General features: G+C 73.0%; 52 protein-coding genes. 24 read left to right on the plus strand and 28 right to left on the minus strand.

The window, feature by feature from the left end; translation table 11 throughout:
* The 5 genes from BMY61_RS46425 to BMY61_RS24210 all read right to left on the minus strand — a co-directional run.
* Positions 1-1,213 (minus strand): CpaE-like family protein (locus BMY61_RS46425; protein ID WP_075004040.1); only part of this gene is annotated, 1,213 nt, incomplete at its 3' end.
* A complete protein-coding gene (locus BMY61_RS24195; protein ID WP_042444169.1) occupies positions 1,213-1,926 on the minus strand; it encodes an SAF domain-containing protein in 714 nt (237 codons plus the stop codon). The genes BMY61_RS24195 and BMY61_RS46425, both read right to left, overlap by 1 nt.
* Positions 1,927-2,012: 86 nt before the next feature.
* Positions 2,013-2,966, minus strand: coding sequence for a hypothetical protein (locus BMY61_RS46430; RefSeq protein ID WP_042444171.1), 954 nt, complete (start codon positions 2,964-2,966; stop codon positions 2,013-2,015).
* The gene (locus tag BMY61_RS24205) at positions 2,960-3,598 is read right to left on the minus strand and encodes a hypothetical protein (RefSeq protein ID WP_143094494.1); all 639 of its coding nucleotides are present in this window, start codon (positions 3,596-3,598) and stop codon (positions 2,960-2,962) included. Before BMY61_RS24205 ends, BMY61_RS46430 begins: the two co-directional genes overlap by 7 nt.
* 139 nt (positions 3,599-3,737) lie before the next feature.
* Positions 3,738-4,511: a hypothetical protein gene (locus tag BMY61_RS24210; RefSeq protein ID WP_042444175.1), complete on the minus strand. Its 774-nt coding sequence runs from the start codon at positions 4,509-4,511 to the stop codon at positions 3,738-3,740.
* Between the two features lie 332 nt (positions 4,512-4,843).
* Here BMY61_RS24210 and BMY61_RS24215 point away from each other — a divergent pair, with 332 nt between their 5' ends.
* The 3 genes from BMY61_RS24215 (at position 4,844) to BMY61_RS24225 (ending at position 7,133) form a co-directional block, all read left to right on the plus strand.
* Entirely contained in the window at positions 4,844-5,176 is a 333-nt protein-coding gene (locus tag BMY61_RS24215; RefSeq protein WP_042444177.1) for a pyridoxamine 5'-phosphate oxidase family protein, read from the plus strand.
* A 48-nt stretch (positions 5,177-5,224) separates the two neighbouring features.
* Positions 5,225-5,677, plus strand: a complete 453-nt coding sequence (locus BMY61_RS24220) for a MaoC family dehydratase (RefSeq protein WP_042444179.1) — start codon at positions 5,225-5,227, stop codon at positions 5,675-5,677.
* 274 nt (positions 5,678-5,951) lie between these two features.
* Entirely contained in the window at positions 5,952-7,133 is a 1,182-nt protein-coding gene (locus tag BMY61_RS24225) for an MBL fold metallo-hydrolase (protein ID WP_052438452.1), read from the plus strand.
* A 24-nt stretch (positions 7,134-7,157) separates the two neighbouring features.
* On the opposite strand, the gene BMY61_RS24235 is transcribed toward BMY61_RS24225, so the two are convergent.
* Positions 7,158-7,922, minus strand: a complete 765-nt coding sequence (locus BMY61_RS24235) for a class I SAM-dependent methyltransferase (protein ID WP_042444181.1) — start codon at positions 7,920-7,922, stop codon at positions 7,158-7,160.
* Positions 7,923-8,020: 98 nt separating this feature from the next.
* Between BMY61_RS24235 and BMY61_RS24240 the strand changes: the two genes are divergently transcribed.
* Positions 8,021-8,530 (plus strand): protein-tyrosine phosphatase family protein, encoded by a 510-nt coding sequence (locus BMY61_RS24240; RefSeq protein ID WP_042444183.1) that lies wholly within the window; start codon positions 8,021-8,023, stop codon positions 8,528-8,530.
* A gap of 7 nt (positions 8,531-8,537) precedes the next feature.
* Here BMY61_RS24240 and BMY61_RS24245 read toward each other — a convergent pair whose 3' ends face one another.
* Positions 8,538-9,350 (minus strand): enoyl-CoA hydratase/isomerase family protein, encoded by an 813-nt coding sequence (locus BMY61_RS24245; protein WP_082014829.1) that lies wholly within the window; start codon positions 9,348-9,350, stop codon positions 8,538-8,540.
* Positions 9,351-9,438: 88 nt separating this feature from the next.
* On the opposite strand from BMY61_RS24245, the gene BMY61_RS24250 reads away from it, so the two are divergent.
* From BMY61_RS24250 to BMY61_RS24275, 6 genes are all read left to right on the plus strand, one after another.
* On the plus strand, positions 9,439-9,915 hold the full coding sequence (locus BMY61_RS24250) for a pyridoxamine 5'-phosphate oxidase family protein (protein ID WP_042444185.1): 477 nt from the start codon (positions 9,439-9,441) through the stop codon (positions 9,913-9,915).
* 80 nt (positions 9,916-9,995) lie between these two features.
* A complete protein-coding gene (locus tag BMY61_RS24255) occupies positions 9,996-10,925 on the plus strand; it encodes an acyl-CoA thioesterase (RefSeq protein ID WP_082014830.1) in 930 nt (309 codons plus the stop codon).
* A gap of 100 nt (positions 10,926-11,025) precedes the next feature.
* On the plus strand, positions 11,026-11,688 hold the full coding sequence (locus BMY61_RS24260) for a GNAT family N-acetyltransferase (RefSeq protein WP_042444187.1): 663 nt from the start codon (positions 11,026-11,028) through the stop codon (positions 11,686-11,688).
* 5 nt (positions 11,689-11,693) lie between these two features.
* The gene (locus BMY61_RS24265) at positions 11,694-12,485 is read left to right on the plus strand and encodes an inositol monophosphatase family protein (RefSeq protein WP_042444189.1); all 792 of its coding nucleotides are present in this window, start codon (positions 11,694-11,696) and stop codon (positions 12,483-12,485) included.
* 94 nt (positions 12,486-12,579) lie between these two features.
* Entirely contained in the window at positions 12,580-13,077 is a 498-nt protein-coding gene (locus tag BMY61_RS24270) for a Rieske (2Fe-2S) protein (RefSeq protein ID WP_042444191.1), read from the plus strand.
* Positions 13,078-13,207: 130 nt separating this feature from the next.
* Positions 13,208-13,837 carry a TetR/AcrR family transcriptional regulator gene (locus tag BMY61_RS24275; protein WP_143094495.1) on the plus strand — a complete coding sequence of 210 codons (630 nt, stop codon included), beginning with the start codon at positions 13,208-13,210 and terminating at the stop codon, positions 13,835-13,837.
* Between the two features lie 45 nt (positions 13,838-13,882).
* Here the strand turns inward: BMY61_RS24275 and BMY61_RS24280 are convergent, their stop codons facing one another.
* From BMY61_RS24280 to BMY61_RS24300, 5 genes are all read right to left on the minus strand, one after another.
* Positions 13,883-14,446 (minus strand): GNAT family N-acetyltransferase, encoded by a 564-nt coding sequence (locus BMY61_RS24280; protein WP_042444406.1) that lies wholly within the window; start codon positions 14,444-14,446, stop codon positions 13,883-13,885.
* A gap of 72 nt (positions 14,447-14,518) precedes the next feature.
* Entirely contained in the window at positions 14,519-14,965 is a 447-nt protein-coding gene (locus BMY61_RS24285; protein WP_042444195.1) for a hypothetical protein, read from the minus strand.
* Between the two features lie 48 nt (positions 14,966-15,013).
* Positions 15,014-15,904, minus strand: a complete 891-nt coding sequence (locus BMY61_RS24290) for a helix-turn-helix domain-containing protein (RefSeq protein ID WP_052438455.1) — start codon at positions 15,902-15,904, stop codon at positions 15,014-15,016.
* A 47-nt stretch (positions 15,905-15,951) separates the two neighbouring features.
* On the minus strand, positions 15,952-16,143 hold the full coding sequence (locus BMY61_RS24295) for a hypothetical protein (protein ID WP_042444197.1): 192 nt from the start codon (positions 16,141-16,143) through the stop codon (positions 15,952-15,954).
* A gap of 145 nt (positions 16,144-16,288) precedes the next feature.
* Positions 16,289-18,109 carry a glycoside hydrolase family 15 protein gene (locus BMY61_RS24300; RefSeq protein ID WP_042444198.1) on the minus strand — a complete coding sequence of 607 codons (1,821 nt, stop codon included), beginning with the start codon at positions 18,107-18,109 and terminating at the stop codon, positions 16,289-16,291.
* A 171-nt stretch (positions 18,110-18,280) separates the two neighbouring features.
* Here BMY61_RS24300 and BMY61_RS24305 point away from each other — a divergent pair, with 171 nt between their 5' ends.
* Positions 18,281-19,105, plus strand: a complete 825-nt coding sequence (locus BMY61_RS24305) for an SAM-dependent methyltransferase (RefSeq protein ID WP_042444200.1) — start codon at positions 18,281-18,283, stop codon at positions 19,103-19,105.
* Positions 19,102-21,387: a putative bifunctional diguanylate cyclase/phosphodiesterase gene (locus tag BMY61_RS24310; protein WP_052438456.1), complete on the plus strand. Its 2,286-nt coding sequence runs from the start codon at positions 19,102-19,104 to the stop codon at positions 21,385-21,387. The genes BMY61_RS24305 and BMY61_RS24310 overlap by 4 nt, the downstream gene beginning before the upstream one ends.
* A gap of 72 nt (positions 21,388-21,459) precedes the next feature.
* Here the strand turns inward: BMY61_RS24310 and BMY61_RS24315 are convergent, their stop codons facing one another.
* Both BMY61_RS24315 and BMY61_RS24320 read right to left on the minus strand, forming a co-directional pair.
* Entirely contained in the window at positions 21,460-23,457 is a 1,998-nt protein-coding gene (locus BMY61_RS24315) for a glycoside hydrolase family 9 protein (protein WP_042444202.1), read from the minus strand.
* Between the two features lie 163 nt (positions 23,458-23,620).
* The gene (locus BMY61_RS24320) at positions 23,621-24,007 is read right to left on the minus strand and encodes an ArsR/SmtB family transcription factor (RefSeq protein ID WP_042444203.1); all 387 of its coding nucleotides are present in this window, start codon (positions 24,005-24,007) and stop codon (positions 23,621-23,623) included.
* A gap of 97 nt (positions 24,008-24,104) precedes the next feature.
* Here BMY61_RS24320 and BMY61_RS24325 point away from each other — a divergent pair, with 97 nt between their 5' ends.
* Together BMY61_RS24325 and BMY61_RS24330 are read left to right on the plus strand one after the other, a co-directional pair.
* Positions 24,105-26,102: a heavy metal translocating P-type ATPase gene (locus tag BMY61_RS24325; RefSeq protein WP_042444205.1), complete on the plus strand. Its 1,998-nt coding sequence runs from the start codon at positions 24,105-24,107 to the stop codon at positions 26,100-26,102.
* Positions 26,099-26,506 carry a hypothetical protein gene (locus tag BMY61_RS24330; protein WP_042444207.1) on the plus strand — a complete coding sequence of 136 codons (408 nt, stop codon included), beginning with the start codon at positions 26,099-26,101 and terminating at the stop codon, positions 26,504-26,506. The genes BMY61_RS24325 and BMY61_RS24330 overlap by 4 nt, the downstream gene beginning before the upstream one ends.
* A gap of 24 nt (positions 26,507-26,530) precedes the next feature.
* On the opposite strand, the gene BMY61_RS46435 is transcribed toward BMY61_RS24330, so the two are convergent.
* The 3 genes from BMY61_RS46435 to BMY61_RS24345 form a co-directional block, all read right to left on the minus strand.
* Positions 26,531-27,037 (minus strand): hypothetical protein, encoded by a 507-nt coding sequence (locus BMY61_RS46435; protein WP_042444209.1) that lies wholly within the window; start codon positions 27,035-27,037, stop codon positions 26,531-26,533.
* A 127-nt stretch (positions 27,038-27,164) separates the two neighbouring features.
* Entirely contained in the window at positions 27,165-29,264 is a 2,100-nt protein-coding gene (locus BMY61_RS24340) for an ATP-binding SpoIIE family protein phosphatase (protein ID WP_042444412.1), read from the minus strand.
* 252 nt (positions 29,265-29,516) lie between these two features.
* A complete protein-coding gene (locus tag BMY61_RS24345) occupies positions 29,517-30,575 on the minus strand; it encodes a LacI family DNA-binding transcriptional regulator (protein WP_042444211.1) in 1,059 nt (352 codons plus the stop codon).
* 153 nt (positions 30,576-30,728) lie between these two features.
* Here BMY61_RS24345 and BMY61_RS24350 point away from each other — a divergent pair, with 153 nt between their 5' ends.
* From BMY61_RS24350 to BMY61_RS24365, 4 genes are read left to right on the plus strand one after another with little or no spacing between them, the layout of a single operon-like run.
* Positions 30,729-31,880: a Gfo/Idh/MocA family protein gene (locus BMY61_RS24350; RefSeq protein WP_042444213.1), complete on the plus strand. Its 1,152-nt coding sequence runs from the start codon at positions 30,729-30,731 to the stop codon at positions 31,878-31,880.
* A gap of 56 nt (positions 31,881-31,936) precedes the next feature.
* Positions 31,937-33,109, plus strand: a complete 1,173-nt coding sequence (locus tag BMY61_RS24355; protein ID WP_075004042.1) for a dihydrodipicolinate synthase family protein — start codon at positions 31,937-31,939, stop codon at positions 33,107-33,109.
* Positions 33,106-33,957, plus strand: a complete 852-nt coding sequence (locus BMY61_RS24360) for a sugar phosphate isomerase/epimerase family protein (protein ID WP_042444214.1) — start codon at positions 33,106-33,108, stop codon at positions 33,955-33,957. The genes BMY61_RS24355 and BMY61_RS24360 overlap by 4 nt, the downstream gene beginning before the upstream one ends.
* Entirely contained in the window at positions 33,948-35,717 is a 1,770-nt protein-coding gene (locus tag BMY61_RS24365; RefSeq protein WP_042444216.1) for a glycoside hydrolase family 35 protein, read from the plus strand. The genes BMY61_RS24360 and BMY61_RS24365 overlap by 10 nt, the downstream gene beginning before the upstream one ends.
* A gap of 9 nt (positions 35,718-35,726) precedes the next feature.
* Here the strand turns inward: BMY61_RS24365 and BMY61_RS24370 are convergent, their stop codons facing one another.
* The 4 genes from BMY61_RS24370 to BMY61_RS24385 form a co-directional block, all read right to left on the minus strand.
* Positions 35,727-35,969 carry a hypothetical protein gene (locus tag BMY61_RS24370; RefSeq protein WP_042444218.1) on the minus strand — a complete coding sequence of 81 codons (243 nt, stop codon included), beginning with the start codon at positions 35,967-35,969 and terminating at the stop codon, positions 35,727-35,729.
* Between the two features lie 79 nt (positions 35,970-36,048).
* Positions 36,049-36,444, minus strand: coding sequence for an SHOCT domain-containing protein (locus BMY61_RS24375; RefSeq protein ID WP_042444219.1), 396 nt, complete (start codon positions 36,442-36,444; stop codon positions 36,049-36,051).
* A gap of 111 nt (positions 36,445-36,555) precedes the next feature.
* Positions 36,556-39,246, minus strand: coding sequence for a winged helix-turn-helix domain-containing protein (locus tag BMY61_RS24380; RefSeq protein WP_042444221.1), 2,691 nt, complete (start codon positions 39,244-39,246; stop codon positions 36,556-36,558).
* A 140-nt stretch (positions 39,247-39,386) separates the two neighbouring features.
* Positions 39,387-40,508, minus strand: coding sequence for a carboxylate-amine ligase (locus tag BMY61_RS24385; protein ID WP_236655911.1), 1,122 nt, complete (start codon positions 40,506-40,508; stop codon positions 39,387-39,389).
* 148 nt (positions 40,509-40,656) lie between these two features.
* On the opposite strand from BMY61_RS24385, the gene BMY61_RS24390 reads away from it, so the two are divergent.
* Positions 40,657-41,505, plus strand: a complete 849-nt coding sequence (locus tag BMY61_RS24390; protein WP_042444226.1) for a class II glutamine amidotransferase — start codon at positions 40,657-40,659, stop codon at positions 41,503-41,505.
* Between the two features lie 105 nt (positions 41,506-41,610).
* Positions 41,611-41,949, plus strand: coding sequence for a hypothetical protein (locus BMY61_RS24395; protein ID WP_042444228.1), 339 nt, complete (start codon positions 41,611-41,613; stop codon positions 41,947-41,949).
* On the opposite strand, the gene BMY61_RS24400 is transcribed toward BMY61_RS24395, so the two are convergent.
* Together BMY61_RS24400 and BMY61_RS24405 are read right to left on the minus strand one after the other, a co-directional pair.
* A complete protein-coding gene (locus BMY61_RS24400) occupies positions 41,946-42,824 on the minus strand; it encodes a hypothetical protein (protein WP_143094497.1) in 879 nt (292 codons plus the stop codon). The two genes, BMY61_RS24395 and BMY61_RS24400, sit on opposite strands and share 4 nt — an antisense overlap.
* A gap of 163 nt (positions 42,825-42,987) precedes the next feature.
* Complete coding sequence (locus tag BMY61_RS24405; protein ID WP_042444230.1) at positions 42,988-44,328, minus strand: diacylglycerol/lipid kinase family protein; 1,341 nt, start codon at positions 44,326-44,328, stop codon at positions 42,988-42,990.
* Positions 44,329-44,495: 167 nt separating this feature from the next.
* Here BMY61_RS24405 and BMY61_RS24410 point away from each other — a divergent pair, with 167 nt between their 5' ends.
* Positions 44,496-46,247, plus strand: coding sequence for a SulP family inorganic anion transporter (locus BMY61_RS24410; RefSeq protein WP_042444232.1), 1,752 nt, complete (start codon positions 44,496-44,498; stop codon positions 46,245-46,247).
* 32 nt (positions 46,248-46,279) lie between these two features.
* Here BMY61_RS24410 and BMY61_RS24415 read toward each other — a convergent pair whose 3' ends face one another.
* From BMY61_RS24415 to BMY61_RS24435, 5 genes are all read right to left on the minus strand, one after another.
* A complete protein-coding gene (locus tag BMY61_RS24415; RefSeq protein WP_042444234.1) occupies positions 46,280-46,564 on the minus strand; it encodes a three-helix bundle dimerization domain-containing protein in 285 nt (94 codons plus the stop codon).
* Positions 46,561-49,284, minus strand: coding sequence for a cation-translocating P-type ATPase (locus BMY61_RS24420; protein ID WP_042444236.1), 2,724 nt, complete (start codon positions 49,282-49,284; stop codon positions 46,561-46,563). Before BMY61_RS24420 ends, BMY61_RS24415 begins: the two co-directional genes overlap by 4 nt.
* The gene (locus tag BMY61_RS24425; RefSeq protein ID WP_042444238.1) at positions 49,281-50,228 is read right to left on the minus strand and encodes a polyphosphate kinase 2 family protein; all 948 of its coding nucleotides are present in this window, start codon (positions 50,226-50,228) and stop codon (positions 49,281-49,283) included. Before BMY61_RS24425 ends, BMY61_RS24420 begins: the two co-directional genes overlap by 4 nt.
* A 24-nt stretch (positions 50,229-50,252) precedes the next feature.
* Positions 50,253-50,762: a DUF7144 family membrane protein gene (locus tag BMY61_RS24430; RefSeq protein ID WP_052438459.1), complete on the minus strand. Its 510-nt coding sequence runs from the start codon at positions 50,760-50,762 to the stop codon at positions 50,253-50,255.
* Positions 50,763-50,875: 113 nt separating this feature from the next.
* Positions 50,876-51,409, minus strand: a complete 534-nt coding sequence (locus BMY61_RS24435) for a hypothetical protein (RefSeq protein ID WP_236655912.1) — start codon at positions 51,407-51,409, stop codon at positions 50,876-50,878.
* A gap of 263 nt (positions 51,410-51,672) precedes the next feature.
* On the opposite strand from BMY61_RS24435, the gene BMY61_RS24440 reads away from it, so the two are divergent.
* The 3 genes from BMY61_RS24440 (at position 51,673) to BMY61_RS48455 (ending at position 55,368) form a co-directional block, all read left to right on the plus strand.
* Positions 51,673-53,514 (plus strand): glycoside hydrolase family 15 protein, encoded by a 1,842-nt coding sequence (locus BMY61_RS24440; RefSeq protein ID WP_042444240.1) that lies wholly within the window; start codon positions 51,673-51,675, stop codon positions 53,512-53,514.
* Positions 53,511-54,884 carry an MFS transporter gene (locus BMY61_RS24445; RefSeq protein WP_042444242.1) on the plus strand — a complete coding sequence of 458 codons (1,374 nt, stop codon included), beginning with the start codon at positions 53,511-53,513 and terminating at the stop codon, positions 54,882-54,884. The genes BMY61_RS24440 and BMY61_RS24445 overlap by 4 nt, the downstream gene beginning before the upstream one ends.
* 352 nt (positions 54,885-55,236) lie before the next feature.
* Entirely contained in the window at positions 55,237-55,368 is a 132-nt protein-coding gene (locus BMY61_RS48455) for a hypothetical protein (RefSeq protein WP_269083957.1), read from the plus strand.
* The last annotated feature ends 187 nt before the right edge of the window (positions 55,369-55,555 follow it).

Genomic DNA, 55,555 nt, shown 5'->3' on the forward strand with positions numbered 1-55,555 from the left:
CCGACGGAGGCGCGACACGCAACGGCTGCGCCGAGGCAGCCGGGTGCGGCGCTGTGACCGGGTCGTGGTGAGGCCACGCGGGGCCCGCGCCAGGCGCCGGGTCGAACGCGGGCGGGGACTGGGCCTCGCGGTAGCCGAGGCGGGTGGCGTCGGCGGCCGGCGGGAGCGGCGCGGCAGGTGTCGGCGCGCCGGGCTGCGGGACGGCGCGGAGCGGGAGCGGCGACGGCGCGCCGAAGGCGGCAGGTGCGGGCGGGGTGTAGGTGTGATCCCGGCTGTCCTGGGTCGCAGCCGGCGCTGCCGGTTGCGGAGCCCGAGCCGGGGCCGACGGGGCGTAGCCGTGGGGCGGCGCCGGGTCCGAGGGCGGGACCGGCGGGGAGTAGAGCTGCGGTCCGGCGTCCGCAGCCGTCGCGGCCGGGCTCGGGGCCGTGCGGGGGACGAGACGGCGGCGGGCGGTGAGGGCGCGGAGTTCGTCACCGGTGGAGCGCGCGGCGCGCATCAGCTCGGAGCGTTGGAAGCGGCGGTCGGTGGTGCGGCCGCCGCCGTCGGAGAGGACGCGGGCGTCCTTGGGGGCGAACGGGAGGATGCCGACCACGGGCACGCCGAGCGTGCGGGAGATCTCCGCCGCGGCGTAGGGGCCCTCGCGGACCAGCAGCAGGGCCAGCGCGTCGCCCGCGCCGGCCGCGGTCAGCTCGGCGGCCAGCGCGGTGACGCGCGGGCGCGCGGTGCTGAGCCCGCGCAGCGTCGTACGGACGACGGCCAGGACCGCGTCGGCGCGTCGCGCCAGCACCGCGGAGGGGCCGTGGCCACCGGAGCGGCCGAGGTCGACGATGACGTCGCAGCCGTAGCCGTCGAGGGCCTGGCAGGCCTCGGCCAGCGGCTCCCAGGTGTAGACGAGCGCGGTGGCCTGTGCGGGATCGCTCAGCCCGGGGAGGAGCAGACGGTCACCGGTGCCCCGGGGGGACAGGTCGATGCACTGGTCCCACATCTCCTCCAGCAACCGACCGCGCCGGTCGGACAGGGCCAGGTGGCGCAGGCCCTTGTTGGCGTGGACCTCGCCCTGCAGGGCACCGGCCAGCACCGCGCCGCCGTCCGGGTCGGCCTCGACGAGCAGGACCCGGCGACGCTCCGTCAGCGGCCAGCTCAGCAGCAGCGCGAGGGCCGCGCTGGTCGCGCCGGGCGCGCCGGGGCCGCCGGTGATCGCGACAACCGTCATCAGCCGCCCCCGTTCGTGCCCGGAGGCGCGAGCAGCACGGCGAACTTGCCGCTCGCAACCAGGTCGGCGACGGCGTTGACCTGCGCCTGCGGCACGGCGACGTCCACGACGGTCGTCCCGTCGCTCTGCGAGACGTCGCCGACGGAGACGACGCGCACGACGGTGGACTGCAGCGTCGTCGCCGCGCCGGTCGCGCCGCCGCTCGGGAGGCTGTCCGCGCTGCCGCCGTTGCCCGTGGCGGAGGGCGTGTAGACGAGAGACACCCAGGCGCCGGCCTGGACCCCGGTGGCGGGCAGCTGCTCGGGCTTGGCCGAGACGCCGAGCACCGCCTGACCCGCCAGCACCAGCGGGTCGTTGGTGAGGTCGGCGGCGGTGAGCATCTGGCCGGCCTTGAGGTCGGTGGTGGCGCGCATGTCGAGGACGTGGCTGTCGGCGTTGAGCGGGTGGAGGGCTGGGTCGAGGGAGATCTGCACCACCGTCAGGTCGTCGGCGGTGATGGCCGATCCGGCGGGAACGTCATGGGCGAGGGCGAGCACGGGGACGCGCTGACCTGTCGTCAGGTAGAGCGCCGCGCCGCCCAGTCCGCCTGCGGCCACCAGGGCGACGCCGAGGGCGAGCACGGCCGGGCGGCGCCTGCGGCGTTGTGGGGCGCGCGCGGGTGCGGTGGCCGGGCGCTGTCCGGCCGTGAGCGTCGGCGACGCGGGGGCTTCCACCGTGGTTCGCCTCTTTCCTTGATCCGTTCGGGGCTGTTCCGGGGTTGTGCCGGGGCTCTACGCGGTGCGGTGGTGCGCTGGAGCGGTCAGTTGAGGACCTGGATCTCCTTGATCTGCAGGTTGAGGAAGTTGCTGCTCGGCAGGTCGTCGAGGTTGAAGTCGCCCGTCTCGCCGGTGCTGGCGACCCAGTGGACGTGCCAACTGACGAGCGCTGTCACGACGTAGGAGTTGCTCGCGCGGGCGTAGGACGTCGTGCAGGCCTTCACCAGGGACCCGTGGTACACGGTGCCGGGGTTGGGGCACTTGACGATGCCGTCGCCGGTGTCCCAGATCACCTGCGGGGACCACAGGTACGCGGTGACGGTGAGCCCGGGAATGCTGGCCTGGGCCCAGGCCCTCTGGTTCTGGGGGATCCAGGAGTGGTGGAAGTCGTTGTTGGTGCGTCCGAGCCAGAGCATGACGGGCAGGTTGACCAGGCCGGGCTGGTCGGGATGACCGGGACGCTTACCGGCCGGCGCACTGGCGATCGTCGGATAGTTGCGGGGGATCTTCGCGGCCGCCCACGCGGCCACCTCGCCGGGCGTCATGTGAGGTGGCAGCGGTGGCGGAGCGGCGAGCCACACGCTCACCGTGCCGCCGCCCAGGGTGAGCGCGCAGGTGCGGACGTAGACGGCGCCGTCACCGGGCCGGTGTCCCTGCCACAGCGGATCGCCGGCGGGCGGCTGCGGCTGCATCGGCTCGTAGTAGCAGCCGTCCTGGGAGGAGAGCCAGCCGATGCCGGGGATGTAACAGGCCATCGGCACGCCGTTGTAGGAGCAGGCGATGCTGCCGCCTCCTCCCCCGCCCCCGCCTCCTCCTCCGCCGCCGCCCGGCGGGGAGCCGCCGGCGCCGACGGTGACGCACACGTAGAGGTTGTCGCAGGGGCCGACTCCCGCCTGCGCGGTGCCGCCGGAGCCCACGACGAGGCCGCCCAGCACCAGCGCGAGCGTGGCCCCGGTGCGTGTCCAGGCGCGGGCCCAGCCGCGCGCCCGCGTCAACATGTCCGGCCCGTCTCGCGGGTGACCTGGCTGATCATCCAAGCTCCCTCGACGGTCCGGGCCGTCACCACGAGCGAGTAGCGCAGGAGTCGGTGGTCGGGTTCGCTGATCCCCTTGCCGTCGGCCGTGACCTGGTGCCAGTCGGACACGTCGAGGCAGTCCTGAAGGGTGGCCTGACTCTCGCCGCGCGCGCCGGGCAGCGATCCGACGGCGGTGACCACCGGCCGGATGCGGGGGGCGCCGGCCATCCGCAGACCACCGGAGACGAGTCGCACCACGTCGGCGTAACTCTCGCTCAGCGCCGCGCCGGTGGCGTAGGTGGACAGGTCGCTGCCGTCCGCACGGCCGGTGGCCATGGCGCGTATCTGCGCTGCCCAGTAGCCCTGGTAGACGCGGAGCACCACGACGGCGACGGGGCCGTCGACGGCCTTGGCCGAACTCAGGCCCGGCGGCGGCGGACTGTAGGGGGACGCCGATGCGCCGTCGAGGGTCTGGGCGCTGCCACCGTTCCCACAGGCCGTCAACAGCGCGCCGAGGGTGGCGAGAAGGGCCGCTCCGACCAGCCCGCGCACCACGACGGAACGCGTGGTGTCACGTAAAGGGTGGTTCAGGAACGATGGTCCCAGGCGCCGCATGGCTCCCCCCTTGCCGTCGATTCCCCAGTTGACGGTGTTCAGCACCATATGCCTCGCACGGCCCGCTGTCCCGGCTTGTGGCTGAAATTCTCCCCAACGTAATGCTCACGTCAATGCCGAACGCAGGAATATGCCAAAGTCAATACCCAGGAGGGACGAATCCGCGCCGCACACCGCCTCCGAGCAGGCCGCGAAGCGCCGCCCGGTTGCGCAGCAGCAGCCGACTGCCGACCGGTGGACCGGCCCAGTGCACGTCCGGGCGCGCGCCCGGCGTGGGCTCCGGCTCCGACGCGGCGAGCGCCGGATGGAGGACGCCCGGGTCCAGGACGGCGGGAGCGCCCGGCAGGCCCGTCTCCAGGAGCCCGCCCAGGGCCTCCGCCAGCGCGCCGGCACAGGCCGGGGGCGCGTTGCGGCCCCGGCGCGAGGGCTCGTAACGCGCCACTCGCCCCCAGACGGGGACGGCGGCCGGGAGCGTCTCCTCCCAGCGCGGCCACTCCTGCCAGGCCTCGGGCTCCGCAGCCAGGTCCAGCACCAGCAGCGACTCCGCGGCCGCGCCGTGCGCCATCGCGCTGGTCACCCAGTCGCAGGGGAGCCCGCGCCGCGCCGCGCTGTCCCGCAGGCTGCCCGCCACCACCACGACCGGCCGCCGACGCCGCTGGTCCCAGACGAGCTGACCCGCCAGGTACACCAGCAGCAGCCGACCCTCCCGGGCGGCGGCCTGCTGCAGCGCCGCGAGGACGGCGTTGGCGTCGGTCTCCGGATGCACGGTGGTGACCCGGCAACGTCCCGGACCCGCATCCACCAGCGTCCCCGTCACGGCGCGCCAGAAGCGCTGCGCGCCCGCCGCCGCGCCCAGCGACCCCGCGAAGGACCGCTCCCCCGGGCACTCGGCGCCGAGGAGCACCAGCTCCACCCCGAGATCCACCTGCTCCCCCAGCCACGTTCAACCAGCCACGTTCCACCAGCGATGTTCGACGAGCCACGTCCCGCCACGGTCCGGACCTGCTGACGCCGTCCCCCCGGCGCCCGTCCGCTCGGCCTGCGGCGGACGCGCGTGCGAAAACGGCCGCACCACACGTCCCACCTGCTCGCCCCGGCCCTGTACCCCCTCCCGGCGCGGGAAAACCCGCTGTCTCGGCAGCCGAACCGCCCCCGCCCTCGGGACCTACTTCCCTACCCGTTCACGCCTTCATGATCCAGGCTGGACCCATGACAACGAACGGGGAGACACCGGAGGAGGAAGCCATGCGCCATGAAGACTGCGTCGACCTGCTCTCCCGCAACTCCGTCGGGAGGGTCGTCTTCACCCGGCACGCGATCCCGGACGTGCTGCCGGTCCACTTCGCCTACGACAGCGGCAGCGACACCATCCGCATCCCCGCGCCGCGCGGCTCACGGCTGGCCGCGTCGGTCGACGGGACCGTCGTCGCCCTGCAGGTCGAGGAGATCGACCCGGGCACGCTCAGCGGGCGTTCCGTCCTCGTCCACGGCCGGGCCGAGGCGGGCACCGCCGGTTCGCTGATCCGGCTGCACCCGGAGCTGATCAGCGGACGGGTGCTGGCCGACAGCGCGGCGTGAGCTGCGCCACATTCAGGAGGGGCGGGGCGGCGGCTACGCTCCGGAACCATGACCACCTTCGCCACCCTTGAAGACCTGGCCGCTGCCGTCGGCACCGAGCTCGGCACCAGCGACTGGCACCTCGTCGACCAGCGCCGCGTCGACCTGTTCGCCGAGGCGACCGGCGACCACCAGTGGATCCACGTCGACCCGGAGCGTGCGAAGGACGGGCCGTTCGGCACCACGATCGCGCACGGCTACCTGACCCTGTCGCTGATCCCGGTGCTGGCCAAGGAGTGCTACGCCGTCGAGGGCGTCCGGATGGCCGTGAACTACGGCTCGGAGAAGGTGCGCTTCCCGGCGCCCGTCCCGGTCGGCTCGTCCGTCCGGGCGACCGCCGAACTGGTCTCCGCCGAGCCGGTCGCGGGCGGCCTGCAGGTCGTCGTCCGCTACACGATCGTCGGCGAGCAGGGCGGCAAGCCGCACTGCGTCGCCGACACCATCACGCGCTTCTACGCCTGACGCGGAAGCCGACACCGGCCCGACACGCGCGCGGTGACCGTCCCCCGTCCGGGGCGGTCACCGTGCGCTTCGTGCGTTGTCGCTGACCGGCGGGGTGCGAGGTGCGCGGGTAGGCTGCGAAAGATCGTCACGCAGTGTCGTCACGCAGTTCACCGCGTCTCCTGGAGGTGCTGTGCCCGGCCGTGCCCGCCCCGAGGGTTCTCCCCGCCCCGCGGATCCGTCCTCGCCGTCGACCTCACCCGCACTCCCCCTGTCGCCCGACTGGTTCGGCCGCGTGCGTCCGGAGGGGTTCGGCTGCGCGGCCGAGCCGACGGGCGAGCGACTGGAGCGGATCCGCCGCTCGCCGCAGTTCGTCGACGGCGCCTTCCGCAACCCCGTCCGCACCCGCCGGATACTGCCCGGAACCACCTGGGCGGCGCTGCAGGCCGGTCTCACCGAGCATCGCGACCGCCGCCGTCCCGCCGGCGCCGTCCCCGTGCACCGGCTGACCGCCGAGCAGCTCGCCCTGCCCGCCGTGACGGGTCTGCGGCTCACCTGGCTGGGCCACGCCGGCGTGCTCGCCGAGATCGACGGCCGCCGGGTCCTGTTCGACCCGGTCTTCGGGGAGCGCTGCTCCCCGATCCCGGGCTTCGGCCCGCGACGGCTGCACCCCAACCCGATCCCGCCCGCCGAGCTCGGCGCGGTGGACGTGGTGGTCATCTCCCACGACCACTACGACCACCTGGACCTGCCGGCCGTGCGCGCGCTCGCCGCCTGCGGCGCCGTCTTCGCCGTGCCGCTGGGGGTCGGCGCCCACCTGGAGTTCTGGGGCGTGCCGCCGGAACGGGTCGTCGAGCTCGACTGGCACGAGTCCGCGCAGGTCGCCGGGCTGACGCTGACCGCCGCCCCCGCCCGCCACTACTGCTCGCGGGGGCTGCGCACCAGCCGCTACCAGCTGTGGGCCTCCTGGGTCGTCTCCGGCGGCGGGCACCGGGTCTTCCACAGCGGCGACACCGGCTACTTCCACGGCTTCGCCGAGATCGGCGCCCAGCACGGCCCCTTCGACGCGGCGATGATCCAGATCGGCGCGTACAGCCGCTTCTGGCCGGAGGTCCACATGACGCCCGAGGAGGGCGTCCGGGCCCACCTCGACCTGGGCGGCGGGGTGCTGGTGCCGATCCACTGGTGCACCTTCGACCTCGCGCCGCACCCGTGGGAGGAGCCGATCGAGCGCACCCTCGCGGCGGCGCTCGCCCATGACGTGCCCGTCGCGACGCCCCGCCCCGGCGAGCCCTTCGAACCCGCCGAGCCGCTGCCGCAGCGCGCCTGGTGGCGCGTGATCGCGGCACCCGGCGCGCACGAGGACGTCGACGGCGACACCCAGGCGCTGGTCCCCGTACCGTCGGAGCTCACCGCCACGACGGCCGGGGAGCCCGACCGTCCGGACGAGGACGACGCGGTGGGTGCGCCGGCCTGAGGCCGGCAACGGTTCGGCGGCCGCTCAGCGGCGCCGCAGCGCCAGCAGCCGGAAGGTCGGGTCGGCGCGCTTGCGGTCCTGGTCCGGGAGCGCGGCCAGCTCGTCGAGGATGCGCGCCTTGTCCTCGGGCGTGAGCCGCCGGGTCCAGAACTGGTAGCGGTCGTTGCGGATCAGGTCCGCCAGGGAGGCGGGCGTGGTGCCGCGCAGACGGGCGGTGAACGCCCCCTCCGCCACCGGCTCCAACCCGAACTCGGCGCCGTGCGCCACGATCCGCTCGGTGGCGTCCTGCTCGGCCGCGCCCACCGCGTTGCCGCGGCGGGGCCGCAGGTCGCCGAGCACGTCGTCGATGTCACTGCCGACGTCGTGGCCGGAGTCCTTGTCCACGGTGCAGACGACGGTGCCGCCGGGCCGCAGCACCCGCGCGAACTCGGCGACGACCGGACGCGAGTCCGGCAGCAGGTGCAGCAGCCACACACTCGTCACCGCGTCCAGGACGCCGTCCCGGAACGGCAGCCGCTCCGCACGCGCCCGCACGGCCCGCCCGGGCAGTCGGTCGTGGGCCAGCCGCAGCATCGCCTGCGTCAGATCCACGACGACGACCTCCCGGTCCTCCCGCCGCAACCTCCGCCCGATGATCCCCGTCCCCCCACCGACGTCGGCGAGCAGCCCCACGCCCTGTGGCAACAGCGCCTCGATCCCCTCGACGGCGGCCTGCGCCCGCACCTCACCCCCGCGCGACTCGTCGTACCGGGCGGCCTCGGTCTCCCAGGAGAACTTCGTCGTCGTCATGCGCCGCAGCGTACGCCCACCATGATCGCCCGTCACCAGCCGGGAACACCCCTGCACACCGGCTCGTTCGCACACCCGGGAGGGCAGGAGGGGGTCGGATGCGGACACGGCAGAGGGATCGCGACGTCGAGGGCCCTCGGTCGCCCTGGGACGAGGTGGTACCGGGCCTGTGGATGGGTGGCCACGTCTGGACCGATCCGGCCGGCGAGCTCCGGGCGGCGGTCGTGAACGAGGAGTTCGACCTCGTCGTCAGCCTCTTCGCCCGCGCGGGCCACGGCCCGGCCCCGCACGTCGACCACCTGGTGGCGGAGATGCCGGACGGCCCCCTGTCCGCCGAGCAGCTCCGGGCGGTGCAACACCTCGCCGCCGCCACCCATGAGGCGTTGCGCGCCCACCGGACCGTGCTGGTCCGCTGCCACTCCGGCTACAACCGCTCGGGGCTGGTCGTCGCCCAGACCCTGTTCCTGGCCGGGCTGGCCCCAGCCGCGGCGATCGAGCTCATCCGCCGGCGGCGCTCGCCCTGGGCCCTCCACAACGCCACCTTCGTCGACTACTTGACGACGGGGCTGGACGTCGCCGTTCTCCTCACCGACCTCGAGCCCCCGTAGGCCGACCTCACCGCAGGCGCCAGGGGGTGCGGGCGCCGGAGCTGAAGGCCGCCTGGCCCTCGGCCAGGGCCGACGGGTCGTTGCCGACCTGGATGAGGGTCTTGGCCACGTCGAGGGCCTGGCGGTAGCCGAGCTCCTGGGCGTACCAGACCGCGCGAAGCGTGGCCTGGACGGCGAGTGGGGGTTGGGAGGCGATCGCGCGGGCGACGCGGGAGGCGGCGTCGCGCAGTTCGGAGGCGGGGACGATCTCCTGGACCAGGCCGATCTCGTAGGCGCGCTGGGCGCTGAGGCGTTCGTGGTTGCCGAGCAACTGCATCCGCATGACCTCGCCGAGCGGCATCCGCTGCAGCATCGCCATCGACTCGAAGACCGAGGCCATGCCGTAGGTCGTGTGCGGGTCGAAGAAGGTCGCATGGTCGGCGGCGATGATGAACTCCACCTGGCCCAGCAGGTAGAACGCGCCGCCGCAGGCCATGCCGTTGACCGCGGCGATGACGGGCTTCCACAGGTCGCCCGCCGTCTTGGGGCTGATCCAGTCGCCGGGGTCGTCGAAGTGCAGCGGGGTGCCCCCGCGCGTGCCGACCCGGAGCTCGGGGTCGCCGAGGGCGCCGCGGTCGACGCCGGTGCAGAAGGCGCGGTCGCCCGCGCCGGTCAGCACGACGACGCGGACGGTGTCGTCCTCGCGCAGGTCGTGCCAGAGGGAGCGCAGCTCCCGGAGCATGCGGGCGTCGAAGGCGTTGTGGACCTCGGGCCGGTCCAGCGTCACCCAGGCGACGCCGTCCTCGCCCGCCTCGTAGTCCAGGGTCTCAAAGCGGCCCACTCGGATCCTCCCGCCCTCTGGTGCAACGAATGAGAACACGTTCTACTAGTGCCTCATCGTCCGCCATCGGCGCGGGAGGGGGAAGGGCATGCGCGAACAACGTCACGGGCGCCGCATCATGATGACCACCGAGGAGCGCGACGCGTTCCTCGGCGAGCAGCGCGTCTGCCGCGTGGCGACCGTCTCCGGGGACGGGCGGCCGCACGTGACACCGCTCTGGTTCGCCTGGGACGGCTCGGCGCTGTGGCTGTACTCCATCGTGCGCAGCCGCCGCTGGACCGAGCTGCAGACCGATCCGCGGGTCGCGGTCGTCGTCGACTCCGGCGAGGAGTACGGGGAACTGCGCGGGGTGGAGTTGACCGGCTCGGTCGAACCCGTCGGGGAGGCGCCGCGCACCGGCCAGAAACCGGTGGCCGCCCTGGAACTCGTCGAGAAGGTCTTCGCGGTCAAGTACGGCTTCGGCGAGCAGATGTTCCACGACGGCCGCCACGCGTGGCTGCGGCTCGCCCCGGAGACGCTCACCTCCTGGGACTTCCGCAAGCTGGGCGGCCGGTTCCGGCGCTGACCGGCACCGCGAGCACGACTCCTGGGCAAGGTTGCGCAGATCACAACGATCAGGCAGTTGCGGTCTGAAACGATGGGGTGGTGACAGCCGCGACACCGCCCAAGCCCCACGACGCCCCCACCGAGGCCTCCCCCACCGAGATCAACGGGTTCGACGACCTGCTGCGACTCGACGAGATCGACCAGGGGCTCTTCCGCGGCTGGTGCCACGCCGGCGCGCCGCTGCGCGCCTTCGGCGGGCAGGTCGCCGCACAGGCGCTGGTCGCGGCGGGACGCACGGTGAGCCCCGGACGGCTGGTCCACTCGCTGCACGGCTACTTCATGCGCCCGGGCGACCCGCGCCGCCCGCTGGTCTACGAGGTCGAGGCGCTGCGCGACGGCGGCTCCTACACCACCCGCCGGGTCACCGCGATCCAGCGCGGCGAGGCCGTCTTCACCCTCTCCGCCTCCTTCAAGGTCCCCGAGGAGAGCCCCGACCGCCAGCGCGAGATCCCGGAGCTGCCCTCGCCGGAGGACCTGCCGGACCCGTACGCGGCATGGGCGGCCGGCGGACCGGAGAACTACTGGGGCACCACCGGTCGGCTCACCCTCGACATGCGCATCATCCCCCGCGACCAGCCCGGCCTTCCCGTCGAACTCCCGGGCGTGGCGCAACAGTTCGTCTGGCTGAAGGCCGCGCAGCCGCTGCCGGACGACGAGCCGCTGATGCACGTCTGCGCGCTCGCCTACCTCTCCGACCTGACCCTCGCCTCCACCGCCGCGCTCCACGTCCAGGCCCCGCGCGCGGAGCGGACCGAGCCCTCCCGGATCAGCCTGGCGTCGCTGGACCACGCGATGTGGTTCCACCGCCCCTTCCGCGCGGACGAGTGGCTGCTGTTCGCCCAGCGCAGCCCCTCCTCCTCGGACGGCCGCGGCCTCGCACAGGGCGAGTTCTACACGCGCGACGGGCGCCTGGTCGCCTCCGTGGTCCAGGAGGCCCTGATCCGCGTGAGACGCGCCAAGGCCGAGTAGCCGCGTAGCCGCGTACGAGTGGCCGGATAACCGGATGCCCCCGGCCGACCCGCGCGGCTAGCGTCCCCGCAGGGACGGATCTGTGCGAAGGGGCGGGCGGATGGAACTGCGCTTGGACGGGCCGGTGCTGGAGGGATCGCTGGTGCGGCTCGAACCGCTGGAGCACCGCCACGCGGCGGATCTCGCCGAGGCCGCGAGTCAGGAGCGCGACAGCTACGGCTTCACCCACGTGCCCGAGGCGCACGAGGTCGGCGCGTACATCGACGCGCAGCACGGACGCCGGGCCACCGGCATGCTCGCACCCTACGCACAGATCTCCCGCGCGACCGGCCGCGCCGTCGGCTGCACGGCCTACTGGCTGCCCCGCTGGACGGAGTGGCTCCCCGAGCTCCGGCTGTTCGCCGTCGAGGTCGGCTTCACCTGGCTGGCCGCGTCGGCGCAGGGCACCGGCATCAATGCCGACGCCAAGCTGCTGCTGTTCCGACACGCCTTCGAGGCGTGGGGCGTGGACCGGGTGGACCTGAAGACCGACGCGCGCAACGCGCGCTCCCGCGCCGCGATCGCCTCCGTCGGCGCCACGTTCGAGGGCGTGCTGCGGCGGTCCGGCCCCTCCTGGGCACCCGAGGACGCGGGCGGGCTGCGCGACGGGGCGATCTTCTCGATCATCGCCGCCGAGTGGCCGGAGCGCCGCGCCGCACTCGAGGCGCGCGTGGCCAGGGCGGTGGCCAGGGCCGCAGCGTCCGGGCCGGAGGCCCTACGCTGACGGTCATGAAGATCGACGACGTCACCGAGATCCTGCGCGAGGCCGCCGAGGCCGCGATCCTGCCCCGCTTCGGGGCGCTGGCGGCCGGCGAGGTCAGCGAGAAGACCCCCGGTGAGGTCGTCACCGTCGCCGACCGCGAGGCCGAGGTGCTGATCAGCCGTCGGCTTCGGGAGCTGCTGGACGTGCCGGTCGTCGGCGAGGAGGCCACGTCCGCCGACCCGTCGCTGCCGCGTGCGCTCGTCGAGGCGCCCGCCGCGTGGGTGGTCGACCCCGTCGACGGCACCGGGAACTTCATCGCCGGGCGGCCCGAGTTCGCGGTCATGGCGGCGCTGGTCCGTGACGGGGTGTCGGTGGCCGCCTGGATCCTGCGGCCCGTCTCCGGCATCGCCTACGTCGCCGAGCGCGGCTCGGGCGCCTGGCGCGACGGCACCCGGCTGCGGCGCGAGCCCGCGCCCGCCGAGACCGGCGCGCTGCGCGGCGACGCGATGACCCGATTCCTCTCCGACGCCCGGCGCGAGGCCGTCGCGGCGGCGGCCCCGCACTTCGCCTCGGTCGGTCGTGGCGCCAGCTGCGCCGGCGTCGACTACCCGCGCGTGGTCGAGGGCGAGCGGGACTTCGTGCTGTACCACCGGACGCTGCCGTGGGACCACGCGCCCGGCACGCTGCTGCTGGAGGAGGCGGGTGGCGCGGCCCGCCGCCTCGACGGCTCCCCCTACCTCCCCGGCGACGACCGCACCGGCCTGCTGGCGGCGGCCGATCCCGCCTGCTGGGAGCGGACCCGATCGCTGCTGGCCTGACGTCAGCAGCGAAACCCGGTGCGCGGTTGAACCGAAGGGGCGGCGGGAGCGTATCCCTGGCGACAGCGCCCCACTCACCACACCGGGAGCACACATGACCGCGATCCCCGACCAGCCCAGGGACCACGGCGGCACCGAGACCACCACCCGGCGCACGGTTCTCGCCGGCGCGGGCGCGGTGGGGGCCGCGGCCGTCCTCGCCGCCTGTTCCAGCGGCAGCAGCGGTGGCACGGCGACGTCGGCACCGCCGCAGACCGCCGACGCGGGCGGCGGTGGCGCCACTCCGAGCCAGGGCGGCGGCTCCGGGACGGTGCTCGGCCCGACCTCGGACGTGCCGGTGGGTGGCGGCAAGGTCTACGCCTCGCAGAAGGTCGTCGTCACCCAGCCCACGGCCGGGACGTTCAAGTGCTTCACCGCCGTCTGCACCCACATGGGCTGCACGGTCGGCAGCGTCTCCGGCGGCACCATCAACTGCCCGTGCCACGGCAGCCAGTACCACATCACGGACGGCACCGTCGCCGCCGGTCCGGCGCCGAGCCCGCTCGCGCCGGAGCCGTTCAAGGTCAGCGGCGGCGAGATCACGCTCACCTGACGCGACCGCCGCGCCGAACGAGAACCCCGTTCCACCGCCGGGTGGCGCTGCCGCGCCACCCGGTGCACCCGGACGTTCGCGCTGACGAGGCGTCATACACGTGCAACGTGGTTCCCGGTACCATGGCGGCGTGTCCAAGGTAGACCTGTCCCCCAGGCCGGTCGAGACCATGTCTCCCCGCCAGTTGGAACGCCGGAAGCACCTGATCGACGCAGCCCTCACGCTGGTCTCCGAGACCGGCGTGGAACGCCTGCAGATGAAGCAGGTCAGCGAGCGCTCTGGGGTCGCCCTCGGGACGACGTACCGGTACTTCTCCTCCAAGGACCACCTGCTGGCGGCGGCCGCCTCGGACTGGCGCGCCAAGCTGATGGACGACCTCGCGGCCGAGCTGCGCGGCTCCGTCCCGGTGGCGCGGGGCAGCGAGCGCGTCGTCCGGTTCGTGCGCCGCGGGATGCGGGCGTTCCAGCGCCAGCCGAATCTGGCGCGCCTGCTGGTCACCGTCTCCGTCTCGACCGACCCGTTCGCGAGCGAGGTCGTCGACGCGATGGCGGCGACGGGCCGCGCGTCGTTGCTGGCGCTGATGCCGGACGTGCCGCCTGCGGCGCGCGAGGTGGTGCCGCACCTGATCGACGCCGCCTGGCAGAGCGAGCTGGTGGCGTGGGTGACGGGCCGCAGCACCATCGCCGACGCCTTCGCCCGCCTCGACGAGGTCATCCGCTTGGTCCTCGCCCCGTACGGGGCGGGCTCCGTCGCGGTCTGAGCGCACGCGCCTCGCCGGAGCGACGGAGCCCGGAGGGGACGCGGCTCAGTCGACCCGGTCGCTCACCAGCCGCGCGTGCAGGTGCTCGTCGTGCAGTTCGCCGTCCCCGTACCGGTACGACGAACGCAGCGTGCCCTCCAGCAGGAATCCGGCCTTCGCCGCGACGCGGCAGGACGCGGGGTTCTCCAGCGCGTGCAGGAGCTGGAGCCGCGTCAGACCGAGCTCGCCGAACGCCCAGTCGGCGACCGCCCGCAGCGCCGCAGTGCAGACGCCTCGTCGACGGGCCCGTGGGACGACCCGGTAGCCGATCTCCGCGGCGGAGTTCTCCGTGTCGATGTCGAACAGTGAGATCGCCCCGAGCAGCCTGCCGCCCGCGGCGTCGAAGACGCACCACTGCGGCGCGGTGCCCCCGTTCCAGTCCGACCAGCGCTCGCACCAGGCCAGGGCCGTCGCCTCGTCGGTGACGGTGGTCAGCGCGTTCCACTTCCGGATCTCGGCCTCCTGCGCCATCGCCAGCACGTCCTCGGCCTCGCGCGGCGACGGAGGCCGCAGCAGGTAGCCGTGGGCGACGAGTTCGACGGGCTCGAGGGGGCGATCGGGTATGTGCATGCCCGGCATTGTGCCGGAGGTCGACGCCCCGGGTCGCACCCTTTGTTTTGACAGCGCTGCTCCCCGCGCCGCTCACAGCGCCGCGAAGACGTGTTCCGCGCGGCACAGGGCGGTGTGGAGGTGGACCGGGTCGGTGAGGAAGCCGCTGCCGTCCGGTGGGATGAGCCAGTGGTAGGGGCCGTGCGAGACGCGCGGGAAGGGAACCCGGAGCGGGTGTCCGCGACCCGCCGCGCTCACGCCGCGGATCGGCGGGGCCCAGCTGCCGGCGGTGCCCACCGGCACCAGGACGGAGACGAGCCGCTCGGCGACCGCGCAGAGGGCCGGGCCTGCGCCCCCGGCGAGGCGCAGGCGGTCCAGTGCCTCCAGGCCGAGCTCGAGCTCGGCGCGGACCACGTCCCAGACGATGCCCACGGCGAGCTCGGCGCTGCCGTCCGGGCGGCCGTTCCATTCGGCCAGGGTCAGGCCGGGGACGGGCGCCGCGCGCAGCAGCCAGCCGATCGCCCGTGAGCTGTCCGCCATGGCAGGAGGGTAGGGCCCAGCCCACGGGGGACGCATCCCGATTGCGCGTTATTGCGAATCTCGCCCGAGTTGTGGTGGCACGGATGCATCAATCATCTCGTCGGCCTGCGCGATCCCGGCCATTACCGAAGTGAGCAGGTGGCGCGCCGCCGAGCCGTAGCGGGCGACCGCGACATAGCGGTCGAAGACCTTGCGGTAGAGCGCGATCTCGGCCGGTTCGGTGACGTTGACCTCGGCCGTCCAGGTCTCCACCTGCACCAACCGGTCGTCGAAGATCCAGAACGAGTGCAGCGGCGCCAGCGGCAGCGGCGCGCTGTCGGGGACGAGCCCGAGCCGGACGCCCGGCAGCGAGCCCACGGCGAGGAGGCGGTCCAACTGCCCGCGGTGCGCGTCCGCCGCGCAGAGCCGGGCCCGCAGGGCGGACTCGGTCAGCACGAAGTGGAACTCGTGTCCGGCGTGGTAGAGCACCCGCTGACGCTCCATTCGGGCCTCGACCGCCTGCGGCACGTCGTCCGGAGTGCCCTGGAGCGAGACGAGCCCGGTGAACAGCGCCCGCGCGTACTCCGCGGTCTGCAGCAGGCCGGGGACCATGCCCGGTTCGAAGACCCGCAGCACGGTGGTCGCCCGGTCCAGCTCCATGCCGACGCGCTGACGCGGCGCGTGCCCCGCTCGCAGCGAGCGGCGCCAGGTGACGTAGTGGCTGTCCAGCGCCTGCAGCCGGGCGCTGAGCTCGGCGGCGGCGTCCGGCTCGCCGCAGGCCTGCGCCCAGGCCTCCAGGTCGGCGGCGGTCGGGGTCTGCCGGCCGTGCTCGATCCTGGAGACCTTGGACGGCGCCCAGCCGAGCCGCTGCGCGAGCTCCTTGCCGTTCAGGCCCGCGTCCCGGCGCAAGCGGTGCAACCAGGCACCCAGCGCCTCGCGTTCGCGCTGAAAGTCCGTCATGGCGTCGCCCTCCCCGAACGAGCCCGGCCCGCCTACCCCAGGCTGCGTCACCCCAAGAAGTGCAGCAGCTCCCTCGGGATCTCGACCGCATCCTCCCCCGGCAGCAGGTGCCGCAACTGCTCGCGCGCGTGCGGATCGGTGACCGCGTAGCCCTGGACGACCAGGGTGCCCCGATCGGTCGCGTACAGGGTCGGGCAGTTGCCGTTGTTGGAGGTGGTTCCGAGGAAGGTGAGCCGCATGGTCAGGGGAATCCCTTGGCAGGTGCGTTCAGTGACAATTGCTAGCACTCTCGTGACAGAGTGCGCAAGCAGCGTGACACACCGTGAGGCGCGTGCAAGGACATCGAGGGCGCGTACCACCCGTCAGGCGCCCCTCACCCACCGTTCAGCCCACCACCGGGGGAGATGTCGGCGGAGTGTCCAGCGCGAAGGCGGCGTTGACGAGCGCGACATGGGTGAACGCCTGCGGCGCGTTCCCGAGCTGGCGCCGTGCGACCGGATCCCACTGCTCGCTGAGCAGGCCGAGCTCGCCGCCGACGGCGACGGTACGGGCGAAGACCTCGGTGGCCTCCTCCGTCCGGCCGCCCAGGGCGAGGGCCTCGGCGAGCCAGAAGTTGCAGGCGAGGAAGGCGCCCTCGGGGCCCGGTAGGCCGTCGGGGGTCGCCACGGGGTCGTAACGGCGGACGAAGCCGTCCAGATCCAGTTCCTCGCGGATCGCGTCGACGGTCCGCACCACGCGCGGGTCGTCGGCGGGCAGGAAGCCGGCCTGCGCGAGCAGCAGCGCGGCGGCATCGAGCCCGGCCTCCCCGTAGGCCTGGACGAAGACGCCGCGCGCCGGGTCGTAGCCGTGGGCGCAGACGTCGGCGTGGACGGCGTCGCGCAGGGCGCGCCACTCGGGAAGCGGGGCGGGCAGGCCGGTGTGCTCGGCCATCCGCACGGCGCGGTCGGCGGCGACCCAGCACATCACCTTGGAGTGGGTGAAGTGGCGCCGCCCACCGCGCATCTCCCACAGGCCCTCGTCCGGCTCGCGCCAGTGGGCGGCGACGGCGTCCATCTGGGACCGGAACAGGCTCCAGACCTGCCGTTCCATGGGGATGCCCGCCTCCAGCGCCCGGTGCAGCATGTCCGCGATCTCGCCGTGCACGTCCAGCTGCACCTGCCCGACGGCGGCATTGCCGATCCGGACCGGCCGCGAGCCCTCGTAGCCGGGCAGCCAGTCGGCGACCGCCTCGGGCAGGGCACGCTCCCCGGCGACGCCGTACAGCGCCTGGACGCCGGAGCGTTCCCCGGCGATGGCGCGCAGCAGCCAGCGCCGCCAGGAGGCGGCCTCCTCGCGGTGTCCGCCGCGCAGCAGCGCGGCGAGGGTGAGGCTGGCGTCGCGCAGCCAGCAGTAGCGGTAGTCCCAGTTGCGCGGACCGCCGAGCCACTCCGGCAGCGAGGTGGTGGGGGCGGCGACGATGCCGCCGGTCGGGGCGTAGCTGAGCGCCTTCAGGGTCAGCAGCGAGCGCAGGACGGGCGCCTGCCAGGGGCCCTGGTAGCGGCAGCGGGCCGACCAGCGCTCCCAGCCGTCGAGCGACTCCCGCAGGCTCTGCTCGGGGTCGAACCGGTGGACGCCGTCCTGGTGCGAGGGCTGCCAGGTGAGGGTGAAGGCGACACGCTCGCCGGCGCGGACGGCGAAGTCGGAGCGGGTGCAGCCGTCGGTCCCCTCCCCCGCGCCGTAGGTGTGCACGCCGGACGGCACGGACAGCCAGGCGGCGTCGGGCCCGGCGACGGCCACCCGGTGGTGGCCGGTACGGCGCACCCAGGGCACGACCCGCCCGTAGTGGAACCGGACGCGCAGCCGGCTGCAGAGCTCGACCCGGCCGCTCGTGCCCTCGACCAGGCGGACCAGACGCGGCGGCTCCCGGCCGGCGTCGGCCGGGCGCTGTGGCATGAAGTCCAGCACCCGGGCCTCACCGCCGCGGGTGCGCCAGCGGGTCTCCAGGACGAGGGTGTCCCCGAGGTAGCGCCGGCCGACCGGAACGACGCCGGGCTCGCTGGGGGCCAGGGCCCAGTGGCCGTGGCGTTCCTCGCCGAGCAGGGCCGCGAAGCAGGAGGGCGAGTCGAAGCGCGGCAGGCAGAGCCAGTCGACGGAACCGTCCGCGCCGACCAGGGCGGCTGTGCCCAGGTCGCCGAGGAGCGCGTAGTCCTCGATCCGTCCCGCCATCCACCGGCCTTCCGTCGGCCTTCCGTGGTCTGTCGGCGGTTCCGGCCCCGACCGAAATCCCGCCGCACCTGCGGCTATTGCGGCTTTTGTCATAATATGGTGGCTCGTGGTTCGGACCTCCGCCACCGTTGCCGTCCAGCGTCACCGCTCCGCACCGGGAAGGAGCGCACTGTGGCCCGTCACACCTGGCAGACCTGGCAGACCTGGTCTCCGAGCTGGGTCGACCTCGAAACCCCGAACGCCGCCCGCGTCTACGACTACTACCTGGGCGGCAGCCACAACTTCGAGGCGGACCGGAGGATGGCCCGGCAGGCCATGGAGCAGTGGCCCGACCTGCCCGCGATCATGCGCGCCAACCGTGCCTTCCTGCGTCGCGCGGTGCACTACCTGGCGGGGCAGGGCTTCACCCGGTTCCTCGACATCGGCTCCGGGATCCCGACCCTCGGCGCCGTCCACGAGGTCGCCCGCGAGCTGCAACCGCAGGCCCGGGTGGTCTACGTGGACCGGGACCCCGTGGCCGTCGCGCACAGCCAGATGATGCTGGCCGAGGACCCCCTCAGCAACATCGTCCAGGCCGACCTGACCGAGCCGGAGGAGCTCCTGGCCCACCCCGACGTCGTGGCCCTGCTGGACGCCGCGGAGCCGGTGGCCCTGCTGTTGATCGCGGTGCTGCACTTCGTACCCGACCGGCTGCACCCGCACGACCTGGTCGCCCGCCTGCGCGAGGCGCTGCCGCCCGGCAGCGCGCTGGCCCTGTGCCACGCCTGCGTCGAGGGCCGCCCCGACCAGGTGGGCCCGCACCAGGACATCTACGCCCGCACCCGCACGCCGCTGACCATGCGCGACCACGACCAGATCGCGCGCTTCTTCGACGGCTTCACCCTGGTCGATCCGGGACTGGTCTACCTGACCCAGTGGCGCCCTGATCGCCCCGACTCGGTCGGTCCGCACCCCGAACGCCTCCCGGGCCTGGTCGGCGTGGGGCTGCTGCCATGACCTCCCGCGATCCGGCCTCGGAACCGGACCCGGACCCGGACCACGCGGCGTCCGGTGGCACCGCCCCGGACGCCCCGGTCGCCCCGGACGCGCGCGACAACCCCTGCACGGCGCCGGAGTCCGACTTCCGGGAGCGTTGGAGCGCCCTGCTCGGGCGGCACGGCACGCCGCTCCACCCCGCCAAGGTGGAGGCGCTCAGCACACGCACCGCCGCGCTGATCTGTCAGGGGCGGCCCGGCGCCGCCGCGTCCGCGCTGGTCGCGGCGCACTTCACCGACCCGGACCTACTGATCGGCGCGGTCGAGCTGCTGCGGAACGCGCCCGCCCAGGAGGGCGATCCCGCGGGTGCCTTCGCCGCCGCCTGGGCCATCGCGCTGCGGGAGCGGACGCTGCGGCAGCAGGAGGCGATCCGCACCGCCGCCGACGTGGCCCGGCGCGAGGCGGAACAGGCGCTGCACGCGTCCGAGGCGCGGTTCCGGGCCCTGTTCGAGCACGCCGCCGTCGGCATCGGCGTGGGCAGCGTCGAGGGCGAGATCCTGGCCGCGAACCGTTCGCTGCTGGAGATGTTCGGCGCCACCATGGAGGCCCTGCGCGGCCGGTCCGTCACCGATCTGGTCCACCCGGAGGACACCCCGGAGGTCTGGCAGGCGTACGAGGACCTGATCGCGGGCCGGCGGGAGAGTTTCCAGTGCGACAAGCCGTACTACCGGCAGGACGGCGAGGTCGTCTGGACCCACCTGACCGTCTCGCTGATCCGCGACGAGGACGGCACTCCGCGCTACCAGGTGGCGATGCTGGAGGACATCACCGACCGCTACCGTCTGCAGGAGCGGCTGCACCACCAGGCCACCCACGACCCGCTCACCGGTCTGCCCAACCGCGCGGCCTTCTTCGAGCGACTGGAGAAGCTCTTCGCGACGGCCGCACCGGGCGCGCACTTCGGCCTGTGCTACATCGACCTGGACCGCTTCAAGATCGTCAACGACTCGCTCGGACACGCCACCGGGGACCAGCTGCTCGTGGAGGTCGCCGGGCGGCTCGCAACCGCACTGGCGCCGCTCGGGCACCTGGTCGCCCGGCTCGGCGGGGACGAGTTCGTGGTGCTGCTGGAGCACTGCGAGGGCGAGCACGACGCGGTGGCCGCCGCCCGCGCGGTGCTGAGCGCCCTGCGCGAGCCGATCCTCATCGACGGCCACCAGCTGGCCATCGGGGCCAGCATCGGCGTACTGGAGCGGGCCGTCGGCACCATCACGCCGGGTGCGGCCGTCCGCGCCGCGGACCTGACCCTCTACCGCGCCAAGGAGGCCGGCGGTGCCCGCTGGACCCTGTACGACGCGCGGACCAACGCCGAGGCGGTCAGCCGCTACACGGTCTCGGTGCGGATGCCCGTGGCCCTGGAGCGCGGTGAGTTCTTCCTCGAGTACCAGCCGCTGTGCTCGCTGGCCGACGGCACCATGACCGCCGTCGAAGCGCTGGTGCGCTGGCGGCACCCGCTGCTGGGCGTGCTGCGGCCGGACGAGTTCGTCCCGGCCGCCGAGGAGACCGGGTTGATCCTGCCGCTCGGCCGGTGGATCCTGCGCCAGGCGTGCGCCCAGGCCGCGGACTGGCAGCGCCGGTACGGCGACCGGGCGCCGCAGGTGAACGTCAACATCACCGCCCGGCAGGCCCGCAGCAAGGGTCTGATCTCCGACGTCGGCCGGATCCTGGCCGACACCGGCCTGGACCCGGGCCTGCTCCAGCTGGAGATCACCGAGGGCACCGCGCTCGGCCCGCGGGACGAGTCACTGCGCGTGCTGAACGCCCTGGTGGACAAGGGCGTGACCCTCGCCGTCGACGACTTCGGCACCGGCTGGTCCAACCTCGCCTACCTGCGCGACCTGCCGCTGTCGGGCCTGAAGCTCTCCAGCTCCTTCATCATCGACCCCAGCCCCGACCCGAACGCCGACGAGGAGATCGGCTGGCGCATCGTCGGCGGCCTGGCCTCGCTCTCCCGAAGCCTCGGCCTGACACTGACGGCGGAGGGCGTGGAGACGGCGGAGATCGCGGAGCGGCTGCTCACCATGGGCTGCGACTGGGGCCAGGGCTGGTACTTCGGCCGCCCGGCCGCCGCGGCGAGCCTGGAGGCGCTGATGCTCAGCACCCCGCCCCTCGTCTCCGTGCCACCACACGTCGCGGGCAGAACGCCCGCCAGGGGCCCCGACCGGCGCTCGGGCGGTGCCCCCGACCGACGCGCGGGCGGCAGGTCCGCCGAGGACCGCCCGCCCGGCCGCCCCGGGACCTGACCCCCGAGGCCCTGGGGAGAGGCCCCGGGAAAGGGGCCCGGCGGACGGACCTGGGGCCCGGCCGTCAGGCCCTCACGACAAGGACCACCTCCGGTCGGCCCCGCCGTGGCACTGCACCGGACCGCTGCCGCCGGCGACGGCCTCCTGCAGGGCCGCGGCCAGCACCGCGCTGCCGGACATGTCGAGCGCGGGCTCGCTGGACTGCCAGGACCGGACGTCGTCGACGTACTCGCTGCCGTGGCCGGTGAACTTGGTGTAGCCGTCCTTCTCACAGGACTTCATGCCGCTCTGCAGCGACCCGAGGCCGCCGGTGAAGTTGCCGGACCCGTTGGGGCCGTTGACGACCGCGCCGGTGTCGATCGGAGCGGCGCCGGTGGTGGACCCGAGCAGGTTGGGGATCTGCGAGCCCATGCAGTCGGGGAAGGTCGTGCCCGCGCCGACCACGAAGCTGGTACCCCACGCGTTGCCGCCGAGCAGCCAGTCGCGCTGCTCGCCCGCGAAGGCCGCGTACTCGGTGTCCCCGGTGGCCCGCTGGTAGAGGGCCTCGGTGGAGATGAAGCCGAAGGTGTGCGAGTCGACGTCGAAGTTGGTGTCGTCCCCGCCCTCACGGAAGACGTCGGCGGCGGAGGCCTTGGCCGCGGTGGCGACCTGGGCCTTCAGATCGGCCACCAGCGTGGCCTTGCTGACGGCCAGTCCGGACGGGTTGCCCGCGGCGGCGAGGGCCGCGAGGAGGTCGGCGTGCGCGAGGGCGCTGACGTCGTAGAGGTTGAGCGTGTCGTGGCCCGAGTCGCCGACGATGTAGTCGGAGGCCCAGGCGGCGGCCTTGGTCAGGTAGGGCAGGTAGGTGGAGCCGGGGTCACCGATGGCCTGCTGGGCACGGGCGATCTCGGTCGCGCCCAGTTCCATGGCGTCGTGCCAGATGGACTCGGGGTAGTAAGCCGAGGGCAGGGCGGACTCCAGGGAGCTCCCGGGGCTGGTGTTCGCCGTCGCGTAGAGCGAGGTGGCGTCGTTCAGTTCGGCCTTCGCGCCGACCGTGTCGCCGGTCGACGCGTCGTACCGGGCGGCGAGGGCGAAGGCGGCGGCCACGCGGCCCACGACGTCCGGGTCGATCTTGGCACCCGGGGCAGCGGCCTCGAACACCGGGCGGTGCGCGGCGGCGTAGTAGTCGGTGGAGGCGGTGTCGGAGTCGTCGGCCTGCGGCAGCCGCCACAGGTCGTGGTCGCCGTAGTACGTGGTCTCGTTCCCGGCCCCGATGCCGACCTGGAGGTAGAGCGTCCGGGTGGACGGATTCCACATCCGGTTGAGCCAGGCGTTGCCGTAGGCGGCCTCGGCCCTCAGCGAGGAGGGCGCGTGCGCGCCGAGCGCCAGGGCGGAGGAGTACAGCAGGTCGTCGGCGTAGGCGGTGGTGAAGGTGAACTTGAGGTAGTCGCCGGCGTCGAACCAGCCGCCCTCGGCGTCGACCTTGGCCGCACCGGGGATCGGCACCAGGTTGCCGCTGATCTGGTCGCCGGTGCCGCCGTCGCTGTTCGGGACGAACGTGGGCGTCCGGTAGACCGTCGCGCTCGCGTCGTTCAGGTGCGAGGGCTTGCGCCCCAGCGCCCCCGCGATCACGTGCGCGCCGTCGCGCTGGTTCCGGAAGAACGTCACACCGCCCGTCACCAGGGGGCCGTAGAGCGCGGAGGCGGACTCCACCTCGAAGGTGTCGGAGGTGGCGCCGACCGCGCCGCCGACGGTGAGGTGGTAGGTGCCGGTGGTGGTGACCGAGGAGAAGTCGATCGGATAGACGTCGGGGTAGGCCGAGTTCCACGACCCGCGGCTGGTGGTGCTGACGATGCCGGACGCGACCGTCGTACCGGCCGCGTTCACCACCTGGTAGGTCTCGCCGGACACGGCGGCGCCGGTCATCAGGTAGGCGATCTTCGTGTCGGTCGGCAGGTACCCGACCTGGTCGGTGCGCAGCTGCGCGGCCGTGGCGGCGTGGGCCGCCGTGACGGGCCCGACCAGCGCGAGGAGGAGGCCGGCACCGGCGGCTGACGCGGCGAGCGGACCGCGTCGCGGTCGTGTTCCCATGGTGGCTCCTGGGGAGAGGACCAGTGGATAGTAAAGTTTCCTAACCGAATGGCCGGAACCGTATCCACCACCCGTGGGGTCGTCAATACTCCGAGGAACGGCAGTTGTCGCAAGCATGCTGACGCCAGGTCAGGAACCTGCGCGCCGGACGCGCAGTGGCCCCTCAGGCGCGGACGACTTCCAACTCCTCGCCACCGTCGGCCTCGACGTCGATACGGGGGTTGCGGAGATGCTCGACGTGGCCGATGGCCTGGTCGAGCAGGTCGGCCACGTGGTCGTCGTAGAGGGAGTAGACGATCGAGCGACCGTGGCGCTCGGTGTCGACCAGGCCGAGGTTGCGCAGCAGGCGGAGCTGGTGGGAGCAGGCGGAGCGTTCCATGCCGACGGCGTCGGCGAGCTCGGTGGCCGCGCACGGGCCCTCCTGGAGGCGGGCCAGGATCAGCAGTCGCGAGGGCGTGGCCAGGGCCTGCAGCGTGGTCGCGACGGCGTTGGCGCCGACCGCGTCGAGGCGCTCGCGTGCAGTGGTGCTGCGGTTCATCCCATGGCCCATGCGGCCATCATACGGGGCATGCGTGAAGAGGCATTCACATGTTCCCGTATAGTAGGGCGAGCAGCCACCCGCCCCGCCCATGAAAGAAACGCCTCTGATGTCGACCACGCTTCTTGAACGTCCTGCCGTGGCCGCCGCGCCTCACGTAGCGCCGCGCCGCAGGACGCGCGTACTGGCGCTGGCCGAGGCTCGCTGGGCGCTCGCCGCGCTGGTGCTGTTCGCGATCGCGCTACCGCTGCAGCTCGCCGGTGTCACCGCCTGGGTCTGGGGCCCGCTCTACGCGCTCTGCTACGCGGCCGGCGGCTGGGAGCCGGGCTGGGCCGGACTGACAGCGCTCAGGGAGAGGACGCTCGACGTCGACCTGCTGATGATCGTCGCCGCACTCGGCGCCGCCGCGATCGGGCAGGTCCTGGACGGCGCGCTGCTGATCGTCATCTTCGCCACCTCCGGCGCGCTGGAAGCCCTGGCCACCGCCCGCACCGCCGACTCCGTGCGGGGCCTGCTCGACCTCGCGCCCACCACCGCGACCCGGCTGCGCGACGACGGCACCGAGGAGACCGTGGCGACCGAGGCCCTCGCAGTCGGCGACACCGTCCTGGTCCGCCCCGGCGAGCGCGTCGGCGCCGACGGCCGCGTGCTGGACGGCGCGAGCGAGGTCGACCAGGCCACCATCACCGGCGAGCCTTTGCCCGTTGCCAAGCAGGCGGGCGACGAGGTCTTCGCCGGAACCCTCAACGGCACCGGCGCGCTGCGCGTCAAGGTCGAGCGCGACGCCACGGACTCCGTCATCGCCCGCATCGTCGCCATGGTGGAGGAGGCGTCCGAGACCAAGGCTCCCACCCAGCTGTTCATCGAGAAGGTGGAGCAGCGCTACAGCGTCGGGATGGTCACCGCGACACTGCTCGTCTTCGCGATCCCGCTCGCCTTCGGGGCGGCCCTGTCCGGGTCCCTGCTGCGGGCCATGACGTTCATGATCGTCGCTTCCCCGTGCGCGGTGGTCCTGGCCACCATGCCGCCGCTGCTGTCCGCGATCGCCACCGCCGGACGTCACGGGGTGCTGGTCAAGTCGGCTGTGGTCATGGAGCAGTTGGGCCAGACGCAGGCCGTCGCCCTGGACAAGACCGGCACGCTGACCGAGGGCACGCCGCGGGTCACCGACGTCCGTCCGCTGCCCGGCTCCGGCCTCACCGAGGACGCGCTGCTGGCGCTCGCCGCCGCAGCCGAGCACCCCAGCGAGCACCCGCTCGCCCGCGCGGTCGTCGACGCCGCCCGCACCCGCGGCCTGGCGCTGAGCCCGGCGCAGGACTTCACCTCCGCCCCCGGTGTCGGCGTCACCGCCCTCGTGAACGGGGCGACCGTGGCGGTCGGCGCCCCCGCGCGCCTGCTCGTCGACGCGGTCGGCTCAGCGTCGACCGACGCGGCCGCCCTGGCCGCCGGGCTCGCCTCCGGGTTGGAGGACGGAGGCCGTACCGCCGTCCTCGTCCAGCGCGAGGGCATCCCCGTGGGCGTGCTGGGCATCGCCGACCGCCTGCGCCCCGACGCGGCGGCGACGGTCGCCGCGCTCGGCCGGCTCACCGGCCGCACCCCGATCCTGGTCACCGGCGACAACCTCCGTGCCGCGGCCCGCCTCGCGGCGGAGGTCGGCGTCGAGGACGTGCGCGCCGGGCTGCTGCCCCAGGACAAGGTCACCGCCGTCACCGAGCTGGAGCGGGCCGGGCGGCGCACCATGGTGATCGGCGACGGCGTCAACGACGCCCCGGCGCTCGCCGCCGCCCACGTCGGCGTCGCCATGGGCCGCGCCGGCTCCGACCTCGCCCTGGAGACCGCCGACGCGGTCGTCGTCCGCGACGAACTCGCCACCGTCCCCACGGTGATCGCCCTGTCCCGGCGGGCGCGCCGGCTCGTGGTGCAGAACCTGGTCATCGCCTCGGTCTTCATCACCGGCCTGGTGGTCTGGGACCTGGTCGGTCACCTGCCGCTGCCCCTCGGCGTCCTCGGCCACGAGGGCTCCACCGTCATCGTCGGCCTCAACGGTCTGCGCCTGCTGCGCGACGCCGCCTGGCGCCGCGCGGGCGCCGGGACGGCCGCCGCATGAGCCGCCGCAGCCGCGCGAACAAGCCCGCCCCGGCGGGGGCGGGCCGCCCCACGGTGACCGTGTGCCGAGGCTGCTGCTGCGGCACACCGAAGATCCCCCGCCTGGACCACGCCGCCCAACTCGCCGAGCTGCGCACCGCGCTGGCCGACAGCGCCGCCGTGCGGGTGGTGGACTGCCTGGACGCCTGCGAGCAGGCCAACGTCGTCGTGGTCCAACCGTCGCCCGAGGGTCGCCGCGCGGGCGGCCGCCCGGTCTGGCTCGGCCTGGTCAACGACCGCGACGCCAACGTCGACATCGCCGCCTGGACCCGATCCGGCGGCCCCGGTCTGGCGGACCCGCCCGACATCCTCGACCTCTACGCCTTCCAGCCCTCACGGCGGGTGCGTCAGGGCGTCGAGGACTGAGGTCCTGACGTCCACCCGAACCGGTCAGCTGTTGTCCGGGGGCGGTAGGGCGAGGGAGAGCCTGATCGCCCGGACGGACCGTTCCACCGGGGCGTTGGCGGCGGTCAAGGCCGGTCGCAGGCCCTCGAGTTGCCGCAGGGAGGTGCTCCGTGCGGCACGCAGGGTCAGGGTGGCGCGCGCCTCGTTCGCGGCGATCAGGGAGCGCGCCGAGGCGGCCGCCCGCGCGGGCAGGGCGAGCTGGGCCAGGCGCTGGTCGAAGGTGCGCTCGGTGGCGGCGATGTCGCGCAGGTCCGCCGTGCTCGCCGTGAGCCGGCCGCGGTCGGGGCCGTCGAAGCGATCGACGTCCTTGTCGAGGCGGGCGTTGCCCGCCTCCGCGATCGCCAGGTACGCCGCGGCGGGGGAGGCGGCGGTGGCCGTGACGGCGCGGGGGCCGGACGGGGCAGCGGCCGTCGGCCCGGCCGCGCATCCGCCCAGAGCGACCGACACCCCGGCCGCGGCTCCCACCGCCGCCACCGCCAGGAGGGCCTTCACGGTCCAGCTCCCGTGAAGGCCCCGGTCAGGGGGCGCCGCCCCCGCTGCCTCGCGGCCTCTCCGCCGAAGCCGAACAGGCCGACGGGGACCCTGAGACGGTTCATGGTCGCTCCCGGGGTGGGGACGGTCAGGGTGAGGGTTCTCCTGCCTCTACGCCTACCGGGACCTGCCGGTTCAGGCTGCGCTCGGCCCAGAGCGTCTTGCCACGCCGTTCGGGCCGCACGCCCCAGCGCTGGGTGAGCTGGGCGGTGATGAACAGGCCCCGGCCGTTCTCGTCCGTGTTCAGGGCGCGCCGCAGGTGGGGGCTGGCACTGCTGTCGTCGGTGATCTCGCACACGAGCGTGGTGTCGAGGATGAGACGCAGCCGGATCGGACCCTTTGCATAGCGCACGGAGTTGGTGACCAGTTCGCTGACGACGAGCGCGGTGTCGTCGATGACCTCCTGGTCCAGGCCCCACTCCGCGAGCTGGGCGACGGTTCGCCTGCGGGCCCGGGCCGCGCTCTCGGGGGCGTTGGGGAGGGTCCACACCCTCGTCCGGGAGTCGTCGAACACCCGGGTACGAGCCAGCAGCAGGTAGGCGTCGCGGGCCGGCTGCTCGGGCGCGAGGGCATGGGCGCACCTGTCGCAGGCCGCCTGCAGGGAGGGCTGCGGTGCGGCGAACAGGTCGTTCAGTCGGCTCAGCAGCGGCGGTCCGGAGCTGGTGGGCTCGCCGACCAGGGCACTGTTGTAGATCAGCAACGTCGTGCCCCCGGGCAGGGCACGTTCGGTCAGGGGGTAGTGCGCCAGCCCTTGACCCAGCGGTGGCCCCACGGCGACGTCGAGCTGTTCGACGTGTCCGTCCGGGTGCACCAGGGCCGGCGCCGGGTGTCCCGCACTCGCCGCGGTACAGACGCGGGAGACCGGGTCGTAGACCAGGCACAGGCAGGTGGCGGGCGACCCCTCGCGCGCGTCGGTCGCTGCGGCGTCGCCGAGGGTGCTGGGGCGGCTGGCCAGGTCGTGCAGGCGGTGCAGGATCTCGTCAGGCGGCAGGTCGAGGGCGGCCAGCGCCTCGATCGCCCCGCGGACCTCGGTCATCGCCGCGGGGCTCGACGTCCCGGAGGTCGCGTCCCCGGCGACGAGCGCGACTCTGGAACCGGACAGCGGGATGGCGTCGAACCAGCCGCCGCCGGTGCCGGCGGGCAGGTGGGTGCGGGCGAGTTCGACGGCGGCGTCCACGGTGGCGCGCGCCCGGGCGAAGCCGCCGGAGAGGATCCGGGCGGCCGAGCGCTCACGGCTGTAGAGGCGGGCGTTGTCCAGGCACTGCGCGGCGTGCGCGGTGAGCTGCTGCGCGAGGCCCAGGTCCCGCTGGTCGAACGGGGTCGGGTTGCGCCAGCGGTAGAAGCAGGCCAGGCCGAGCACCACGCCTCGCGCCCGGATCGGCACCAGGATCATCGAATGCGCTCCCGCGCTCAGGAGGCGCGCGTCACGTCGGCGAACGGGATCCAGCCAGCGCGCGTCGCGGCGCAGCCGACGGATCAGCTTGGGGGCCAGGGTGTCCAGGGCGGTGCGGTAGGCCGTGCCCGGCGTGAACACCTCCATCTCCCCGACCACCGGAACGCCCTGGACGTCCGGTCCGGCGGCCGAGCGGAAACCGGCGCGACGAACGGTCGGGTCCCGGTCGAACGCGTCGGCCGCCGGGGCCCTGCCGCGCAGGACCGCGTCGTAGACGTCGACCGTGACGGTGTCGGCCAGGGCCGGGGAGACGACGTCGCAGAACTCCGCCGCCGTGCGGAAGACGTCGAGGGTGGTGCCGATCCGTACGGCCGCCTCGTTCAGCAGCCGCACCTCCGCCTCGGCCCGCAGTCGGGCGGTCACGTCCGTCAGTGCGGCGGCCAGGCCCAGCACGGTGCCGTCGGCCTGTTGCAGGCGGAAGACCGACACCGAGACGGCCGCCTCGATCGCGGGGTCCCGCCGGTGACGGATGCGGAGGTCCAGGTCGAATTCCGGATGTCCCGTCTCGAGTACCCCACGGGCCGCCCGCTCCACGGCGGCCGCGTCGGTGACGTCGAACGACCGCAGGATCTCCGGCAGCGAGTGGCCGAGCATACGGTCGACGGGGAACTCGCGCATCAGCTCAGCGGCGGTGTTCACCCGGACCAGGCGCAACTCCCGGTCGTAGACGTGCAACCCCAGGGGCGACTGCGAGAACAGCGCGTCCAGGACGGCGTCGCCCAGTTCCTCACGCAAGGGCGCGCCCTCCTGCTGGTGGTCACCATCCACTGCGGCGCCCGTTCCACGAGACGGCGAGGTGCACGCCTCCATGCAACGCCATCCGTGCGCGGGCGGCCACCGCAGCACCGTGGCCGGGTGACCGCCGGCCCCCTCGCGTGGCGTCCCACGCCGTGGCGGCTTCGGGCCCGGCGGAACCCGGGGCGGCGGCACCGGTTTGGAAACCGCTTACCAACGCTTGGACTCCCGGCCGGGCGCGCCCGAGCAGCGTCAGACCGCCGCCGTGCTGTCGCGCAGGACCAGCTCGGCCGCCAGCTCGACGCGGCGCGGCGCGTCGCCCGGCGGCTCCAGCAGCAGTCCCACGGCGGCCTCCCCGGCCTGTTCGAGGGGCAGGCGCACCGTGCTCAGCGCGGGGCTCAGATCGGCGGCGAAGGGGACGTCGTCGAAGCCGACGACCGAGACCCGCGTGGGCACGGCCAGGCCGAGGTCGTCACGCAGGCCCGCCAGGGCGCCCGCGGCCATGACGTCGTTGAGCACCAACAGCGCACCGAGGTCGGGTTGCTCGGTCATGAGCCGCACCGCGGCGGCCCTGCCTCCGGCGCGGGTGAAGTCACCCTCGACCACGGCGCGGAGCGGGAGCGGAGCGCCCAGCGCGCGCAGGGCGCGCCGCGCGCCGTCCAGCCTGTGACGCACGGTCAGCAGCTCGGACGGGCCGGAGACCACGCCGATCCGGCGATGGCCGAGCTCCCACAGACCGCGGACGGCGAGGCCGCCGCCCGCGCGGTTGGCCATGGCGACGGTGTCCAGGTCCGGCCCGCGCTCGCCGATGCAGACGACGCGACCGCCGTCGGCCTCGAAGCCCGCGATCTCCTCGGCGAGCTCGGCCGTCGCCGCCGCGTCGGCCGTACCGCTGCCGGCCAGGATCACGGCCCGGGCGCGCTGGGCCCGCAGGCCCCGCAGGTACTCCAGCTCCAGACCCGGCTCACGGAAGGTCGCAGCGATCATCACCATCAGCCGCTGCTCGCGCGCCGCGCGCATCGCCCCGGCCGCGATGGCGCCGAAGTACGGGTCGGCCACGTCGTGGACGATCAGGCCGACGACGCTGCTGGTGGCCCGGGCCAGCGCCTGCGCGGGCGCGTTCGAGACATAGCGCAGTTCCTGAGCCGCCGCCTCGACGCGTCGGCGCAGCTCCTCGCCGACCGTGCGGGAGCCACTGCCGTGCAGCACGCGCGAGGCGGTCGCCAGGGAGACCCCCGCGTGGTGCGCGACCTGCTGCAAGGTCACGCCGCCGGGCCGGTCCGGGCGGGTTCTCGACCGTGGATTCGCCATGGTCCGTAACGTACCGCGACCGGAAAGGCTTTCCGAACCCGCCGCCCGGCCGCGCTCCGCACGCCACCCGGCTTGGAAAGCGCTTTCCTTTTGCGTCCCGACCGGCTAGCTTTTCGCTCCACGCCCACCTCAGTCGATCGAAGGGATCCCCCGATGACCCGCCGAACCGTCGGCATCGTCATGAACGGTGTCACCGGCCGCATGGGCTACCGCCAGCACCTGGTCCGCTCGATCCTGGCCATCCGGGACCAGGGCGGGCTGACGCTCCCCGACGGCACCGTCGTGTGGCCCGAGCCGGTGCTGGTCGGCCGGAGCGAGGACAAGCTGCGCGCCATCGCCGAGCGCCACGGCCTCGCCGCCTGGACCACCGACCTCGACGCGGCCCTCGCCGACCCCGCGAACGAGATCTACTTCGACGCCCAGCTCACCCAGGTCCGCGGCAAGGCGCTGCGCGCCGCGATCGCCGCCGGCAAGCACATCTACACCGAGAAGCCCACCGCCGACTCCGTCACCGAGGCCCTGGAGCTGGCCCGGCTGGCCACCGACGCCGGCGTCAGGAACGGCGTGGTGCAGGACAAGCTCTTCCTGCCGGGACTGCTCAAGCTCAAGCGGCTGATCGACGGCGGGTTCTTCGGCCGGATCCTGTCGGTGCGGGGTGAGTTCGGCTACTGGGTCTTCGAGGGCGACTGGCAGTCCGCGCAGCGCCCCTCGTGGAACTACCGCTCCCAGGACGGCGGCGGGATCGTGCTCGACATGTTCCCGCACTGGCACTACGTGCTCGAGCGGCTCTTCGCGCCCGTCCGTTCCGTCTACGCCCAGGCCACCACGCACGTCCCGGAACGCGTCGACGAGCAGGGCGCCTCGTACGCGGCGACCGCCGACGACGCCGCCTACGGCATCTTCGAGCTCGACGGCGGAGTCGTCGCGCAGATCAACTCCTCCTGGACGGTGCGGGTCGACCGCGACGAACTGGTCGAGTTCCAGGTGGACGGCACGGAGGGCAGCGCCGTCGCGGGACTGCGCAACTGTCGGATCCAGCACCGCGCCGCGACCCCCAAGCCGGTCTGGAACCCGGACCTGCCCGCCACCGAGCCGTTCCGCGCGCAGTGGCAGCAGGTGCCGGACAACGGCGAGTTCGACAACGGCTTCAAGGTGCAGTGGGAGCAGTTCCTCGCCCACGTCGTCGCGGACGCGCCGTTCCCCTACGACCTGCTCTCCGGCGCGCGCGGCGTCCAGCTCGCCGAGCTCGCCCTGCAGTCCGCCGCCGAGGGCCGTCGCATCGCCGTGCCCGAGCTGCACGTCTGACTGCCCGCACGTCTGCAGTCTGCACGTCTGCAGGCCTGAACGCCCAGGAGACCCGCGTGTCCTCGATCCTGCTCCCCCTGGCGGGCGGCGCCGTGCGCTACGCCCTCCCCGCCCCGCCGCCGCTCCTGTCCTCCCTGCCCGACACCGCACCGCAGGCCCGCAGTCGGACGGTCTTCGCCGCCGCGCACGTGGTCGCCCATCCGCACCGCCCCAACGGGCCCGGCCTGCCCGCCGCCGTGGACTGGGACGCCACGCTGGCCTTCCGTCACCACCTGTGGTCCCTCGGGCTCGGAGTCGCCGACGCGATGGACACCGCCCAGCGCGGGATGGGCCTGGACTGGGCCGCCACCCGTGAACTGATCGAGCGCAGTGGCGCCGCCGCGCGGGGCGCCGGGGGGCGTCTGGCCTGCGGTGTCGGCACCGACCAGCTGGACCCCGACCGGTTGCACTCCCTGAAGGAGATCATCGCCGCCTACGAGGAGCAGTTGGAGGTGGTCGAGCAGGCCGGGGCGCAGGTCGTCCTCATGGCCGGCCGGGCCCTGGCCGCCACCGCCGACGGGCCGGACGACTACGCCGAGGTCTACGGTCGTCTCCTCACCCAGGCAACACACCCGGTGATCATCCACTGGCTCGGCGACATGTTCGACCCGGCCCTGGCCGGCTACTGGGGCTCGCGCGACCTGGACGCGGCGACCGCCACCGTCGTCGAGCTGATCCGGGAGCACCGGGACAAGGTCGACGGGATCAAGGTCTCGCTGCTCGACGCGGGCCGCGAGATCGCGCTGCGCCGCGCGCTGCCCGCCGGGGTCCGCCTGTACACCGGCGACGACTTCCACTACCCCGAGCTGATCCTCGGCGACGAGCAGGGTTTCAGTCACGCCCTCCTCGGCGTCTTCGACCCGCTCGCCCGCCACGCGGCCGCCGCGCTGGCCGCCCTCGACCGCGGGGACGTGGAGACCTACCGCGCGGTGCTGGAACCCACGTTGCCCCTGGCGCGGCACGTGTTCGCGGCGCCCACCCGCCACTACAAGACCGGCGTCGTGCTGCTGGCCCACCTGGCCGGGCACCAGGACCGGTTCACCATGGTGGGCGGTGCCCAGGACCACCGGGACGCCAACCACCTGTCGCAGCTCTTCGTGCTGGCCGCCGAGGCCGGCGTGCTGCCGGACCTGGAGCTCGCCGCCGCACGGATGCGCCACGTCCTCGCCGAGAGGGGGTTCGAGCAGTGAGCACCACCCTTCGTCCCGCCCCGGGCCTGGAGCGCCTGTCGCTCAACACCGCGACCACGAAGGGTTGGACCCTCGCGGAGGCGGTGGCGGGCTGCGTGGACGCGGGCATCCCCGGCATCGGTCTGTGGCGGGACCGCGTCGCCGAGACCGGCCTGAGCAAGGCCTCCCGGCTCGTGCGGGACGCCGGACTGACCGTCACCAGCCTGTGCCGCGGCGGATTCTTCACCGCACCCGGCCGGGAGGACGACAACCGCCGCGCCGTCGACGAGGCCGCCGCCCTCGGCACCGACACCCTCGTCCTGGTCTGCGGCGGCCTGCCCGAAGGCAGCCGCGACCTGCCTGCCGCACGGGCGGCCGTCGCCCGCGGCATCGCCGAACTCGCGCCCTACGCGCAGGCCAACGGCGTCAGGCTGGCCGTCGAACCGCTGCACCCGATGTTCTGCGCCGATCGCGCCGTCGTCTCCACCCTCGGCCAGGCGATCGACCTGGCCGAGGCCGCCGGACACGACACCGGCGTCGTCGTCGACACCTACCACGTGTGGTGGGACCCGGAGTTGGAGCGGCAGATCGCACGGGCCGGAGCAGCCGGGCTGATCCGCTCCTTCCAGGTGTGCGACTGGCTGCTGCCCCTCCCCGCCGACGCGCTGCTCGGACGCGGACACGTCGGCGACGGTCACATCGACATCCCTCGGATCGCCCGCCTGGTCACCGAGGCGGGATTCGACGGCTGGACGGAGGTCGAGATCTTCAACCAGGAGATCTGGGACACCCCCGGCGAGGAGACCCTGCGCACCGTCGTCGAACGTCACCTCCGTCACCTCGACCGAATCGGACAGCCGTGTTCCTGACCACCACCGACGAAGGTTTCCTGCGCGACGGACGGCCGCACCGGATCGTCTCCGCCGCGATCCACTACTTCCGCGTCCACCCGGACCTGTGGCGGGACCGGCTGGAGCGGCTGCGCGCCATGGGCGTCAACACCGTCGAGAGCTACGTCGCCTGGAACGTCCACGAGCGCGAGCGCGGCGTGTTCGACTTCACCGGCGGGCAGGACGTCGCCGGGTTCGTCCGGGTGGCGGGCGAGCTCGGGCTCGACGTGATCGTGCGGCCCGGCCCGTACATCTGCGCCGAGTGGGACGCGGGCGGCCTGCCCGCCTGGCTCCTCGCCGAGCCGGGGATCAGGCTGCGCCGCACCAACGCGCCCTATCTCGCCGCCGTCGAGGCCTGGTTCGACGCGCTGGTACCGCAGTTGTCCCCGCTGCTGGCCGAGGCGGGCGGGCCGGTCGTGGCGATGGCCGTGGAGAACGAGTACGGCAGCTACGCCAACGACACCGCCTACCTGGCCCACCTCCGCGACGGCCTGATCGCGCGCGGCGTGACCTGCCTGCTCTTCACCGCCGACGGCGCCGAGGACCGGTTCCAGCTCGGCGGCAGGCTCCCAGGGGTACTGACCACGGGCACGTTCGGCTCCCGACCGCAGGAGGCGCTCGCCTGCCTGCGCCGGCACCAGCCCGCCGGCCCGCTGGTCTGCACGGAGTACTGGCACGCCTGGTTCGACAGCTGGGGTGACCCCCACCGGGTCCGGGAGGCGGCCGAGGCCGCCCAGGTCCTTGACACGCTGCTCGCGGCCGGCGCCTCGGTCAACCTCTACATGGGCCACGGTGGCACCAACTTCGGCTGGTGGAACGGCGCGAACGTCTACGACGGACGCTACGTCCCCATCGCCACGAGCTACGACTACGACGCCCCGATCGGCGAGGCGGGCGAGCCCGGACCGAAGTTCGACGCCTTCCGCACGGTGATCGAGCGTCACCTCGGGCCGGTCGACCACCCCCTGCCCGCCGTCCCGGCGCGGCTCGCGCCCCAGCGCTGCCGACCGACGGGCAGCGTCCGGCTGCTGGACTGCCTGGACCTGCTCGGCACACGGGTCGACCACCTCGAACCGGAGACGATGGAGGCGCTCGGCCAGTCCTTCGGGCTCATCCACTACCGCACCCGGCTGCGCGGCCCCCTCGCCTCCACCGAGTTGCGGGTCGACGGCCTCGCCGACCGCGCCCAGGTCTTCCTCGACGGAGCCGAGCTGGGCACCTTGCACCGGAACGCTCCGGACCAGTGCCTCACGTTCGGCGTCCCGGCGGACGGCGCCCAACTCGACCTGCTCGTGGAGAACCAGGGCCGGGTCAACTACGGCCCGCTCCAGGCGGACCGCAAGGGCATCACCGGAGGGGTCCGGCTGGACCGCCAGTACCAGTTCGACTGGCGGATCCGCCCGCTGCCACTGGACCCGCTGCCCGATCTCCCCTACGCCGCGGCGGCGAGCACGACGGCCGGCCCGTCGTTCCACCGGTTCGATCTCGAGGTCCCCGAGCCGGCCGACGGCTTCCTCGCCCTCCCCGGCTGGACCAAGGGCATGGTCTGGCTCAACGGCTTCGCCCTGGGCCGCTACTGGGAGGTCGGCCCACAGCGGACCCTGTACGCGCCCGGCCCGCTCTGGCGGGCCGGGCGCAACGAGATCACCGTGCTGGAGCTGCACACCCCCGGCCCGGCGCTCGAACTGCGCGACGCACCCGACCTCGGTCCCACCGGGGACGCCCCCGAGGGTTTCTGAGGCTCGGGCTCAGGGGGCGCGCCCCTGTTCGGACCCGAGACCCGAGGTGCCCGGCACGGGGAGTTCGTGCATGTCCGTGACCCGCAGGCCGAGGGACTGGATCCGGTGGAGGAGGCCGTACAGATGGGCTTCGTCGGTCACCTCACCGGACAGGACGGTCTGGGCCGGTAGATAGCTGCAGACCAGTTCAGGGAAGGCCATGCGGGAGGTCTCCTCCAGCATCCGCCCTGCTATCCGGATCTCGTAGCGCATGATCTCCTTCCCTCCCCTCCCGAAACGTGCCGTCCGGCGGTGGAGAACCCAGGCCGCCGGACGGGTCTCGTGATCCGGCTCAGGCGGCCAGGACGTGCTCCTTGGCCCGCTTGTACTCGTCCTCGGTGATGTCGCCGTGCTGGCGCAGCTCCGCGAGCTTGGACAGCTCACCGGCCTGGCTCGTCGTCGAGGAACCGGCGGCGGCGTCCTGGACGTAGGACCGGAACTCCGCCTCGGCCTCCTGCGAACGCTGCATCTCGCGCCGACCCATGCTCTTGCCCCGGGCGATCAGGTAGACGAACACGCCGAGGAACGGAAGCACGAGGACGAAGACGCACCACCCGGCCTTGCCCCAGCCGCTCACGGAGTCGTCGCGGAACAGGTCCCCGAAGACCCGGAAGAGCAGGAAGAACCACATGACCCACAAGAAGACCCACATGGTGGTGAAGAAGACGTTCAGCAGCGGATAGTTCATCGCAGGCTCCTCCGGCCGGCTGCCGCGGCACGCCGAGCGCGGACCGCTTCTCCCTCCACCTTCCGCACGTGGGATGGTTCTCGCGCCACCCGTTTCGGGTGATTCGGCACCTCAGAGCAGGCCCAGTTCCCGTGCTCGCCGCACCGCCTCCGTGCGGCGGGTCACCGAGAGCTTGCGGTTGATGTTCTTCAGGTGGGTCTTCACGGTGTTCACGGAGAGGAAGAGGTCGGCGGCGATCTCCTCGGTGGACATCAACTGGGCCGCCCGCGCCAGGACGTCGCACTCGCGGCTGCTCAGGCTCTCCACCGGGCCCGGCGGCACCTCGCCTGCGGGACCCTGGCCCGGCGCCGGGGCGGGACGCAACTCGGCGGGCAGCCAGTCGTGGGAGGCGGCGAGCGAGGGCTCGCTGCGGAGCATGCGCCGCAGCCACGGCGCCGCCTCACGGAAGGGCCTGCGCTGTCGCTCCGGTGCGGCGACGGTCAGGGCGCGGACCAGCAACCGGCGGGCCGCCGCGTCGTCGCCGAGCGCGGTGGCGGCCTGGGCGCGCGCCAGCAGGACCGCGACGGCGACCGCGGGGCCGCGAGCCGCCGACGCCGGCAGCCGGTCCAGCGCACGCAAGGCCGATTCGCAGTCGCCGCAGGCGAGTTGAGCCTGTGCCTCGGCCACGAGCGCCTCCGGTCCGGCAGCGTCCTGTTCCTGCACGGCCGCGACGGCCGCAGCCGGGTCTCCTGCCGCCAGCCGGGCGGCGGCGGCCGCCGCGACCGCCCGGTCACTGAGCCACTCCGGCGCCGGTGTGCCTCCTGCGGCCTCCGCGGCCTTCCGGACGCCCCGCAGCGCCTCCAGTGCCCCGCGGACGTCCCCTCGGGCCAGGCAGAGCCGGGAGCGCAGGACCGCGAGGCCGCCGCTGACGACCGGGTCGTCCTGGGCCGCCTCCAAAGCCGCCGCGCGCTCGAGTGCACGGCGTGCCGCGGACAGGTCGTCGCGCTCCAGGGCGACCTCGGCCAGCGCGAGTTGTCCGGTACCCGTGCCCTCCGTCTTCGGCAGGCCGGAGCGCTCGGCCTCGCTGTCGGCGGCGCCGACCTGCTGCTCCGCACGCCTCAGGCGGCCGGAGAGCAACTCGATCAGCGCCAGCCGGTTCAGGGATTCGTGGCGCGGGCCGGCGGTGGAGGGGGACGACTCCACTTCTGCGGCGGCCTGCAGGGCCTCGCGCGCCTCGTCGAGTCGACCGGCCCACAGCAGGACGGCACCGAGGTCGCTGAGCAGCAGCGCGCCGAACTCCGGATGGGCGCTCTCCAGCCCCTTGAGCAGATACGCGTCCTCGTCGCGCACCTGGTCCGCCTCCCGCGCGGCGGTCTCCGCCCGATCCGCGTCCGCGAGGAGGCGGCCGGCGAGGACGTTGAGGTAGGTCAGGCTGAGCCGGGCCGCCGGTCCGCCTGCCGCCCTGACCTCGCTCTCGGCCTGCCGCAGATGGGTGACGCCCCGCTGGGTGTCGTGCCGCGCCAGCGCGAGCGCCGCGCGGATCAGCTCCGGGGCGGCCCCGTCGGCGCCCGGGGGCATCCTGCTGAACAGGTCGGTGAGGCGATCGGTGTCGCGTCCGGTGAGGAGGCTGCCGATGGCCAGGTCGTCGACGAGCAGCGTGGCGGCGAAGCCCCAGTCCCCCGCCGCCACCGCGTGCGGCAGGGCGTCCATGACCAGCCCGGTGCTGCCCAGCCAGTGGGCCGCGCGGGAGTGGAGTTCCGCTTCGAGGCCGGGGTACCGGGCTCGAAGACGGGCCCGGAGGATCTCGGCGAAGAGCGGATGTTGCCGGTACCACGAATGGCCTACCGGCGTCACGAAGGCGTTGACGCGATGCAGGTCGACGAGGAGCCGGCCGGCGTCCTTGCGCCCGGTCAGCGCGTCGGCCAGGTCCGGGTGGATCCGCTCCAGGAGGCTGGTCCGCAGCAGCAGGTCCTGGGTCTCCTGTCGTTGCCGCTCCAGCACCTCGACGGTCAGGAAGTCGGCGATCGTGTTGTCGCTCTCCTCGAACTCCTTGAGGTAGCTCTCGGGGTCCGGTGCGCGCAGCGCTGCCAAGGCCCAGAGCCGCAGGCCCGCGGCCCAGCCGTGCGTGCGTTCGTTCAGGGCCCGGACGACACCGTCGGAGGAGGGCAGACCGTGGAGGGACAACAGCGTGGAGGTCTCGTGGACCTTGAACGCGAGCTCCGCGGCACGGACCTCGGTCAGCTGCCCCGCGGCGGCGTACCGGTGCAGGGGCAGGAGCGGGTCCGAACGGCTGACCAGGACGAGCCGCAGTCTCGGGGAGGCGTGACGCACCAGCTCGTGCAGTTCCTCGGCGACGGCGGGGGAGGTGATCCGGTCGAACTCGTCCAGCACCAGGGTGACCGGTTCCTCCCGGCGGTTCAGCTCGTCCGCCAGCCTGGCCAGCAGCGAGGGGTCGACGCGCGCGGGAAGACCGGGGCTGCCGATGTGCTCGGACAGCTCGACACCGTGGTACCGCAGGGCCTCCAGGGTGTAGGCCCAGAAGAGTCCGGAGGCGTCGTCGCTGCTCTCCAGGGTCAGCCATGCCGCGGAACCGCGCGGCCGGGCAGAGGTGAACCAGTCGGCGACCAGGAAGGTCTTGCCCGCGCCGGCGGGGCCGTTCACCAGCACCAGCGGGCCGTCCCGCAGACCCTGCTGCAGGTGCTGCGTGAGTCGCCCGCGGTGGACGAAGGTCGGGGGCAGGACGGGAACCGCGAACCGCGAGGTCAGGACCGGGTCCCCGTCCGGCAGTATCAGGTGACTGGACTCGTCTGGCATGGGCGTCATGTGGTCACCGCCCGGACTGGTCCAGGCTGGTCAGGGAGCGTGTACTACACCTGTAATACACCCCAATTCCAGCTCCGGCCTCCCGACCGTGCCAGGGCCTGGTGGGCCCGACGGCCAGGGCCGTTCGTCCCCATGGGCCGCTACAACGCCTGCGTCTGGTCCCGCAGGTGCGACAGGACGGCCGGCCATCCCGCCTCGTCGAGGATCCGGCGCAACCGCACGGCCCCGTTGCCCTCCTGGAGCAGGCGTTCCAGCGCCGAGCGGACGTATCGCTGGTCGCCGGAACCGCACAGCGCGGACTCCACCCGGTCGAGGCTGTCACAGACGACCGTCTTGGCCGGGCGGGGCATCAGGTCCCGCGGGTCGTGGATGTCACCGGTCAGGCCGTGCCGGGCCGCATGCCAGACGGCGGCGGCGAGAGTCTCCGGGGACGGGTCGGGCGTCGGCAGGCCCGACTCCGCCTCGCCCAGCACCGTCGTGACCACGGCACGGATCAACCCCGCGAGCGCCACCGCCTCGTCGGCTCGCATCTGTGCGTCGCAGGCCCGCACCTCCAGGGTGGGATAGCGGGCCGAGGCCCGCACCAGCCAGTAGATCTGTCCGATGTCGGGCACCAGCCCCCGCTCCACCAGCTCCTTGGTCCGGCGCAGGTAGTCGTCGGCGTCCCGGAAGCGCGGTGGCACGCCGCTGACCGGCCAACGGCCCACGACCAGCGCGCGCCAGCTGGCGAAGCCGGAGTCGCGGCCGCGCCAGAGCGGCGAACCGGCACCCAACGCGACCAGCAGCGGCAGCCACGGGCGGATCCGGTTCAGGGCCTCCACCCGGGCCTGTTCGTCGCAGATCTCCACGTGCACGTGAAGGCCGTTGACCAGATGCTCGTCCGTCAGCATCGGCGCTTCCTCGTGCATCCGGTGGTAGCGGGGCGTGTCGGTGACCGGCACCGGCCGGCTGTCGTCGGCGAACGGCGAGACCGCGCACGCCGCCAGCACGCACCCTTCCGCCGCCGCGGCCTCGGACAGGACGTGACGCATCCGCAGCAGATGTCCGCCCACCTCCGGCAGGGTCCGACAGACGGGTGTGGCCGTCTCCAACTGGGCCAGCAGCAGTTCGTGCTGCACCTCGTCCCCGCCGAGCCCGCGATACAGGCGCGAGCGGCGTCGCACCTGCTCCGCACGGGCGAGCGGGCTTCCGCTGACCGGGTCGAGCAGCAGGAACTCCTCCTCCACCCCCAACCGCGGCCCCACGCCGACAGACGGCACCACGGCCTCCTCCTCCGGGTCGAACGGCTCCCTGCGGCCAATGTAGGAGCCGGGCGGTCCGACCAGCTCACCCGCAAGGGGTGACGTGCGACCGGCTGCGCCTCTCGTAGCGTCGGACATGCGATATCCAGCTCAGAAGGGAGTACGGGCGATGTGCCGGTGGCTCGCGTACTACGGCTCTCCGATCCTGCTCGACGAACTGCTCTACAAGCCCGAACACTCACTCATCGACCAGAGCAAGCATGCCCGGATGGGCGTGGAGACGCTCAACGGGGACGGGGTCGGGGTGGGCTGGTACCCCGACTTCGCGACCGGCTCGGACGGCCCGGTCACGCCGGCGCAGTACCGGTCGACCGGACCTGCCTGGGGCGACATGAACCTGCGTGACCTGGCCGGGCACGTCCGCTCGCCGTTGTTCTTCGCCCACATCCGCGCCTCGACGGGAACCCCGGTGCAGCAGACCAACTCCCACCCGTTCCGGCGCGGGCGCTGGCTGTGGATGCACAACGGCGCCATCTCCCGGTTCCACGAGCTGAAGCGCGACCTGCTGCTCTCGGTGGATGCGGCGCTCCTGCCGGACATCCAGGGCTCCACCGACTCGGAGCTGATGTTCTACCTGGCGCTCAGCTTCGGTCTGGAGGAGGACCCGCCGGCGGCGGTCGCCCGCATGATCCGCCTGGTGGAGGAGACGGGCGCGAAGCACGGGATCGACAACCCGCTGCAGATGACCGTGGCCACCAGTGACGGCGAACGCGTGTGGGTGTTCCGCTACTCGACCGAACGCAAATCGCGAAGTCTCTTCTTCAGCACCGCCCCTGAGACCCTGCACCGGCTGTACCCGGAGAACGCCGTGTTCTCCGGTCTCTCGCCGGAGACCCGCATCGTGGTCTCCGAGCCCCTGGGTGATCTCCCGGGCGCCTGGAACGAGGTCCCGGAGAGCACCTGCGGGATCATCCAGCCCGGCATGGACGAACTGATCCCACTCAACCCGTTCGCCTGAAACGGGACCTCCTGAACCAGGGACCATCGGCCCGCCGACCGGCCCAGGACCGCCCCGACACCCCGTGCCTACCGTGAGGCGAGCCATCGGAAGGAGGGCCGCCTCATGTCCCTCGCCGTCCACTCGTCCCCCGCCCCGGCCGAAGGGGCACGCCCGGGAATCCCGCCCGTCGCCTGGTTGCTCGCGGGCGTCGCCGCGATGGCGGTGGTGCGCACCGCGGAAGGTGTCGTCGACATGGCCCAGGAGGTCCTCGGCATCGGCGCCTACGGGCCGGACGGCTCGCCCGAGACGGCTGCCCGGCTCCACGCCCAGCGGGCTCCGCGCGAACTCGCCGCGTGCCTGCTGATCGCGGCGTCGATCTACGGCGTGCACTTCGTCCGCCGCGCGGCAGCGGACCTCAGGGACCTCGCCCGCGACATCCGCCACCATGGCGTGTCGGCCTAGGGTGGGTCGGACTGGCGCTCCCCCGGACTCTGCTCGCGCGCTCGGCGGTGCAGCTGCCACCACGTGCTGACGCCGATCGAGGAGCCCAGCAGCACGAGCAACACCAGCGGCCAGGCACGGTCGGCAACTTGGGCCCCGGTGAGCCCGACCAGAAGCAGCAGCCCCGCGACGAGCCCCACCGATGCCAGCGCCCGCCGGAGCGCCGTGGAGAAGCCGCGGCCCGTACCGGACTCGGTGTCGGCCGGCAACCCGGCCGGCGCGCCGAAGTAGAACTCGCTCGTCCTCTCGGCAATCGCCCGACCGGATCGCCGGTAGGCGACGGACATGTACGGCAGCCAGACCAGCGGGGCCACCGTCCCCACCACGAGGACGGCACCGAGCAGCAGCCACTGCAACAGCCGGACGAACCAGGACCGGTGTGCCCCGCCGACGGTGCGCAGCCCCAGGATGCTCGCCATCCGCATCGTCACCTGCCAGAGCCCCGCCAGCCGGCGGTCCGTGCGCGGGACGGCGGCCGCGTCCGTCGCCGCCAGTGCGGCCGCGGCGGACCCGACGTCCGGGTGCGCCCCTTGCAGCACCAGCAGCTCGGCGGCACGCTCGGCCCCCCGGGGGTCCCGCCCGGCCAGGGCCGCCATCTCCAGGGCCATCTGCGCCTGGGCCAGCAGGGCCCGACAGAACGCCACCGGAATCAGCACCAGGAAGGGCCCGCCGACGAAGGAGCCCTCGGCCACGGACGTCCGCACCCCGCGTGAGGCGACCTGGGCACGCAGGCGTGCCTCGTCGGCCTCCGGCATGCGCCGCCGCAGCTTCTCCACCGCCGTGTGGGCGCGCGGACCCATCTCCCGCACCGCGAAGGCCGCGAGTTCCTCGGGCATGCGCACCGGATCGGACCGGAGCCGCCGCAACAGTGAGCGCGCCCTGTCCTCGGCAGCCTCCGACGCCATGTCCACCAGCAAAATCCGGGTGGGCCGCGACGGCCACCAGGACTGCCCCGGACGGGTGTCGTCGCCCACCGGGGGGGTGGACGACGGCCCCGCCTCAGACCTCGGCCGCCGGCCCCTTGGCGGGCGGCGACGCACTGCCGAGAGCCACGGCAAGAAGCAGCCGCAGGTCGAGCGGGCCTCCGGTCGCCGGTACGCCCGGGCGTCGCCTGGGGACGAGCACCCTGAGCGCGCCTGGGTGGACCGCGCAGACGACGGGCGTGCGCAGGCTCAGTGCCTCTCCGTCCACGCCGACCGGGATGGTCGGCGCCTCGGCGTCGACGCTGACCTCACGCGCCGTCGTCACCGTCAGGCCCGCCGCGCGCCGACCGAGCACCGCGACCTCCGCGGCCTGGGCCGCGTTCTCCACGCGCACCCCGACGACGCCCAGGACGCCGCCGTCCAGGCGGGGCCGCCGGGCGGCTCCGAGCGGCTGGGCTCCGGCGTAGGCGTTGTTGCTCACCAGCAGGGCCTGGGGGGCCGACAGCGGCACGCCGTCGACCACGGCGCGAAGCTGCTCCCCGGAGTACCCGAGCAGCAGGTCGGGCAGGGCCTCGAGCGCTGTGCCGGTCTTGGCGTCACGGTACTCGGGGCTCTGCACGATCTGCGCGTACACCCCGAAGGAGACGGTGTTGACGAACGGTCGGCCGCTGACCGTCCCGAGGTCCACCAGCAGCTCCTCACCGTCGGTGAGCGCGCCGAGGGCGAGGGACGGGTCGGCGCGGTCCAGTCCCAGATCCATGGCGAAGTGGTTCCGGGTGCCCGCCGGCAGCACCAGGAAAGGCAGCCCGTGTTCCGCGGCGACGGCGGCGACCAGCGCCTGGGTGCCGTCGCCACCCGCCACGCCGAGCAGGTCGGCTCCCTCGGCCACCGCGCGGCGGGCGAGTTCGGTGACGTCCACCTGGCCCCTGGCGGCGTCCAGCAGCTCGACCCGGGCGCCCAGTGCCTCGGCCTTCCCGATCAGGTCGAACCTCCCGACCTTGCCTCCGCCCGAGCGCGGATTCATGATCAGCACGGGATGCCTGGGGCGGGCGCCGCGGACCGCGTGCGTGCCGCTCGACGGCCGCACCGTCCGCAGAGCCGCGCGGGCGCAGAGGACGGCGACCAGCGCAAGGGCCACCGCGGCCACCGCCTCCGCCCACACGTGTCTGACGGTGTAGGAGACCAGGACCAGCACCAGGGCGCCCACCACCAGCAGGACACCGATCCAGCGCACCACGCCCCGGTGGGCCACCGCCAGCCACAGGCCCACGGCGGCGACCACGACACCGGCCAACCCGAGCAGGAGGACCAACAGGCCGCCCGGCCCGGAGGCCGCCACCAGCACGACGACAGCGGCGAGGCCGCTGATCAGGGCGAGCCAGGCCAGCAGGCGCGCCCGGGAACCAGTCGAGACCATCGAACATCCCTCCTCGCTGTCCCCCGCGCTGTCCCCCGTGCTGACGACCGATCGGGCGGCCGCCCCGGTGCCCTCGCACCCGTGCCGGCTGCGGCCGCCCCGGCCCTGCCGAAGCGCCGACGGAGCTGTCCCGCGTCATGCTGAGTAGGCGCGACGGAAGGAGAGCCATGGCGGACGACGCTTCCGGCCAGGGGTGGCGCCGCTTGGTCCCGGCCCTGCCGGGACTGACCGTGCTGCGTCACTACCGCCCCGACTGGCTGCGCGGAGACCTGCTGGCCGGTGCCACGGTGGCGGCCTACCTGGTGCCCCAGGTGATGGCGTACGGCAGCGTGGCCGGACTGCAGCCGGTCACCGGACTGTGGGCCATCCTGCCCGCGATCGTGCTGTACGCGATCGTCGGGTCGTCGCGCCTGTTGTCGGTCGGGCCCGAGTCGACGACCGCCCTGATGACCGCGACGGTGGTCGGTCCGCTGGCGGGCGGTGACGCCGGCCGATACGCGGCCCTGGCCGCCACGCTCGCCGTGGTCGTGGGTCTGCTCTGCGTGGTGGCCTGGCTGGCCCGGCTGGGCTTCGTGGCCGACCTGCTCTCCCGCCCGGTGCTGATCGGCTATCTGGCCGGGGTGGCGCTGATCATGATCGTGGACCAGTTGTCCAAGCTCACCGGGATCGACGTGCGCGGGGAGGGCTTCTTCCCGCAGCTGAAGTCCTTCGCCTCGGACATCACCGAGGCCCATCTGCCCACGGTGCTCTTCAGCCTGGGCACGCTGCTCTTCCTGCTCCTGGTCGCCCGCTACCTGCCGAAGCTGCCCGGTCCGCTGCTGGCCGTCGTGCTGGGCACCGCCGTCTCCGCCGCCTTCTCGCTGAAGGACCACGGCATCGCGGTGATCGGCGACATCCCCGCCGGCCTGCCCCGCCCCAAGCTCCCCGAGCTCGGCGAGTTCCACCAGCTCGCCCTTCCGGCGATGGGCATCCTGCTGGTCGGCTACACCGACTTCATCCTCACCGGACGAGCCTTCGCCAAGCGCGGGGACAAGCCGCAGCTCGACGCCAACCAGGAGCTGCTGGCGCTCGGCGCGGTCAACATCGGGGCGGGCTTCCTCCAGGGCTTCCCGGTCAGCAGCAGCGCCAGCCGCACCGCCATCGGCGAGTCGACGGGCGCGCGCAGCCAGGTCTACACGCTGGCGGCCGGCGTCGGCGTGCTGGCCGTGCTGCTGTTCCTCAGTCCGCTCCTGCACGACACCCCGGACGCGGTGCTGGGCGCGCTGGTGGTGTTCGCGGCGATCCGGATGATCGACATCGCCGGGTTCCGCAAGCTGTCCTCGTTCCGTCGCGGGGAACTGGTGCTGGCGTTCGCCTGCCTCGTCGGCGTGCTGGCCCTGGACATCCTCTACGGCGTGCTGGTCGCGGTGGGGCTGTCGGTCGTGGAGCTGCTCAGCCGGGTCGCGCGGCCGCACGACGCCGTGCTCGGCCGGGTTCCGGGCATGGCCGGGATGCACGACGTCGACGACTACCCGGAGGCGCGGACCGTTCCCGGGCTGCTGGTCTACCGCTACGACTCGCCGCTGTTCTTCGCCAACGCCGAGGACTTCCGCCACCGCGCGCTCGGCGCGCTGGAGGACCAGCCGGACCAGGTCCGGTGGTTCGTGCTCAACACCGAGGCGAACGTCGAGGTGGACATCACCGCGCTGGACTCCATGGACTCGCTGCGGCAGGAACTGGAGGAGCGCGGGATCGTGTTCGCGCTGGCCCGGGTCAAGCAGGACCTGCGCGGCGACCTCGACGCCTACGGCCTGACCGAGTCCGTCGGCGTCGCGCGGATCTTCCCGACCCTGCCCACCGCTCTGGCGGCCTACCGCGCCTGGGCGCGTGAGGAAGGGATCCCTGACGCGGGATCCGAGGACGACGCCGCGTCCCCGTGACCGCGGGGACGCCACCGGCGCGCGCGGCCTCGTCATCGGCCCTCCACCGGGTCGGGCCCCTGCGTACGCGGAGTCGCGGCGACGGTCCCGAGTTCCTTCACGGCGCGGCGTTCGGCGAGGATGGGCACGAAGGCCCGGACCGGGCTGGCGTCGAACCGGTGACAGGTCGCGTCCCACACGGACTCCACCTGCGCGGAGCCCACGGCGTCGTCGAAGTCGTGGTGGAGCCGCGCCACCGCCGCCGCCAAGGCCGACCGCTCCTGGTGGTCCGCCCGCTCGTGGCTCTCGTTCGCGCCGTCGACGGTGCGCGATGTCATCGCGCACCTGCCGCGTGGGTCCTTCGGGCGAGGAGCTTGCCGATCTCCCACACCAGCAGCAACGCCACCGCGGCCAGCACAGCCCAACCGAACTGCCGGGCGGTGAGGTCGTTGGTCCCGAGAATGCGGTGAAATGCGTCCATCTGGGTGACGAGCACGGCCAGCGCGAGCTCGCCCAGCGCGGCCAGGTTCATCTGCTTGCTGTCGAAGGTCCCCACCCTCAGCACCGACTCCCGTTCGCTCCGGCACTCGTAGGCCGCCACGATCAGGCACAGCGCGAAGGCGCTGAACGCCATCGAGTTGCCGATCTGCGCGCTCCCGTAGTGCACCTCGCCGAGCTTGATGAGCGAGAGCAGCAGGACCGTGATGGCCAGCCCGGCCAGTCCGACGGTGACCACCACGGGCCGGGTCAGCACCGACTCGCCGCGCGGCCGTGGGGTACGGCGCATCAGTCCGGCGCTCACCTGGTCGAAGCCCAGGGCGAAGCCGAAGGGGGCGTTGACGACGAAGTGGACCCACAGGACCTGGGCCGGGGTGAACGGTTCACCGGCGGCGATGTTGAAGATCGTCGCGCCGAGGAAGGTCAGCACGAACGTCACCAGCAGCACCAGGACGAACCGGATGTACTTGGTGAGGTTGTCGTAGAGCTTCCGGCCCTCCTCCACGGCGTAGACGATGGTGGCGAAGTTGTCGTCGGCGAGCACCATCCGGCTGGCGTTCTTGGCCACGTCGGTGCCGCTGCCCATGGCGATGCCGATGTCGGCGGCCTTGATCGCCGGGGCGTCGTTGACGCCGTCGCCGGTCATCGCGACGACGTCGCCCTTCTTCTTGAGCGTGTTCGCGAGCAGCACCTTGTGCTCCGGCGCCACCCGGCCGACCACGCCGATGCCGTCGATCCTGGCCAGCCGCTCCTGTTCGGAGAGCGCGGCGAAGTCGGCGCCGAGAAGGGCCTCCCCCTCGATACCGAGCTGCCGGGCGATGGCCTCTCCCGTCGTCACGTCGTCACCGGTGACCATGCGGACGCGGATGTGGGCGGCCTTCGCGCTGGCGACCGCGGCCTTGGACTCCTCGCGCGGCGGGTCGACCATGCCGACCAGGCTGGTGATCCGCAGATCGGTGACGAGCGCCAGCAGGTCGCCGTCCGGATCGAAGTCCGCCGGGTCGAGGTCGCGAACGGCCGCGGCCATCACCCGCAGCCCCTCACCGCCCATCCGCTCGGTCTGCGCCTGGGCGCGTCCGCTGAGGTCCGCGTCCCAGGGGATGTCGGTACCGGCGGAGAGCGCGGTGGTGGTCCGCGACATCACCGCGGGCGCGGCGCCCTTGACGTAGCAGCGCACCACCGGGCGGCCGGCCGCGTCCGTGGCCTCGTTGAAGCTGGCCATGAGCTTGTACTCCGGGTCGAACGGCAGGGTCGCCAGTCGTGGGTGACGGTCCCGGGTGGCCTCGATGTCGAGGCCGGCCTTGTACCCGAGGACGAGCAGGGCACCCTCGGTCGGGTCGCCCACGACCTGACCGTCCACCAGCTTGGCGTCGTTGGCGACCAGGTAGGGCAGGACGGCGTCCTCGACCCCCGCCGCCGAGCCCGCAGCGTGGTGGACCTTCCCGTCCAGGCGGTAGCCGGTGCCCGACACCGTGTAGCGGTCGGTGGGGCTGATCACCTCGACGACCGTCATCTGGTTCATCGTCAGCGTGCCGGTCTTGTCGGAGTTGATGGCGGAGGTGAAGCCGAGGGTCTCGACGGACGGCAGCTCCTTCACGATCGCGTGCCGCCGGGCCAGGTTGAGGCTGCCGACGGAGAGGATCACCTGGCTGACCGTGGGCAGCGCCTCCGGGATGGCGGCGATGGCCAGCGACACCGCGCTGACGAACAGCACGTCCCACGCCTGGTCCCGGCTGCGGCCGAGGGCGAACATCACGATCATGGTGAGTCCGGCGGCCGCGGCGATCCACAGCGTGAGGGTGTTCAGTTCCCGGGTGAGCGGCGACTGCTCGGTCTCGGTGGCCGACAGCATCCCGGAGATCTTGCCCAGTTCCGTTCCGGCACCGGTCGCGGTCACCACGATCAGGCCGCTGCCGTGGGTGACCGGGGTGTTCATGAACGCCATGTTGGTCTGTTCGCCCGGCGAGAGCTGCGTGTCCGTCAGCGTGCCGGTGTCCTTCGACGCCGGCACGCTCTCGCCGGTCAGTGCGGACTCGTCGATCTGCAGCGCGCTGGCCTCGAGGATGCGCCCGTCCGCCGGGACCTCGTCACCGGCGGAGACCAGGACGACGTCACCGACGACCAGTTGTTCGGCGGGGAGCTCCGTCTCCACTCCGTCCCGCCGGACCCGTGCAGTGGCCTGCATCATCGACTTGAGCGCGTTCATCGCGCTCTCGGCCTTGCCCTCCTGACGCAGGCCCACGACCGCGTTGAACAGCGTCAGGACGATCAGCAGGACCGCCGTGCCCCACTCCTTGATCGCGAAGGAGACCACCGCCGCGGCCAGCAGGATGATCTGCATGTAGCTGCGGTACTGGTCGAGGAAGCGCAGCCAGTCCGGCCTCGACGCCTCCTCGGGGAGCGCGTTCGGCCCGTTCGCGGCGAGCAGTTCCGCAGCCCGGGGACCGGAGAGTCCTGTCGCCGGATCCACTCCGAGCCGGGTCGTGACCTCCTGCGCCGGGCGCACGTACCACGGCGCGGCGTCGACATCGGGTGTGCGGCCGTCGAGAAGGTCCGTCATCGGTCCCGCCGTTTCTCCGCGTAGGGGTCCCGAGCCGCGCCTTCGGGGGCCTCGTCCTCCAGATCGAGTTTCGCGGCGAGCAGGGCCTTCCGGGTCTTCTTGTCGACCTCGGGGTAGTCCGGGTCGATGTCCATCAACGTGTGCGCGAGCAGGGCCGCGGCGCAGATCCTGGCGAACCACTTGTGGTCGGCCGGCACGACGTACCAGGGCGCCCAGGGGGTGCTGGTCGCCGAGAGCATCTCGGAGAACGCCTTCTGGTAGTCGTGCCAGTACTGGCGCTCCCTGATGTCGGCCGCCGAGAACTTCCAGTTCTTCTCCGGCAGGTCGATCCGCTTGAGAAAGCGGCGGCGCTGTTCCTCCTTGGAGAGGTTGAGGAAGATCTTCACCAGCCGGAAGCCGTTCTCGCTGAGGTGACGCTCCCAGTCGTTGATGGCCCGGTAGCGCTGCTGCCACAGGTCCGGTCCTCGGGTCTCGGGCGGCAGCTTCTGGCGGTCGAGGTTCTCCGGATGGACCCGCACCACGAGGACCTCCTCGTAGTGGGACCGGTTGAAGATGGCGATGTCGCCCCGGGCCGGAAGCCGGGCCGCATAGCGCCAGAGGAAGTCGTGGTCCAGCTCCTCGCTCGACGGCACCTTGAATCCGCTGACGTGGACCCCCTGCGGGTTCACGCCGCTCATGACGTGGCGGATGGTCCCGTCCTTGCCCCCGGCGTCGAGCGACTGGAGGCACAGCAGCACCCCGTGGGTGTCCTGCGCGGCCAGCCGCGCCTGGTATTCCGCCAGCAACTCCACGCCGGTGTGCAGCAGTTCGACGCCGTCCTTCTTCTTCATCCCGCCTCTGAAGCCGGGATCGAAGTCCTTCGCGAGGCGGATCCGGTCGCCGGGCTCCACCCGCAGTGGCTCGATGAACTCCGCGATGCGCTTGGCCTGCTTCTTGTAACCCATGACCCGCACCAGGCCCTTTCGGTCTCAGACCGGGGGCCTCGGAACGGCGCCCGGCGCCGCCTCCTGGGCGGCGGTCAAGTCGGGCAGGGGCTCGGCACGGTTCGACGTGTCCGTGCTGGTGTAGGCGGTCAGGCCGTAGATGGCGACCACGTCGATCGCGATGATCGTCAGCGACCACAACGGGTACGACGGGAGGAACGCCATCTGCGCGAAGGCGTTGAGGCCGAGCACGACCACGCCGGTCCAGCGGGCCCACGACGCGCGCAGGACGAGAACGCCGTAGGCGGCGCCGACCTGGACGACGGCCAGGGCCAGCATGACCCAGCCCCAGGCCCGCAGGTCCCCGAAGACGTAGTGCGCGTCGCCGACGAAGACGTGCGAGTTGGCGATGGCGGCGATGCCGTCCAAGCCGTTGAAGAAGCCCAGCAGCGCCAGCAGCACGCCGGCGAAGGTCACCAGCCCGGGCCGGGCCGCACGGGTCCCGGCGGACCCGACCGGCCTGAGATGCGATCCGTGATGGGCGGCGGTGGTCACGATGGCCTCCAGCTCAAGAGATCTGTCCGGTTCCCGCAGGGGCAGGCGCTCCCACCGGCTACCTCCTACTCCAGTCGCTTCCGGCCCGCGGCGCACCACCCGGCGCGGGTGATTCAGTGCCCCACGGCGACCTTGGCGACCACGATCAGCAGTCCGAGGGCGAGGTTGACCACCGCTTCGACGGTGATCTGCACATTCGACGCCCCGGCCCGCCGCGCCCCCAGGACGGCCCAGGTGACCTGCTGGGCGACGGCGACGCCGATCGCCAACCAGGCGTTCTCGCCCGTGCCGAGCCAGGGGCTGACCAGCACCGCCAGGGCCGGCAGGACCGCGGCTTCGACGATGGACCACTCGTGCCGTCCGACGCGCCGCACCTCGTGCCAGCGGACCGTCCGGCCGGACTCCCGTTCCCCGGCCAGATGCGCGTAGACGTGGGCCAGCCAGAAGACGATCCCGGTGACCAGCAGCAGGACGATGAGCGAGAACCGTGGATGCGCACCGTGCACGTCACTGGCGGCGATCACCGAAGCCGCCAGCAGGGAGCCGTAGACGGCACCCGTGTAGTCCGTGCGGCCGGAGTCCGCGAGCGCGCGGACGTCCTCCGGGGGGTCGGGCAGGGGAGCCCGGCGTGGTTCAGGGTGGTTCACGGGGTGCTCCTTCCCACGGGCCCGCGTGCGCCTTCGGCCCTGACCCCGCCATGCTGCCGGGCACCGGGGGCGATCCGGTTCACCCGAAACAGGTGACCGCCGTCGGCGGGGCCCTCGCCCGGCCCGTTCCTTCGGATGCGACCCGTCGCCCGGGTCCGCGGCAGTCACCCACGGCGGGTGATACGCCCGCTCGACCCCGCCGCCTACGGTGACAGGGCAGTCGCCTCGGCCGTCACTTCCCCCCGGTTCCCCTGGAGTGCCCCATGAGCGTCTCCCCCCAGCTCTATCCCCCGATCGCGGAGCACGGCGTCATCGGTGATCTGCAGACCGCCGCGCTGGTCTCCACGGACGGCGACATCGACTGGTGGTGCACGCCACGGTTCGACTCCCCCAGCCTCTTCGCCTCACTGCTCGACCACGACCGGGGCGGCACCTGCCGGCTCGCGGTCGACCGGGAGGCCGTCCCGGGAGCCGAGGTCAAGCAGCTCTACCTGCCGGACACCGCCATCGTCGTGACGCGCTTCCTGGCCCCCGGCGGGGTCGCCGAGATCATCGACTTCATGACCCCGGACACCTCCGCCGTCCCCAGCGACCGGCACCGGATCACCCGCGTGGCCCGGGTCGTCCGGGGCAGCATGCCCTTCGTGCTGGAGTGCCGCCCCCGCTTCGACTACGGCCGCGCGCCCCACCGGCTCAGCCTCCTCGACGAGCGGACGGCGCTGCTGCACGGCCCCGAGGAGGACCTCTGCCTGCAGACCACCGACCCGGTCGTGCTGCGCCCGGACGGCCAGGACGTCACCGCGCGTTTCACGCTCGACGCGGGCAGGACGGCCATCGTCGTCCTGACCACCCAGCCGACCGGCTCGCCCACCCCCGCGCCGCCCCGGGAGCACGACACCCTGGAGACGTTCGACGCGTGCCGGGACTTCTGGTACGAGTGGCTGGCCCGGTCCGACTACGCCGGACGCTGGCAACAGATCGTGCACCGCTCCGCCATCACGCTCAAGCTCCTCACCTACCACCCCACGGGCGCACCGATCGCCGCCGCCACCATGGGACTGCCCGAGCAGGTCGGCGGGGAACGCAACTGGGACTACCGGTACACCTGGATCCGCGACGGCTCGCTGTCCGTCCACGCGCTGCTCGGCCTCGGTTTCGAGGAGGAGGCCCTGGCTTTCCGCGGGTGGGTCCGGGACCGGGTCAAGGAGGCCCAGGACAGCGAGGGCGAACCGCTGCAGATCATGTACCGGATCGACGGCGACCCGCTCCTGTCCGAAGAGGTCCTGCCGCACTGGGAGGGCTACCGCGGCTCTGCACCGGTGCGCGCCGGCAACGCCGCCGCCGACCAGTTGCAGCTCGACATCTACGGCGAGGCCGCCTACGCCTTCACCACCGGCGGCGGCGACATCGGCACCCTGGAGGGCTGGCAGGCCTTCAGCCGGCTGGTGGACTGGCTCACCGAGCACTGGGACCGCCCGGACGAGGGCATCTGGGAGACGCGCGGCGGACGCCAGGACTTCACCTACAGCCGGCTGATGTGCTGGGTGGCCTTCGACCGGGCGGTGCGCATCGCCCGCACCTACGCCCGCCCGGCCGACCTGGACCCCTGGGAGGACGCCCGCGACGCGATCCTGCGGCAGGTCGTCCAACGCGGCTGGAGTGCCGAGCGGAAGGCCTTCACCCAGCACTACGCGACGGACGTCCTCGACGCCTCGCTGCTGCTGATGCCCAAGGTCGGCTTCCTCTCCCCCACCGACCCGGCCTGGCTGTCCACCCTCGACGCGATGGACCACGAACTCGTCAGCGACAGCCTGGTCTACCGCTACGACCCGGCGGCCTCCCCCGACGGCCTGCGCGGCTCCGAGGGCACCTTCAACCTGTGCAGCTTCCTCTACGTCGAGTCCCTGGCCCGGGCCGGGCGGGTGCAGCAGGCGCGCTACGCCTTCGACAAGATGCTCACCTACGCCAACCACGTCGGCCTGTACGCCGAGGAGATCGGCCCCTCCGGCGAGCAGTTGGGCAACTTCCCGCAGGCCTTCACCCATCTGGCGCTCATCGACGCGGCCCTGGCCCTGGACGAGGAGCTCGACCGGAGGCGGGGATGACCAGCACCCTGTCCCTGCCGACAGCCGCCGGGCGGCGCATCCTGTTCCCGCTGGCCCTGGCCCAGTTCATCTGCAGCTTCGCCGGCTCCAGCATGAACGTGATGATCAACGACATGAGCAAGGACCTGGACACCAGCGCCCAGGGCATCCAGGTCGCCATCACCGTCTTCCTGCTGGTGATGGCCGCGTTGATGATCCCGGGCGGCAAGCTCACCAACCGCTACGGCCGCAAGCGCTGCCTGATGGTCGGTCTGGCCGTCTACGGCGTGGGCGCCGTGCTCAGCGCGGCCGCACCCGGTCTCGGCGTGCTGATCCTCGGCAACTCGATCCTGGAGGGCATCGGGACCGCGCTGCTGATCCCCCCGGTCTACATCCTGACCACCCTGCTGTTCACCGGAACGACCACGCGGGCCCGGGCCTTCGGCGCCATCATGGCGCTCGGCGGTGTCGGCGCGGCCGCCGGACCGCTCATCGGCGGCCTGCTCACCTCCGCGATCAGCTGGCGGGCCAACTTCGGCTTCCAGGCGCTCGTCATCGTGTTGATCCTGGTCATGACCCGGAAGCTGAAGGACCCGCTGCCGGCCGACCCGTCCCAGCCGTTCGACACCGTCGGCGCGGTCCTGTCCGCCGTCGGCCTCGTGCTGGTGGTGACCGGAATCCTCGCTGCCGACAACAACCTCTGGCTGATGCTCGCCCTGCTCGTGGCCGGCGCGGCCGTCATCGCCGGGTTCTTCGCCTGGCTCCGGCACTGCGAACGCTCAGGGCGCGAACCCCTGCTCCCGCTGGCGGTGTTCCGCAACCGGGTCGCCAACCTCGGGCTGGTGACCCAGAACGTCCAGTGGCTGATGCTGATGGGCGCCTCCTTCACGGTGGGCGCCTACCTCCAGGTCGTCCGCGGCTACAGCGCGATCGCCACCGGCGGCGTCTTCACGGCCGCGACCGCCGGTCTGCTCGCCTCCTCGCTCGCCGCCGAACGCCTCGCCAAGCGCCACGCCCAACGCACGCTGATCGTCACGGGTTTCGCCGTCACCGTGGCCGGCATCGCGCTGCTGCTCGCGCTGGTCCGGGCCTTCGACAGCATCTGGGCGTTCACCCCCGGCCTGCTGCTGATCGGACTCGGCATCGGCGCGATGCTCACCCCCTCGGTGAACATCGTGCAGTCCGGCTTTCCCGACAGCCAGCAGGGCGAGATCTCCGGGCTGTCCCGGTCCATCTCCAATCTCGGTTCCTCCCTGGGAACAGCCGTGGCCGGCACCATCCTGGTCTCCGAACTCACCAGCAACGGCTACGCGGCCGCCATGATCGCGCTCGCCGCCTTCGGCCTGGCCGGACTCGCCGCCGCGCTGCTCCTTCCACGTCACACCGGCTAGAAGTTCTCAAGATCGAGCAATGCTCGGAACCTGTGGATCGATGCCGGTAGGAACGCGGAGGGCGTACCTTCCCGATGATCCTTTGATGGTCTCCGAGTAGGCCCGCGTTGCAGCGCGGGTCGGAAAGGCATGCCCGTGCTCAGCCCAGTCACCGACGACGGCTCCACCCAGTCCGGCTCCCTGATCGACGAGATCGTCCGCGAGGGCGCTCGGGGGATTGAGGCCGCCGCGCTGGAGGCGGAAGTCATCACCGCCGACCGGGACGAGCTGCTGGCGTTCTGCGCGTCGCCGTCGTTCGCGCAGGAGCCAGGTTTGAGAACGGCGCGTTGGTCGAGCGCCAGGAGGAGGCCGGGTGAGCACCGCGAAGGACTACGGCAGCCGTCAGATCTTTGTCCTCGGGACCGTTCGGCAGTTCCTGGCCGAGCTCGTCGCGGTCACGCTGAGACTGTCGGGGGCGCGTGGGTCCGACGAACACCGTAGTTGAACGTGTTCAAAAGATGCGCCATGCTGTCTTCGCCGCTTACGAAGGCTGGTCGCGATCAGGGGGACACGTGGTGCTACGCGTTGGGCTTGCGATGGCACTGGCAAGTTGCCTGCTAGCAGGCTGCGGATTGCTTGTCGGGGACGGTACCGCTGACATCAAAGCGGCGCAGCTTGTCGGACGGTGGGTC

This window comes from Streptacidiphilus jiangxiensis (assembly GCF_900109465.1).
GTDB lineage: Bacteria > Actinomycetota > Actinomycetes > Streptomycetales > Streptomycetaceae > Streptacidiphilus > Streptacidiphilus jiangxiensis.

Excerpts from the sequence above, each read along its gene's own strand:
- BMY61_RS24295 (WP_042444197.1), bottom strand. The coding sequence starts at position 16,143 with ATGCGGCTCACCTTCCTCGGAACCACCTCCAACAACGGCAACTGCCCG.
- BMY61_RS24310 (WP_052438456.1), top strand. The coding sequence starts at position 19,102 with ATGACCTCCCGCGATCCGGCCTCGGAACCGGACCCGGACCCGGACCAC.
- BMY61_RS24240 (WP_042444183.1), top strand. The coding sequence starts at position 8,021 with ATGCGGACACGGCAGAGGGATCGCGACGTCGAGGGCCCTCGGTCGCCC.
- BMY61_RS24415 (WP_042444234.1), bottom strand. The coding sequence starts at position 46,564 with ATGACATCGCGCACCGTCGACGGCGCGAACGAGAGCCACGAGCGGGCG.
- BMY61_RS24370 (WP_042444218.1), bottom strand. The coding sequence starts at position 35,969 with ATGCGCTACGAGATCCGGATAGCAGGGCGGATGCTGGAGGAGACCTCC.
- BMY61_RS24330 (WP_042444207.1), top strand. The coding sequence starts at position 26,099 with ATGAGCCGCCGCAGCCGCGCGAACAAGCCCGCCCCGGCGGGGGCGGGC.
- BMY61_RS24345 (WP_042444211.1), bottom strand. The coding sequence starts at position 30,575 with ATGGCGAATCCACGGTCGAGAACCCGCCCGGACCGGCCCGGCGGCGTG.
- BMY61_RS24320 (WP_042444203.1), bottom strand. The coding sequence starts at position 24,007 with ATGGGCCATGGGATGAACCGCAGCACCACTGCACGCGAGCGCCTCGAC.
- BMY61_RS24440 (WP_042444240.1), top strand. The coding sequence starts at position 51,673 with ATGAGCGTCTCCCCCCAGCTCTATCCCCCGATCGCGGAGCACGGCGTC.
- BMY61_RS24280 (WP_042444406.1), bottom strand. The coding sequence starts at position 14,446 with ATGCACATACCCGATCGCCCCCTCGAGCCCGTCGAACTCGTCGCCCAC.
- BMY61_RS24425 (WP_042444238.1), bottom strand. The coding sequence starts at position 50,228 with ATGGGTTACAAGAAGCAGGCCAAGCGCATCGCGGAGTTCATCGAGCCA.
- BMY61_RS24285 (WP_042444195.1), bottom strand. The coding sequence starts at position 14,965 with ATGGCGGACAGCTCACGGGCGATCGGCTGGCTGCTGCGCGCGGCGCCC.
- BMY61_RS24380 (WP_042444221.1), bottom strand. The coding sequence starts at position 39,246 with ATGACGCCCATGCCAGACGAGTCCAGTCACCTGATACTGCCGGACGGG.
- BMY61_RS24315 (WP_042444202.1), bottom strand. The coding sequence starts at position 23,457 with ATGGGAACACGACCGCGACGCGGTCCGCTCGCCGCGTCAGCCGCCGGT.
- BMY61_RS24420 (WP_042444236.1), bottom strand. The coding sequence starts at position 49,284 with ATGACGGACCTTCTCGACGGCCGCACACCCGATGTCGACGCCGCGCCG.
- BMY61_RS24270 (WP_042444191.1), top strand. The coding sequence starts at position 12,580 with ATGACCGCGATCCCCGACCAGCCCAGGGACCACGGCGGCACCGAGACC.
- BMY61_RS24265 (WP_042444189.1), top strand. The coding sequence starts at position 11,694 with ATGAAGATCGACGACGTCACCGAGATCCTGCGCGAGGCCGCCGAGGCC.
- BMY61_RS24405 (WP_042444230.1), bottom strand. The coding sequence starts at position 44,328 with ATGGTCTCGACTGGTTCCCGGGCGCGCCTGCTGGCCTGGCTCGCCCTG.
- BMY61_RS24205 (WP_143094494.1), bottom strand. The coding sequence starts at position 3,598 with ATGCGGCGCCTGGGACCATCGTTCCTGAACCACCCTTTACGTGACACC.
- BMY61_RS24400 (WP_143094497.1), bottom strand. The coding sequence starts at position 42,824 with ATGCCCGAGGAACTCGCGGCCTTCGCGGTGCGGGAGATGGGTCCGCGC.
- BMY61_RS24375 (WP_042444219.1), bottom strand. The coding sequence starts at position 36,444 with ATGAACTATCCGCTGCTGAACGTCTTCTTCACCACCATGTGGGTCTTC.
- BMY61_RS24395 (WP_042444228.1), top strand. The coding sequence starts at position 41,611 with ATGTCCCTCGCCGTCCACTCGTCCCCCGCCCCGGCCGAAGGGGCACGC.
- BMY61_RS24350 (WP_042444213.1), top strand. The coding sequence starts at position 30,729 with ATGACCCGCCGAACCGTCGGCATCGTCATGAACGGTGTCACCGGCCGC.
- BMY61_RS24260 (WP_042444187.1), top strand. The coding sequence starts at position 11,026 with ATGGAACTGCGCTTGGACGGGCCGGTGCTGGAGGGATCGCTGGTGCGG.
- BMY61_RS24290 (WP_052438455.1), bottom strand. The coding sequence starts at position 15,904 with ATGACGGACTTTCAGCGCGAACGCGAGGCGCTGGGTGCCTGGTTGCAC.
- BMY61_RS24220 (WP_042444179.1), top strand. The coding sequence starts at position 5,225 with ATGACCACCTTCGCCACCCTTGAAGACCTGGCCGCTGCCGTCGGCACC.
- BMY61_RS24300 (WP_042444198.1), bottom strand. The coding sequence starts at position 18,109 with ATGGCGGGACGGATCGAGGACTACGCGCTCCTCGGCGACCTGGGCACA.
- BMY61_RS24445 (WP_042444242.1), top strand. The coding sequence starts at position 53,511 with ATGACCAGCACCCTGTCCCTGCCGACAGCCGCCGGGCGGCGCATCCTG.
- BMY61_RS24215 (WP_042444177.1), top strand. The coding sequence starts at position 4,844 with ATGCGCCATGAAGACTGCGTCGACCTGCTCTCCCGCAACTCCGTCGGG.
- BMY61_RS24410 (WP_042444232.1), top strand. The coding sequence starts at position 44,496 with ATGGCGGACGACGCTTCCGGCCAGGGGTGGCGCCGCTTGGTCCCGGCC.
- BMY61_RS24250 (WP_042444185.1), top strand. The coding sequence starts at position 9,439 with ATGCGCGAACAACGTCACGGGCGCCGCATCATGATGACCACCGAGGAG.
- BMY61_RS46430 (WP_042444171.1), bottom strand. The coding sequence starts at position 2,966 with ATGTTGACGCGGGCGCGCGGCTGGGCCCGCGCCTGGACACGCACCGGG.
- BMY61_RS24235 (WP_042444181.1), bottom strand. The coding sequence starts at position 7,922 with ATGACGACGACGAAGTTCTCCTGGGAGACCGAGGCCGCCCGGTACGAC.
- BMY61_RS24390 (WP_042444226.1), top strand. The coding sequence starts at position 40,657 with ATGTGCCGGTGGCTCGCGTACTACGGCTCTCCGATCCTGCTCGACGAA.
- BMY61_RS24325 (WP_042444205.1), top strand. The coding sequence starts at position 24,105 with ATGTCGACCACGCTTCTTGAACGTCCTGCCGTGGCCGCCGCGCCTCAC.